This window comes from Candidatus Pelagibacter ubique HTCC8051 (assembly GCF_000472605.1).
GTDB classification, from domain to species: domain Bacteria; phylum Pseudomonadota; class Alphaproteobacteria; order Pelagibacterales; family Pelagibacteraceae; genus Pelagibacter; species Pelagibacter communis_B.
The window spans coordinates 460,633-518,303 of record NZ_KI421440.1 but is presented as its reverse complement, the minus strand read 5'-3'; the positions used below and the strand labels follow the sequence as shown (position 1 = coordinate 518,303).

Genomic DNA, 57,671 nt, shown 5'->3' with positions numbered 1-57,671 from the left:
ATTAATAATGTTTCTTTAATTAATTTTGGTAAATCTTTAAGATCTTTAATTTTTTTTTGATATTTTTTATTATCAATTTCTTTCCTTAATGAAGATAATTTTAATGATAAAATATACAAAACAAGTATTTGACCTAAAAAAGCTTTGGTTGAAGCAACTCCTATTTCAGGACCACAATGAATTGGCAATACAAAATTTGAATCTCTAGCAATTGAGCTTTCAATTACATTGACAACAGCACAAGTCTTCATATTATTTTTATTACATAAATCTAAAGCTGCATAGGTATCAGCAGTTTCACCTGATTGAGAAACAAAGACATATAAAGTGTCAATTTTAAATCTGTTTTTTCGGTATCTAAACTCTGAAGCAATATCAATATTAACATCTAGAGTTGTTAACTGTTCAAACCAATATTTGGCCATCAAACAAGAGTGATAAGCTGTTCCACATCCAATAAGCATAATTGATTTAATTTCATCTAATTTCCATGGAAAATTATAAATATTGATATCATTATTCATGCTATCTAAGTATTCTTTAATACCTGTTTTCAAAGTTTGTGGTTGTTCCTCAATTTCTTTAGCCATAAAATGTTTAAAATCACCTTTGTCATAATTTTGCTGGTCAGAGGAAAGTTCTAAAACTTTTTTATTAATTTTTATGCCTTGTTCATTAAAAAAATTAACTTCATCTTTTTTAACGAAACAAAATTCACCATCATCTAAATATGTTATTTTGTTTGTCATTGATTTTAGAGCATAAGAATCAGATCCTAAATAATTTTCATTTGGACCATATCCAACTGCTAATGGTGAGCCACGTCTTGCACCTATTATTAAATCAGGCATATCTTTGAAAATAATTCCTAAAGCAAAACTTCCATGAAGTTGTTTTAAAGTTTTTGTAATGGCCTTTTGTAATTCAGATGTTTTAAGATTTTCTGTAATAAGATGAACAATTACCTCTGTGTCAGTTTGAGATTTAAATTTATGTCCTTTATTTAATAAATATTTTTTTAATAATGTTGAATTTTCAATTATTCCATTGTGAACAACTGATACATTTTCTGACGAATGAGGATGAGCATTTACACTATTGGGTACACCGTGAGTTGCCCATCTAACATGACCGATGCCAATATTTCCTGAAAGATGTTTTAAATCAAAATTATTTTCTAAATTTTCTACTCTACCTTTGGATTTAACTTCATTAATTAAACCGTTAGACAAGGTTGCAATACCTGCGGAGTCGTAACCTCTATACTCTAATTTTTTGAGAGAATTAATAATGCTGTTTGATACAGATTTATTACTAGATATTCCAATTATTCCACACATAAATTATTTTCTTTTATAATTTTTTACTTCAGTTTGTTTTGATCTTGTCAGCGCTAAAGATTTCTTTTTTACATTTTTAGTTATAACTGAACCTGCACCAATAATACTCTCTTTTTCTATAGTGAGAGGAGCAACTAAAGATGAATTCGATCCTATAAAAACCTTGTCTTTAATTTTTGTTTTACTCTTTTTTAGACCGTCAAAATTACAAGTAATTGTTCCGGCACCTATATTGACAGATTTACCAAGGTCACTATCTCCAATATAAGATAGGTGGTTTACTTTTGATTTTTTTCCAACAGTACTTTTTTTAATTTCAACAAAGTTTCCAATTTTAGATCCTTCTTTCAAAATTGTGTCAGGTCTAATCCTAGCATAAGGACCAAGTTCAACTTTATTTTCAATTTTACAAGACTCTAGATGTGAAAATGATTTTATCACAACATTATTTCCTATTTTTACATTTTTTCCTATTACAACATAAGGATCAATAGTTACGTTTTTGCCAATTTTAGTATCGTTCGAAAAAAAGATTGTTTCGGGACCAGACATTTTTACACCACTATTAAAAAACTTACTTCGAAGTTTATTTTGAATTTTTTGTGAATTTAATTCTTTCATTTCAAAAAGCTTTATATTAAGTATATGATTTAATTAATTCACATAATATTTCTTTAAAAAACTTTTAATATGAAGCAAAAATTCACAATTTTATTTGATTTAGATGGTACCCTTGTAGATACAGCGCCAGATTTAATGTTAGCTCATAACCATGTTATGAAAAAATTCGGTTACCCCACTAAATCAACTGAAGATATCCGAAATCTAGTTGGTAAAGGTGCTGGTGCACTAATAGGAAGATCTATATGGGGACAAGCAAAAAAAGAATTTAGTAGAGTTTTAGACGAAAAGATTAAAGACGAAATGGTTAAAGAGTTTGTAAATTTTTATGGTAAAAATATTGTTAACGAAAGTACCTTGGTTACAGGAGTTAAAGATTTTTTAATTTGGTGTAAAGAACAAAATATATCAATGGCCGTATGCACAAATAAACAAGAATATTTGGCTAATGATCTTTTGAAAAAAATTGGAATTTATGATTTTTTTGAATATGTTGCAGGATCAAATACGTTTGATTATTGTAAGCCAGATCCAAGACATCTCACAAATGTAGTGGAAATATTAGATGGTGATATTAAAAAAACTATAATGATTGGTGATAGCGAAACTGACGCAAATGCAGCTAAGACAGCAGAGATACCAGTTATTTTATTAGAAAATGGGTATACAGAAAAAAATACAACCGAAATATATCATAATCACCTAATAAAAGACTTTATTGGTATTGAAAAAATAATAAGTGAATATCTTTAATATTGATTAATTTTTTTTAACTATTAAAACAAAATCACTATTAAGGAGTTATTTTGTTATTACACACAGTTAAAGTTTATCCGTCTAAAATCAATCTTACTAAAAAAAAACAACTAGCTTGGAAGATAGCAGAAATTGCAAGTGATAATGTAAGATTAAATAAAAAAGCAATTGAAATGGTAATCAATAGAATTATTGATAATGCCTCAGTTGCAATTGCATCATTGAACAGAAAACCTGTGATTTCTTCGAGAGAAATGGCATTAAAACATTCTAGAAAAAATGGAGCAACTTTATTTGGTATAAATTCAAAACTAAAATTTGATTGTGAATGGGCTGCTTGGTCAAATGGAACTGCTGTTAGGGAACTTGATTTCCATGATACTTTTTTAGCAGCTGACTACAGTCACCCTGGGGATAATATCCCACCACTTTTAGCAGTTGCTCAACAAAATAATCTTAGTGGGTTAGATTTGTTACGTGGAATTATTACAGCATACGAAGTTCAAGTAAACTTAGTAAAAGGGATTTGTTTGCATAAACATAAAGTAGATCACATAGCTCATTTAGGACCAAGTGTTGCTGCAGGTCTAGGTTCAATGCTAAAACTTAATACTGAAACAATCTATCAGGCAGTTCAACAAGCACTTCATACTACTGTTTCAACTAGACAATCGAGAAAAGGTGAAATTTCAAGCTGGAAAGCTTATGCACCAGCACATGCAGGTAAACTTGCAATTGAAGCTGTAGATAGAGTTATGCGAGGTGAAGGAGCACCTAGCCCAATATACGAAGGTGAAGATAGTGTTATTGCTAGAATATTAGATGGAAAAAAGGCTAATTATAAAGTGCCTCTTCCTAAAAAAGGAGAGATTAAAAAAGCAATTCTTGAGACTTACACGAAAGAATATTCTGCTGAGTATCAATCTCAAGCTTTAATTGATTTAGCTAAAAAACTTAAGGCTAAAATACCTAATCTAAACCAAATTAAAAAAATTGATATATTTACAAGTCACCACACTCATTATGTAATTGGAACAGGTGCAAACGATCCACAAAAGATGGACCCTAATGCAAGCAGGGAAACTCTTGATCATTCTATTATGTATATTTTTGCTGTTGCATTAGAAGATGGTGATTGGCACCATGTAAAATCTTACACAAAAAAAAGGGCAAATAGAAAAAGTACAATTAAAATTTGGAAGTCAATTACAACTTATGAAGATAAGAAATGGACTAAAAAATATCATGATCCAAACCCAATGAAAAAATCTTTTGGAGCTAAAGTAGTTGTTACATTAAATAATGGTAAAAAAATTAATGAACAACTTGATAGAGCAGATGCTCACCCTTATGGAGCAAGACCATTTAAAAGACAAAATTATATTAATAAGTTCTTAACCTTAACTGATGGTATTCTTAATAAAAAAGAAAGTGATCGATTTTTAAAAATAGTTCAAAATTTAAAAAAATTAAAATCAGGTCAATTAGATAAATTGAATCTAGAAATTCAAAAAAGTAACTTAAAAAGAAACTTAAAAAAAGGAATATTTTAGTGCATTTTGTTGACAAAGAACCAAGTCAAAAAAGAATAGATTTTGTTGAAAAATTAAAATCAAATAAAATATTAAGAGTACCAGGAGCCTACAATCCATTAACTGCAAAACTAATTGAAGAGATTGGTTATGATGCTGTTTATATTTCAGGTGGAGTGATGGCTAACGATCTTGGCTTCCCTGACATTGGTTTAACTACATTGCAAGATGTAAGCACTAGATCTTATTTGATTTCAAGGGTTACTAATTTACCAACAATTGTTGACATAGATACAGGTTTTAAATCTTGTAAAGAAACTATTGAAACTTTTGAAGAATTTGGAATTACTGCTGTTCATTTAGAAGATCAAATCGAAAGAAAGAGATGTGGCCATCTTGACAATAAAGAATTAATTTCAACAGAGGCAATGGTCAACAAAATCAAAGAATGTGTTGCTGCAAAAAAAGATAGTAATTTTAAAATAATTGCAAGATCAGATGCCAAAGGTGTTGAGGGTATTGATAAAATGATTGATAGATGTAAAGCATATGTTGATGCTGGTGCTGAAATTATTTTTCCTGAAGCACTTCAGGATGAAAAAGATTTTGAAAAAGTAAGAAAGGAACTTTCTTGTTATTTATTAGCCAATATGACTGAATTTGGTAAATCAAAACTTTTCAATTACAAAGAGTTAGAGAATTTTGGATATAATATAGTGATTTATCCAGTCACTACTCAAAGGTTAGCTATGAAAAATGTGGAAGATGGATTAAGAGACATTTATGCGAATGGACATCAGAATAATATTATTGATAAAATGCAAACAAGAAAAAGACTTTATGAGTTAGTTGAGTATGAAAAATACAACTCACTTGATGAAAAAATTTACAACTTTAGCACGGAAGGACATGAATAATGAGTGATGAAATTAAAAAAGGTTTACTGGGAATAGTGGTTGATGAAACAGAAGTTTCAAAAGTAATGCCTGAAATAAATTCTCTAACTTATAGAGGTTATGCCGCTCAAGATTTATGTGAATATTGTAGGTTTGAAGAAGTAGCTTATCTAATCTTAAACAAGGATCTTCCAAACTCAATTGAATTAAAAAAATTTGAAAAAGAAGAAAAGAATAACAGAGAATTATCAAAAAATTTATATGAGATAATTAAACATATGCCAAAAAAATCACATCCAATGGATGTTGCTCGTACAGCCGTTAGTGTGATGGGTCTAGAAGACAAAGAGACGTCTGACTCTTCACCTGAAGCAAACATGAGAAAAGCTCTAAGAATTTTTGCAAAAACTCCTACTGCTTTAGCTGCTTTTTATAGAATTAGAGGTGGTAAAAAAATTATCAAACCTAAAAAAGAATTAACTTTTGCTGAAAACTTTTTTTATATGTGTTTTGGTAAAGTTCCTCAAAAAGAAATTGTAAAAGCTTTTGATGTATCTTTAATTTTATATGCAGAACATAGTTTTAATGTTTCAACTTTTACTGCAAGAACAATCACTAGTAGCTTATCAGATATTCATGGAGCTATCACTGGAGCTATTGCAAGTTTAAAAGGTCCTTTACATGGTGGTGCAAATGAAGAAGTTATGCACATGATGAGAAAAATTAAAAAACCTGAAAATGCATTAAAATGGATTAATAATGCTCTTAAGAATAAAGATGTTGTGATGGGATTTGGCCACAGAGTTTATAAATCTGGAGATTCTAGGGTTCCTACTATGAGAGAATATTTTGGAAAAGTTGCTAAAATAAAAAAAGATAAAACTTTTGAAAAAATCTATGACATCGTTGAAAAAGTGATGATTAAAAAAAAGAATATTCATCCAAACGTAGATTATCCTACTGGTCCTACCTATCATTTAATGGGTTTTGATACAGACTTTTTTACACCTATATTTGTAATCTCAAGAATTACTGGTTGGTCAGCCCATATAATGGAACAACATGCTGCAAACAAACTTATTCGACCACTTGCTAAGTATAAAGGTAGTAAGCATCGTAAAGTAATGGAATTGAATTATAGATAATTATTATTTTCAATTTTTGCAAATCTACCATTACAAATAATCGAACATTTATATTTTTTCTTTAATGTAAATTCCTCTATCGCTTTTTTTACTCCAGGTGCATATGAGAGATCATAATCATCACAAAGAATAGTTCCATTATTCTTGATAACATCATTCGAGTGAATTAAATCATTCATTACAGTTGAATAATCATGGCCACCATCTAAAAATACATAATCAACTTTAGACATATCAATTTTTTTTAATAATAAGTTTGAGTTTCCTTTTATTAATGAAACGTTATTTTTAAACTTAGAAAGAAGTTCTTCAACGGCCTTTTTGCTATATGGATCTTGTCTTTTTATGTATTTAAAATAAATTGATTTAAATGGATTTGAAAATTTAGTTTGGGGAATAATTTCGTTAGCATTTACGGAGCTTTTTTCAAAAAGATCCAAACCAATGTATCTAAAATCATCTTTATGTATTTGATAAAGAAGCTCACAAATATTTCTTGCGGTTACACCGTGAAAAACACCAACCTCAAGAAATATTTTAGGTTTTTTTTTACTAATTTCATCTAAAAAAAAATTCCCGACATCTTTTTGTTTAAGACTCGTTTTTCTAAAATACTTCTTATATCTCAAGGGAATTAACTAAATGCTTCGACCCAAGTACCTTGTGTTGATGCTTTAGAGTATTCTGTTGCACGACCTTCAAAAAAGTTCATGTGCTCAACAGCATTCAACATTGTATCTAACCAAGTAAGCGGATTTTTTTGTACATCATAAATTGGTTCAAGACCTAGCTGCGAAAGTCTTCTATTAGCTATAAATCTAATATAATCTTTAACTTCTTGAGCTGTTAAACCTTCCATAGGACCCATTTCAAAAGCAAGATCTATAAAAGCATCCTCATGTTCAATGATAGTTCTGCAAGCTTCATAAAGTTCTTTTTTAAGTTTTGGAGTCCATATCTCAGGATTCTCATTAATGAACTCTTTAAAAACTCTAATCATAGAATTACAATGAAGAGTTTCATCCCTAACAGACCAAGTAACAATCTGCCCCATTCCCTTCATCTTATTATGTCTTGGGAAATTTAAAAGAATTGCAAAACTAGCAAACAATTGAAGTCCCTCTGTAAAAGCACTAAATACAGCAACTGTTTTTGCAATATCTTCTTTAGAATTTACATTGAAACCTTGCATGTAATCATATTTATCTTTCATCTCTTTGTATTTCATGAAAGCTGAATATTCAGACTCTGGCATTCCAATTGTATCTAACAAATGTGAGTAAGCTGCTACATGGACAGTTTCCATCGAAGCAAAAGCTGTCATCATCATCAATACTTCTGTTGGTTTAAATACAGTTGTATAATGTCTTAAATAACAATTGCTAACTTCAACATCGGCTTGGGTGAAAAACCTAAATATTTGAGTTAATAAGTTTTTTTCAGATTGAGTTAAATTTTTTTGCCAATCTCTAACATCATCACCTAGTGGCACCTCTTCTGGCAACCAATGAATTCTTTGTTGAGTTAACCAAGCATCATAACACCATGGATATCTAAATGGTTTGTAAACTGGATTTTCAACTAACAGACCCATTTTTTTTGGTTGGATTATTTCATTATTTGGTGTTTTAATTTTTTCTGCTACTGACATGATAGACACTCCTCGTATTCTGGTTCTTCAGATTTGGTTGGTTTGTTTTTATAAACGTTGGCTAAAACATCTGTTGATTTTGCATCATTGATATTTTCAGCTCTTTGAATTGATTTTGATCTACAGTAATAAAGGCTCTTTAAGCCTTTTTTCCAAGCATCAAAATGAATTTTGTGTAACTCTTTTTTATGAACATCAGCTGGTAAAAATAAATTTACTGACTGAGCTTGTGATATATATGGAGTTCTGTCTCCACTTAACTCAATGATCCATTTTTGATTTAACTCAAATGCTGTTTTAAAAACATCTTTTTCTAAATCAGTTAAAAAATTTAAATGAGATACTGAACCTTGATTTGTTGTAATTGTGGACCAAGTTTCATCGTCATTTTTACCATGACTTTCTAATATTTCTTCCAAATATCTGTTTCTTACATTAAATGAGCCAGATAAAGTTTTGTGCGTATAACTGTTAGCTGCAATCGGCTCTACTCCTGGTGAAGCACCACCACATATAATTGATATAGAAGCTGTTGGTGCAATTGCTGTTTTATTAGAAAATCTCTCTTGATAACCATATTCTGCAGCATCTGGACAAGCTCCTCTTTCTTCAGCTAAATCTTTTGAGGCTTTATTAACTTGTTCATCGATTTGTTTAAATATTTTTTTATTCCAAGATTTAGCCATTACTGACTCAAGTGGAATTCTATTTTTTTGTAAGAAAGAATGGAAACCCATCACACCCAATCCAACGCTTCTTTCTCTTTCTGCAGAATATTTTGCATCTTTGAATTGATCAGGAGCTTTTTTTATAAAATCAGTTAAAACATTATCTAAAAATCTCATTACATCACTGATCATGTCTGGATCATCTTTCCATTCTTCGTACTTTTCTAAGTTTAATGAAGACAAGCAACAAACAGCAGTTCTATCTCTTCCATCTTTATCAATGCCAGTAGGCAAAGTTATCTCGCTACATAGATTTGATGTCTTAACAGTTAAGTTGGCAAGTTTGTGATGTTGTGGGATCAATCTATTAACAGTATCGATATAAATAATATAAGGCTCACCCGTTTCAATTCTTGCAGTTAATAATCTTATCCATAGGTTTCTAGCAGACAATGTTTGTTGAACGGTACCATCTGCAGGACTTTTTAGTCCCCACTGCTCATCATTTTCTACAGCTCTCATAAATGCATCAGAAAGTAAAACACCATGGTGTAAATTTAAAGCTTTTCTGTTTGGGTCTCCACCTGTAGGTCTTCTCATTTCAATAAATTCTTCAATCTCAGGATGATCAACTGGTAAATAACAAGCAGCAGATCCTCTTCTTAATGAACCTTGGCTGATTGCCATGGTTAGTGAGTCCATAACTTTAATAAAAGGAATTATTCCAGATGTTTTTCCAACTTTACCAATTTTTTCACCGATAGATCTAAGGTTACCCCAGTAACTTCCAATACCTCCACCTTTTGCTGCTAACCAAACGTTTTCGCTCCAAAGATCAAGAATGCCTCCTAAACTATCCGAAGCTTCATTCAAAAAACAAGAAATAGGCAGCCCTCTTTTAGTTCCACCATTAGATAAAACAGGTGTCGCTGGCATAAACCAAAGGTTACTTATGTAATTATAAATTCTTTGTGCATGTAAATTATCATCAGCATACGAACTTGCTACACGTGCAAATAAATCTTGAAAAGACTCGTTGTGGCCAAGGTATCTATCTTTTAATGTTGCTTTACCAAAATCAGTTAAGTTTGCATCTTTGGATCTATCAATCTTAATTATAATTCCTTTATCATTTTGAAAAAGTTCAGTTTCTGTGCTTAAAGAAAATAGATCAGGTCTATTTCCTTTTGATACTTCTTTGACCTCAGGGCTATATTCAGAGACAGCTTTCTTTAAGGCCTGAGATAGAATTTTATTCATAATTAGTACTATATTTTGTTATTGTGGCGAAAACAACTAGATGTTGTATGCGCTTGTTGTTAATATACTATATAAACAACTTTTCAATAGAACATTTATAGAACGTGACAAAATATTTTTCAATAAAAAAATTTAAAAAAGAGTAAGTAATTAACAGATGAATCAAATTTTAAAAATAGACCCCTATGGTTTTAGGGAATATGACGCTCGATGGTTGTACGAAAAAGACATCAATAAAGAGGGAATCACGAATCTTGGGAAGGGTTTAGGCACACAAATAAAAAAACATACTCAAAAAGATAATCCAAGAGTAATCGTCGGGCACGATTACAGATCTTATAGTGAAGAAATTAAAAGTGCTCTTAAAAAAGGGTTAATCACAACTGGGTGTTATGTTGAGGATGTAGGTTTATCATTATCACCGATGGTTTATTTTGCACAATTTAACTTAGATGCAGATGCGGTTGCAATGGTTACGGCAAGTCATAACGAGAATGGTTGGACTGGTGTAAAAATGGGTATCAAAAAAGGATTAACTCATGCACCTGAAGAAATGAAAGAATTAAAAGAAATTACATTAAATAAAAACTTCTCAAATGGTGAAGGAACTGAAAAAAAAATTAAAAATTTTCAACAAGTTTACAAGGATGATTTAATAAATGGTAATAAGATTAATAAAAAATTAAAAGCAGTTGTTGCATGTGGAAATGGTACTGCTGGTGTATTTGCTCCCAATATTTTGAGAGGAATTGGTTGTGAGGTTATTGAGCTTGACTGTAATTTAGATTGGACTTTTCCAAAATACAATCCTAATCCAGAGGATTTAGAAATGCTTCATGCAATTGCAAAATCAGTTAAAGATAATAATGCAGATGTGGGTTTTGGATTCGATGGTGATGGAGATAGAGTTGGTGTAATAGACAATGAAGGAAATGAAATATTTTCTGATAAAATTGGTTTATTAATTGCAAGAAACCTATCAACAAAACATAAAAATTCTAAGTTTGTGGTAGATGTAAAATCAACTGGATTATATTCAAAAGATAAAGTTTTATTAGAAAATGGTTGTGAAACTATTTATTGGAAAACAGGACATTCTCATATTAAAAGAAAAGTAAATACTGAAAAAGCATTAGCTGGTTTTGAAAAAAGTGGTCATTTCTTCTTCAATCAACCATTAGGCTATGGTTATGATGATGGTATCAATTCAGCAATTCACATATGTCATTTATTAGATAATCAAAATAAAAATATGAGTGAAATAATTAATGAATTACCAAATACTTATCAAACACCCACTATGGCGCCTTTCTGTAAAGATGAAGAAAAATATCAAGTAGTTGAAGATTTAGTTAAACAAGTTGAAGAAATAAAAAAAAATCAAACTAAGATTGATGAACAAATAATCACAGAAGTACTTACTGTTAACGGAGTAAGATTTTCTTTTGAAGATGGATCTTGGGGATTAATTAGAGCCTCTTCAAATAAACCATCATTAGTAATTGTAACAGAAAGCCCGACATCAGATATCAGAAAGAAGAAAATTTTTAATTTTATTGATAATTTGCTTCAAAAAACTGGAAAAGTTGGCGAATATGATCAAAAAATTTAACCTAATTTTAATTCTATTCTTTTTAATACCCTTAAAAAGTCATGCATTTAGTGAGCAAAATGAGCAAAAAATGTACATTGGTTGCTACCAGAACTCAAAACAGTATTTAGGTGCAGATAAATCCAAAATCTATTGCAAATGCACAGTTAATAAATTAAGTAAAAAGTTTTCTGATGAAGAGTTGGATGCTGTTTTCAAGCAAAAGCCAGAGGATATTTATAAAGATACTGAGTTTGCGTCTAAATTCTGTGAAAAAAAGGTCCTTAATTAAAATTATACAATAAATCAAAGATTCAATCAAAACGTGCTTCGTTATTTTCTGAGAATCGGATAAATTTTTAAGTGAGGTGATGGAGGGAGACTGAAGTCACCTCTTTTTATTTAATAGCCTTACTAAACTTTCGGATCATGATAGTTAAGGCTTCTTTAGTATAATTTTTACCTTTAACAACCCAAACAGATAATGGCCATGAGCTATCTTTTTTATATCTTGCAATAATGTGAATATGTAATTGAGGAACAATATTACCAATTTTTTCAACATTAAGTTTTGGAGTTTTAAATATTTTTCTCATTATTTTACTTACATAAACAATTTCTTTAATAAGTAGAATTTGATCTTTAGAATTTAGATCACTCATATCAGTAATCTTATTTCTTTTAGGAATTAAAATAAGCCATGGAAATTTAGAATTATCATGAAGCCTAATACTACATAATTTAAGATCTATTATATGATATGACGACTCTAAAAATTTTTTATTGACCTTAAAATACATATTTATAATTTTATATATTCATAGAAAAACTTAATTGCTACAATTAGTAAAAAAATACCAAGAAGTTTACTAATTTTATTTTTATCTATTTTGTGAACTGTTCTTGCACCCAATCTTGCCATAAAAGTTGTAATAGGAATAAAGATTAAAAAAGCTGGCACATTTAAGAACCCAATACTAAAAGGTAAATTTGTTTTTAAATAACTTCCTGAAATAAAAAAACCTGTGGCACCAAACAATGCAATTAGAAAACCAATTGCTGCTGCACTACCAATTGCTTTATTAATTGAATAACCAAAGAACTTAAGAATTGGTACATTCATGACAGCACCGCCTATGCCCGTTATAGCTGAAATAAATCCAACAATTGAACCAAGTATGATTTTTAAATATAGTTTCATTTCAGATATTACATTTTGTTCTTTTTCTTTAATTAAAAAAGAATAAATTCCTAAAATGAATATTACGATTGAAAAAAAAAGTACTAGAGGTTTTGTTTTAACAGTTGCAGCAAATATTGTTCCCAAAATAACTCCTACAACCACAAAAATACCGTAACTTTTAACTACGTTAAAATCCACCGCATTAAATTTATGATGGGTTAAAACTGAAACTATTGACGTTGGAATTATTATTGAAAAAGAGGTTCCAACCGCTAAATGCATTATATATTGTTGATCAATTCCTAATGATCCAAAAATATAATAAAGAAATGGAACTGTAATTAAACCACCACCAATACCAAATAAACCAGCAACAAAACCAACAGGCACTGCAGTTAATGCCATTAACAAAATAAAATAACTATATTCGTTAGCTATAATTGAATTAAGCAGATTGCCCTACACTTGTATCAATATTATTATATTTTATTTTATCCATGATGTGATCAATTTTTTTCACATCTGCATCTCTTACGCACATGTTTTCACTTAAATATCTTTTCCAATAACTTGCACCAGTTTGACCATGAAATAAGCCTATGGTGTGTCTCATTATTTGATTTAATCTTGTCCCTTTCTTTGTTTCCTCTTTTACATAAGGAATTAATTGTTCAATAACATCTTGTCTGCTTAAAACTTCATTGGTGCCAAAAATTTCTTTTTCAATATCTGCCAACATATAAGGTGTATGGTATGCAGCTCTTCCAATCATCACTCCATCTGTTTTTTGTAGATGTGGTTTGATTTGATCAACAGATGTTATTCCACCATTTATAATTATCTCTTCATTGGGGAAATCTTCTTTTAATTTATAAACATACTCATATTTTAATGGAGGAATATTTAAATTTTGTTTAGGTGTAAATTTACCTAACATTGCTTTTCTCGCATGAATAATGAATGTTTTTACTCCTGTTGATTTTAAAGTTGAAATAAAATTATGAAGATTTTCATAATCTTCAACATTATCATATCCAATTCTAGTTTTGATAGTTACCGGTAAACTTGTTGAGGCTTGCATTTTACTTAAACAATCTGCAACTAAATTAGGCTCTTTCATTAAACAGGCTCCAAATTTACTTTTTTCAACTTTTCTACTTGGACAACCTAAATTCAAATTAATTTCATCATATCCAAAGTCTTCTCCTAACATTGAAGCTTCAGATAAAAGTTTTGGCGAAGATCCTCCTAGTTGAAGGGCTACTGGTTTTTCATTAATATTAAATTCAAGTAATCTTTTTTTATCTCCTCTATTGATTGCTTCATCAACAACCATCTCTGTATAAAGAAGTGTATTTTTTGAAATCAGTCTTAAAAAGTAACGCTCATGACGATCTGTACAATCCATCATAGGAGCAACTGATACTTTCCTATTCATGAATTAACTTTATATGATTTTACTATGAGTTTGAAGTGTCTGAATCTTCTGAATTTACTTCTGCTTCTAGGTTTTCTTGTTCCGAAACTTCATCTAATGAAACCTCACCTTGTTCATTCATTGTTTCTTCACCAGCTGACACATCAACATCTGGCTTAGCTGTTTCTGATAATTCAGCTAAATCTTCTTTTGAAACTTGAATTTTTTCTGGAGTTTTTCTTGCTCTTTTAGATGGAAGTATTGGTGTACCACTTTTTGAAATTTCACCTTTGTACATGTTTTCAAAATCATCACCCACTTCTTCATCGTCTTCAGCCCCATCATCAACTTGTTCAACGTGTTTTCTAAGTTTATAAACAGCACTTTCTGTTAAATCTGAAACTTTAATTTTTGCTTCTGCAATTTCTCTTAATGAAATAACTGTATTTTTATCGTTATCTCTATCTAAAGTTGGTTCAATACCTGAATTTAATTGAGTAGCTCTTTCTTTAGCAACAAGTACTAATTCGTATGGGCTATCTACTTTATCTATACAATCTTCTACTGTAACTCTTGCCATGCGCAGTATCTACACAGTGAACCTTAAAAAATCAAGGAGTATTTTACAAATAATGTGGATTTAATTTATTTCTTACTAAATAAAGAAGAATTATAGAACATAAAATATATACTCCAGAAACAATGGCTATTTGCTCAATAGATAAACCATTATCAATGAGAATACCAAATAAAGCAGTGCCAAATGCAGTTGAAAAAACCATCAATGCTGTCGTCAAAGCTTTAATAGATCCAATATATTTAACTCCATAAATTTCAGCCCAAGTCGAAGATCCTAAAACGTTAGCTAAACCATTAGATATCCCTATTAGACCTAAAAAAATAAACGACGAAAATGAAGAATCAAAATAAAACAGAACAAAAGTAGCAATAAGAAGAGGCATGTTCATATAAATTAATAATCTACGGCTGCTAAACTTATCAATTAAAAATCCAGAAACAAATAATGTAATTACAGAAAATATTGAATAAGCCATGAATGATTGTGCAATAACATATGGACCCCAACCTTTTGATGTTGAGATAAATGATTGATAAACAAAAGTGCCTGTAGCAATCCACGGCATTGCCAACATAGTCATACAAATAATATAAAATCTATAATCCTTTAGAACCTCAATTCGTTTCCATTGTTTTGTTTCTCTTCTAGTTTCATCTTTTTTAGAAGAGTCTTCTCTTGTATCTAGTCTAACATTTCTAACTAATGAATATGCAGTAACAGGTAATACGATGATAATCAAAATTGAAATTGATATCCAAATATCTCTCCATTCAATAAAAGTTAATAAAAAAACAATTAAAACTGGCATAGTGAACTCAGCTAACGACAATCCTAACCAACAAGTGCTTAATGCTCTTCCTCTATTTTTTTCAAAGTAACGAGAAATAGTTGTAGTTGCTGTATGCGTTGTTAAACCTTGACCAGCTAGTCTCATTAAAAATATTCCAATAAACAAAAAGATTACTGAGGAAATTTTAGAGAATATAAAACAAGATATAGATAAAAATATTATTACATATGATGCAAACTTTAAAATATTTACATCATCAATTTTTTTTCCAATCCAAACCAGAACTAAGCTACTTAATAATGTTGCGGAAGCAAAAATTGAGCCAAATTGTCCATGTGTAATTGATAAGGCATCTCTTATACTGGAATTGAACAATCCAAGAAAAAAACTCTGTCCAAAACTAGAAAAAAATGTAAATATAAAACCAAATATAATTACTTTTAAACTTAAACTTTTAAACATATAGAAAAATTATGACTTGTAATGTTGCTTTCATAGGTCTTGGTGTCATGGGTTATCCAATGGCAGGTTATATATCAAAAGCTGGTCACAATGTAACTGTTTATAACAGAACAGGTGCTAAAGCTGATAAATGGATTGCAGAATATAAGGGATCAAAAGCTGATACACCTGCAAAAGCTGCTGAGGGTGCTGACTTTATTTTTACCTGTGTTGGAAATGATAATGATTTAAGAGAAGTTTCTCTTGGAGAAAATGGGTTATTTAAAACTGCAAAAGAAGGTTGTGTTTACGTAGATAACTCTACTGTATCAGCAGAAATTTCTAGAGAACTATACGCTGCTGCTAAAGATAAAGGATTTAATTTTTTAGATGCGCCTATCTCTGGTGGTCAAGCAGGAGCTGAGGGTGGAATACTAACTGTGATGGTTGGTGGTGACGAAGAAGTTTTTAAAAAAGCTGAACCAGTAATTGATTGCTATAGCAGAAAAGTAAAATTAATTGGTAAATCTGGAAGTGGACAGTTGACTAAAATGATGAACCAAATGTGTATAGCAGGAGCTGTTCAAGGTTTATCTGAAGCTATTAACTTTGGAATTAATGCTGGATTAGATATGGATATAGTTATGGAAACAATATCAAAAGGTGCGGCCCAATCTTGGCAGATGGAAAATAGATACCGAACTATGACTGATGATGTGTTTGATTATGGTTTTGCAGTAGATTGGATGAGAAAAGATTTAGCAATAGTTATTGAAGAAGCAAAAAAAAATGGTTCACCAGTTCCAATTACAGAGCTTATTGATGGTTATTATGCAAAAGTTCAAGAGATGGGTGGAAACCGTTGGGATAGCTCAAGCTTAATTGCTCTTCTCAAAAAGAAAAAATAATCTGTGACTGATACTGTTCCTTATTACGAGGACTTTACTGAGATTAAAAAGAAAATTTGGTCCATGCTAACTAATGCAGTCAAAGATAGAAGTTCACCCTTTAGAATACCTGTATTTATTTGTGGAAACCAATCTGATTTTGATGGACGAATTGTGGTTCTAAGGAAATCGGATGAAGCTAATAATCTTGTTCAATACCATAGTGATATTAGATCAGATAAAATTGCTAAATTAAAAACAAATAAAAATGCTGCAATGTTATTCTACGATAAGGAAGAAAAGATCCAAGTTAGACTAAAAGTAGAATGTACTGTTAATCATGAAAATGAAATTACAAAAGAGTCTTGGTCAAAAACGCAACATATATCTAGGAAATGTTATTTAGTTAATAATGGACCAGGAACAGAAAGTGATATTCCAACATCAGGCTTAAAACCTGAGCTTGATAATTTTGATTATACCAAAGAACAAAGTGAAGAAGGTTATAAAAACTTCACTGTTATTCAGTGTAAAATTAAATCTATAGAATGGCTTTATTTAGCAGCTAAAGGTCACCGTAGAGCTAGATTTGATTTAGAAAATAACAAAGATCACTGGTTAGTTCCTTAATTAAAAGTAGCCGTTACATCTCCAAATGCTGAAGATGTCACTTCAACTAACTTTTTATCATTTATAGGCACCGGAAAACCATAAGCTCCAGTTAAAATTAAATCACCTTTTTTTAAATAATTATTTTTTTTAGCCTGTTCTTTAATTAACCACTGTATTTCTGAAAGCATATCATTTGGCCATATTTTATTAGTCCAAGTATCAATAACTTCTTTATCATAAATAAGTTTAAGATCTGTTTTAGTTTTATCTGAAGGTAATTTTGTTTCAGAGCCCAAAATAACACCAGCATGTATGGCATTATTAGTAAGAAGTTCTGCTCCATATGGTTCGTTTCCATAAAAAACTAAATTATGAATTTCTATAAGGGGATAAATTCCCTCGATAGATTGTAGTATGTAATCAAAAGATGCTAGATCAGGTTTAATATCACGATTTAATATAACTCCAAATTCTGCTTCCATAGCAGGATTAGTATAATCTTTTTTGTTTAGTTCTACGCCACTGGCATATAATTCACTTTTCCAAAGGTAGCCACAGGCAGGTTGAGTAAACCCCATTTTTTTTTGAGTATCTTTGGAAACGCATCCTATCTTATAACCAATAACCTTTTCACCTCTCTTCTCTCTTAATCTTGCTACATTTGATTGAATAAGAAGGGCATCCTCATTAGTTATAATTTTTTTTTCTTTAAAAATTACTCCAGGATTTTTAAAGTCATAATCTTCTAAGATTTTATTTGCAAATATATCTAATTCTTCAACAGATAATTTATTCACCTGTTACTTTTTCCAATTTTTAAACCACTCTACTTTCGCATTAGGATATACACCAAATGTACACCATTCATCTTTTCTTCCTTTAAGAAGTTTTTTGTTTGTGTATCTAGATGGAATTTCAAATTTTCCTGGTGGATAACCTCTTACTTTTTGAGCTAAAGCACATTGTATTGGTAAAGGATCGTATGGATCATCAGATGTCGGAGTTAAATAAACAGAGTCTTTTAGATCTGGACAAGTAGGATCACCATGTCCATAAATAGCTTTACCGAGACTTTTTTTAAGATCTGGCCCTAATATTCCTGTATCTAAATGTTTACCTCTAGTAACACCTTTTGTACATGCCATTGCAAACCCTAGTCCATGTAGTAATTCATGTACACCAACAGGAGAAACTTTTTTTCCAACACTTTGAATAAATACATATCCATGATGAGGTCCCATCATGCCACCATCTCGATGCTTGGCCTCTACAAAAGAAAAATATATTTTTTTTGGATTATTAAATCCATTTTTTTGTAAAAAATAATCTGGATAACTCATATTCCAACCTTTATTTTTTAATGCTTTTCTATCCATTCTTACAAATGAGATATCAAGTTTACCATCTTTTCTATAGTCAAATTTAAATCTTTGATTATTTTTTGTTATCTTAAAAAACAAATCATCTATTTTTTTTACTTCTTTTTCTATCCAACCATTAACATCTCTTTTTTTATCTTTTCCTTTTTTACCTAAGAGATAAATTATATGAATTTGGAAGTCATCTGTTACATCAGGTTGATCTTCAAAAAATCTTCCAGGTTTATCATCAGCTGCTAATAAAGATGAGTTAAAAAGAATAACTAATAACAATATTAATATTTTTCTCATATCTACATATTTAAATTTTTTCATGATTGAGCCTAATTCATCGGACCAAACCAGTCAAACTTATCAGTCCAGTTTCTCCAATTACATGTTGGTCCAATTCTATTCTTATACCATTTGTTTGATTTTTCGGCTTTAGCCAAAATTTTAACTAACTTTGGATGAGTATATTTTCCAAGATTTCTTTCACACATAATCTCATAAGGATTATAAGGATCTTCAGATGTTGGTATTAAATAAACGCTATCTTTAAATTGAGGACAGCCCTCTATATTGTGCGTGTATAAATTTCTATTTAGTTTAAATCCTGCACTAAGCATGTGATCAGTGCCACCGTTATAATGGTCTGAATAGTGTATCTTTTTCATACCTTTCATACATCTAATTCCCATTAATTGAGTGTGAAGAAGTTCATGAAGATTGGTTTGAATTAATTTTTCATCAATACTCATTCGATTACTTTTAGAAAATACTCCTCCTATACCAACTCCTGCATCACCACTTTGATCTCCTTTGCTTGCATCAGTCCATAAAAAATATGTTTTCTTTTTATTGGTGAAACCACCAAATTGGTGGAAGTAATGGCCCATTTGAGTATTAACACTTTTATCTTTCAATTCTTTCCAGTTCTTACTAGTTCTAATAAATGTGATGTCTAGTTTTCCATCTTTTCTGTAATCATATCTAAACTTTTTACCAATTCCTCCAGAACCTTTGTTTATTTTTGTGCTATTAAACAATTTATCATTTGCTTTTTCCAAAATATCCTGCATTTTGCCATTGATATCTAGCTCTCTATCTTTTCCATCAGATGGCAGTAAATAAATAAAATGAATTTGATGATCATCAGTTATATCAGGCTGGTCTTCAAAAAATCTGCCTGTCTTTTGATCTTTTGATAAATCAATTTTTTTAAAATTATCAATTTTACTCTTTGAAAAAGAGTAATTTGGTAAAATAAAAATAAAAAATAAAAATGTAATTAAGAATTTTTTCATAATTTTCAAAATATTGATTTTGAATATTTTTTCCAATTATCTTGATAATGTCTAGTATTTTCCAAAACTGCTTTTTTTTCTTCCTCTGTCACTTCTCTTATTACTTTACCTGGTGAGCCCACTACTAATGAATTGTCGGGAATAACTTTATTTTCAGTAATCAAGGCTTTAGCACCAATGATACAATTTTTTCCAATCTTGGCATTATTCAGAATTACAGCCCCAATACCAATCAGGCTGTTGTCTCCGATTGTACAGCCATGAAGCATAACTAGATGACCAACTGTTACATCTTTTCCAACATTCAATGGACAGCCTGGGTCAGTATGTAAAACGCTACTGTCTTGGATATTTGACCCCTCACCTATGTAAATATTTTCGATATCACCACGTAATACCGCATTAAACCAAATACTTGAGTTTTTTTCTAAAGTAACATCTCCTATAATGGTTGCATTAGGTGCTACCCAATTTTCGCCAGAGTTTTGAGGTTTTTTATCTTTTAAATCATAAAACATAATTTATATATTCTTATAATTTATATATTCTTATAGTATGCCAATTCAAACTCCAATATGTGATTTTGGTAAAAAAGCTTTACCTTTTGAATTAAAATCAACAGAAAATAAAGTAATTTCTTTAGATGATATTAAAGGTGAAAATGGAACTTTGATAATGTTTATCTGTAACCATTGTCCATATGTAAAAGCGGTTACAAAAGATATTGTTCAAGATTGTAATAAATTAAAAAAAATTGGAGTTAACACAGTTGCAATATGTTCAAATGATTTTGTAAATTATCCAGAAGACTCTTTTGAAAATATGATTAAGTTTTCAAATAATAATCAATTTAATTTCCCTTATTTACATGATGATACTCAAGAAGTTGCAAAATCTTATGAGGCTGTGTGTACACCAGATTTTTTTGGCTATAACAAAAATTTAGAACTTCAATACAGAGGAAGATTAAGAGAGCTTAAAAATTTTGTACCCGTAAATCATGGAGAAAGTGATTTATTCAAATCTATGAAACAAGTTGCTGAAACTGGTAATGGACCACAAGATCAAATTCCGAGCGCTGGATGTGGTATTAAATGGAAGTATAATTAATGTATTTAATCGTTACTAGATCTTTTCCACCAGAACTTGGTGGTATGCAAAATTTAATGTGGGGTCTTGCAAGAGAACTTTCAAAAAGTTTTATGATAAAAGTTTTTGCTGATTATATTGAAAACCACAAATCTTTTGATGAACAAGCTTCGTTTTCAATCGAAAGAGTTGGTGGACCTAAATTATTTAGAAAATATAGAAAAGCTTTTCTAATTGATGATTTTGTTAAAAAAAGTAAAGTTAAAGGAATTATTTCAGACCACTGGAAAAGCTTAGAGCATCTAAAAACTGATAAAAATAAATATTGTCTCATTCACGGTAAAGAAATTAATCATCCTAAAGGATCGGGTATTAATAAACGTATATTAAAAGTTTTAAATAATGTTGAAAAAGTAATTGCCAATTCTAAATACACTAAAAATTTAGCGATAGAACATGGTGTAGATCAAAACAAGATTATTGTTATTAATCCTGGAATTGATCCAATTAAAGATCTTGATAAAAAATCATTGGATAAAGTTGAAAGTTTACTCACTGTTAAAAAACCAAGATTAATTACTGTTTCAAGATTTGATAAGAGAAAAAATCATGAAAAGGTATTAATGGCATTAAGAAATCTAAAGCAGATATACCCAGATATTGTCTATATTTGCATTGGATATGGTGATGAAGAAAAAAATATTAAAAATTTAGTTAAAGAATTAGATTTAGAAGGTCAGCTAATGTTTTTTAAAGATGTAAGTGATGAGTTAAAAAATGCTTTGGTAGCTAAATCAAATATATTTGTAATGCCATCTGTTATTCATAAATCCTCAGTTGAAGGTTTTGGTATAGCTTACACGGAGGCTGCACAATATAGTGTTTCATCCATTGGAGGCAAAGATGGTGGTGCTTCTGATGCAATACAGCATGAAAAAACAGGTTTAATTTGTGATGGTAATAATTTAGATGAAATTTATTCATCAATAAATTCAATGCTAGAAAACAAAAAATATTTAGAATATGGAAAAAATGCTAAAGACTTCGTCGCTAAGTTCTATTGGCCTAATATTGTTGAAGAATATAAAAAAATTCTAAATTAATCTATGCATCTTTTTAAATCCAAAGAATCTATTGGTATCCTTTTTGGAGTCTTTGCTTATTTATCATTTTCTATTCTAGACGCTATTCAAAAGACTTTAGTTCTTCATCATTCTATTTTTCAGTTACTATTAATAAAATATTTTTTTGTTTTATGCTTGAGTTTGTTTGAGTCTAAAAGAAAAAATAATTATTTATTTTATAAATCAAAAAATATTAAATTACAGATTTTTAGAAGTTTATTATCAATGATTGAGTCTGGATGTTTCGTTTTATCTTTTAAATATTTATCATTAGCTAATGCTCATAGTGTTGGATCACTAGCACCAGTAATAGTAGTGGCGTTATCTGCAATAATTTTAAAAGAAAAAGTGTCTCCTAAAACATGGATAGCAATTTTTATTGGTTTTATTGGAGTTTTAATTATTCTTAGACCAACGTCATCAATCTTTGATCCAAAAGCGTTATTACCATTGATTGCTGCTTTTATATTGGGTCTTTATCAAATTGTTACTAAAAAAGTTTCTAAACATGACACAAATGAAACGTCTTTATTTTATACATCACTCATTGGTCTAATAATTATGTCATTATTATCTTCCAAGTTTTGGACTCCGGTAGATAAATCTTCATACACAATGTTTTTAGGTATAGGAGTATTTTTTTCACTAGGTCTTTATCTTCAAATAATTGCATTAAGCAAAGCAAGAGCAAGTATTATCCAACCATTTCATTATACATTGATATTTTGGGCAATAATTTTTGGATATATATTTTATAACGATATTCCAGATATGTTTACTTTATTTGGGGCAGTAATAATCACTTGTTCGGGTATTTTTGTTTTAAACCAATCATCAAAAAATTAATTAAAGGTGTACTAAACTAAGATTGTTTATATTTTAGTTATACTTATAGTAATTTATTAATGTCGAATAACAAATTAGCTATTTTTTTAATTATCACTTCTGTTTTTTTTGGAACTGTAATGCTTTCTTTTTTAAAGATAGCACAAGAAGATGTTAATGTTTATGTGGCAGGTTTTTTTAGATTTTTTTTAGGGTTAGTAATTATTTTGCCCTACATACTTAAAAAAAAAGATACAGTACTTAAAACAACTCATCTTAAACAGCATTTCTTAAGAGCAATTCTTGGGTTACCTGCAATGCTTTTATACTTTTCTGCTTTAGTATTGCTTCCTATTGAAAAACTTACAGCAATATCTTTTGTAGTTCCTTTAATAGTAACAATACTTGCAGTTTTTTTTCTAGGTGAGAAAATTTATATTTATAGAACTTTAGCTCTAATACTTGGTTTTAGTGGAATGCTAGTAATTATTAGACCTGGTTTTGTAGATATATCTATTGGAGTTTATATGGTTTTATTTTCGGCATTACTTTGGTCAGTTAATATAATTATAACTAAAAAAATCTCTAAAGATGATAGCGCGATTACAATTTTAGCCTATCAATCTATTTTTATGAGCCTACTAAGTTTTTTTATAGTTTTATTTTTTTGGGAAATGCCAAGTATAAAAACATTCATCTATCTAATCTTAGCAGCAATGTGTGGAACAGTTTTACATTTAACACTTAACCATGCATTTAAGCTAGTAGATGTTAGTATGACTCAACCCTATTCATTTTTAAATTTAGTTTTTGCATCTATTATTGGGTATTTTGTATTTGATGAAATGCCAGATCTTTATACTTGGATTGGTGCTATTATAATATTTACTGGTGTCCTAATAATTTCTTATAGAGAAATGAAGTTAGACAAAGAAATAATTAGAAAAAGAGTAGATATTAAGAATTAATTTTTTTTTTAAATGTTTTATAAATTTGCCATCCAACAATAAGAATAGTTGTAGCTAATATGCATGCTGTAAGAGTTCTATCCCATAAAAAAGTCCAAGAACCATCACTTAACAATAAAGATCTTCTTAAATTTTCTTCCATCAATCCTCCTAGAACAAAGGCAAGAATGAGAGGAGGCATTGGAAAATCATATAAGCGCATAAAGGTTGCAACCACAGCAATTCCGATCATTAAATAAATATCAAAATTATTAAATGACATTACATAAATTCCAGTAATTGAAAAAAATAATATAAGTGGAATTAAATAGTTTTTAGGTACAGCTAGGATTCTAGCAATGTAAGGAATTAAAGGTAAATTTAAGATAAGTAAAATTACCATTCCAATATACATAGACATAATAACTGACCAGAAAATTTCAGGGTTAGTCATATAAAGTCTAGGACCTGGCTGAATACCAAAACCTAAAAGAGCACCTAACATTACCGCCGTAGTTCCACTTCCTGGAATTCCTAAAGTTAATAGTGGAACAAACGCACCAGAACATGCTGCATTATTTGCAGTTTCAGGTGCGGCTAATCCATGAACACTTCCTTTACCAAATTTTTCTTTTTCTTTGTCACTTACTAAATTTCTCTCCATTCCATAAGCTAAGAATGATGCAATAGTTGCTCCTGCTCCAGGTAAAACTCCAATTATAAAACCAATAATTGAAGTACGAGGAATAGTTTTTAACATTTTTACTCTTTCTTCTTTGTTAATTTTTATTGAACCAAGCTCCGTTAAAGACACTTGTTTTGCAGCAGCTGTTGGATCATTTCGTTTTAAAATAATAGTTAAGGCCTCACTCATTGCAAATGTCGCCATCACTACAAGAACAAAGCTTATGCCGTCAGTTAAGTTCATATTGTTGAATGTAAATCTTGTAATATCAGATAAGCTATCTTGACCAACTGATGCTAACATCAAGCCAAGAACAACCATCATCATTGCTTTAATAAATTGACCTTTGGATGAAAAAGCAGCAATAGCTGTTAAACCTAAAATCATTAATGCAAAATAGTCTGGTGATCTAAAAGATAAACTAACTTTTGATAAACTTGGTGCCAAAAATAACAAATAAATTGCAGCAAGTGTTCCACCAGCAAATGAACTCCAAGCAGCAATAGCTAAAGCTTTACCTGCTTTACCTTGTTGTGCCATTGGATAACCATCAAATGATGTTGCAACAGTTCCTGGAACACCAGGTGCATTTAACAATATAGAAGAAGTTGAACCTCCAAATACAGCCCCATAATAAACACCTGCCATTAAGATTAATCCTGTTGCTGGATCGAAACCATAAGTAATTGGTATCATCAAAGCAATTGCTGTCATTGGTCCAAGACCTGGAAGCATTCCAATGATTGTTCCAAAGAAACAACCAATCATTACCATAAATATATTTTGGAAAGTTAAAGCTGTTGTTAAACCAATTAAAATTCCTTCAATCATCCCATCACTCCAATTAATTTTAAAAAAGGATCTCTAAGATAAATTTCAAGAACACCGTGTAATAAATACATAAATGCTGCAACAAAAGGAAAAGATAGCATAAACATTAATATCCATCTTCTCTCACCTAAAAAATAATATGACCCCATTAAAAAGAAAGAAGTCGTTAAAAAATAACCGACTTTTAAGATGGTTGCTCCATATATAATTGCAATTAAAACTAAAATTCCTGTTTTTTTATATTCTAAAGTTTTGTGCTCTACTTTAATTGTATTTGGATCTGGTAAAATTAATTTTAATCCTGAAAAAAATAAACCAGCATAACCTAAATAGATTGGAAATGTTCTGGCATTAAAAGGCGCATTTTCATCAAATGCAAAAACTTGAATTTGGTAAGCAATATATAAATAAAATGCTGAAAAAATAAAAAAGAGCAGTGATATAATTTTTGTAGTATTTATATTCACTGCTCTAATTTTAAATAATCCTAAGGATTATATAACTCCTAGTTTTTTCATAAGAGCTGTCATTTCTTCTGTTTGTTTTTCTAAGAAAGAAACAAACTTACCTTCTGGGTTATAAATATTAACCCAAGCATTTCTTGCTCTGACAGTTTCCCATTGAGGAGTTTTTTGTACATCGCCTAGCATTTTAGCAATAGCTGATTTGTCTGCATTGCTCATACCTGGAGGGCCAAAAAATCCTCTCCAGTTAACGAATTGCACATCATATCCTTGTTCTTTAAGAGTTGGTGCGTCTGGAGCATCAGAAACTCTTGAAGGAGCAGTAATACCAATAATTGTTACTTGGTCTCTTGCACCCATCAATTCACCTAAACCTGTAGAGATAATTTGAGTCTCTCCAGATAAAAGTCCAGCTAACGCTTTTCCACCAGCATCATAAGGAATATAAGCTACATCATTTGGATTAGCACCAGCAGCTTGGAAAGCTAACGCACCAATTAAATGGTCCATACTTCCTCTTACTGATCCACCTGCCATTTTAATAGAACCTGGATCCTTTTTGTATGCATCAACTACATCTTTAAAGTTTTTATAAGGTGAGTTTTTTGCAACAGCAATTGCACCATAGTCACCAATTACACCAGCGATCGGCACAACATCTTTATAAGATAAAGTACCACTTCCACTCACGTAACCTTTGTGTCTTGTGATTGATCTTAAAACTAATGGTGTTGATTGAACCAAAACCGTGTTTGCAGGTTTATTGTTAATCATGAAAGCTAATGCTTTACCACCACCACCACCTGACATATTTTCAAATGATGCACTTTTTAACATCCCAGCTTTTGTTAAAGCTTCTCCAGTACCTCTAGCAGTTCCATCCCAACCACCACCAGCACCACCACCAATTACAAAGTGCAATTTATCAATTGCTACTGAGCTAGTAGTTGTTGCTGAGAATAATAGGATTGCTGAAAATAATACTGAAACTATTTTTTTTAAGTTTTTCATTATTTTTCCCTCTATTAGTTTTTTTGTCACTTAATTAATATTTTATAGAAATGTCTAATAATAATAATGTTATTGTTCTGTTTAATAGAACATGTTATTCTATTTAATAGAATAATTATGAAATCTAATAAAAATGTTATTGGTGTTGATGCGGTAAACAAAGCTTTAGAAATTCTAAATTGCTTTACCGAAAAAAATGAGGCTTTAACTATAACTAAAATAGCTAATATTACTGGAGATCATAAAAGTAGAATTTCAAGAATATCTAAATCTCTTGAAAATTTTGGATACATTAGAAAAATAAAAAGTGGTGAATTTAAAATTGGTCATACAATCCCAAGATTATTTGAAATTTATGAGAGTAGTTTTAATTTAAAAAATTCTATTAAAGCTGAATTAGATTTCATATCATCCAAAACAAAAGAGACAGCCAGTTTTTTTGTTAGACAAAATGACGTAAGAGTATGTATCCAATCAAGTTCACCCAATAAATCAATAAGACACCAAGAGGTTATTGGAGGTAAAAAACCTATAAACAAAGGTTCAAGTGGTCATGTCTTGTCAGCTTATAATAATTTAGAAATCAAAGATAAGGATGATGTATTAAAAAATGGATATGCTATGACTTTTGGAGATAGAGATTCAGAAATGGCATCTATCTCGGTTCCAATATTTAGAAAAAAAAATCAAATTCTTGGTGCATTAACTATTGCAGGTCATATTTCTAATTTTAATAAAAAAAACTGTATTAGCTTTCTAAATGTTCTTAGATCCTCTAGAGTTAAAATTGAAAAGAATTTAATTAAAACTCAATAATGTTAAAAGAAATCAATCAAATTTTCACAATAAAATTTATTTCTGTTTTAATAATTTCTTTTCCTAGTGCAATTATTGCTGATTATTTTAATATTCCTCTAGCTTGGTTTTTGGGCCCAATGATAGTCACATCAATTGCTGCATTATCAGGTTTAAAAATAATCATGCCTAAAATTGTATTAAGCTTTATCTTGATAATCTTAGGTTTGCATATTGGAAATTACATAGATCAAAATTTATTTAATCAAATAAGTAATTGGATTTGGACTTCGTTAATTATGCTAATCTATATAATAATTTGTATTTTAATTGTTGCTAAATACTTACAAAAATTTGCAGGTTATGGTGAAAAAGCTTCAATATTTTCAGCAGCTCCTGGAGCGTTAGGTCCTTTAATGATTTTAGCTGAAAATGAAAAAACAGATTTATCTCAAGTTGCAACTTCACACTTAATAAGATTAATCATCATAATAACTGTCATTCCATTTATTATAGTAAATAACACTGGCAACGATGTTTTATTAAATGATGACTTCAATTATTTAGCTCAAAATCATTTAAATTTAATTTTACTTATTTTTGTATCGTTATTTTTTATTTTTGTTTTTGATAAAATTAGAGTTCCAGCAGCTTTGCTCTCTGGTACATTATTTGCCAGTGGTTTGTTGCAAATTACAGATATAGCATCATATAAATTACCAGATGAAACTGTAAATTTTTGTCTACTAATTCTTGGTTCTTCGGTTGGGTGTAGATTTGCAGAAAAAACTGTTAAAGAAATAGCTAATAATTCACTTCATAGTATTGTTGCAACAACTATATTAGTAGCTTTGGGATTATTTGCAGCTTATGTTGCAACTTTTTTTGTTGATACAAATATTTTAACTTTAATATTATCTTTTAGTCCTGGTGGAATTTATGAGGTAGCAGTAATAGCAATTGCTTTTGATCTAGATCCAGAATTTGTCGCTTTTCATCATATAATAAGATTGCTCTTTATACTTTTCACTGTTCCTATATTTTTAAGAGTAGTAGAAAAAATTAAGAAATAATTTCAGACAATCTTTCAAAAACTTTTTCTGGTGATAATTTTGATAACTCTGGAGCTTGTATTGCTTTAAAATTTTCTCTTTCAATACTTACTTTAAAAGGAGTTGTGTGAGATCCAAATAAAGCAATTCCTTTTGATCCTAGATGTGCTGTCATGTGAGCAGGACCTGTATCATTTGCAACAACAAATGAACTATCTTTAATTAACGCTGCTAACTGAGAAATGTCTAAAGCTTTTCCATTGTCTAAAACACAAAGGGCATTAATACTTGATGCATCTTTAATTTCTCCTGGTCCAGGTGCAGTAACTACTTTAAATTTATTTTCTAATCTTTCGTTAATCATAGAAATCAAATCATTATAATAAGGCCACTTCTTTGAAGTTAAATGAGGTGAACAAAAAGGAAAAAGAACAATATATTTTTCCAATTGATGATAATTTTTTATTTGAGATATATCTGATGGGCTCCATGAAAAATCAGGGCTTAGGGTTTGGATGGTATTAATTCCAGAGCTTTTTAACTGATGATTAAACCTAGATAAAACTGAGTCTTTATCAAAATCTTCTTTTGTAGATCCCACTGGCAATGTGGTTTCAGTAGACGACCATGTGTCTCTTGTAGCTTTAGGAAATAATATTCTTTTATAAAAAGCTGTTCTACTAGAGTTTTGTAGATCGTAAACTTTGGAAAATTTGTATTTCTTAATATTTCTCATCAATGAATATAAATAAATCAGATTAAATCTTGGTAATCTCTTATCCAAAATAACATTGGAAATATGTGGATTTTTTTTAAATAGATCAAAATATGGTTTGGTTGTTAACAAATGAACTTCATCATCTTTATGATTTTCAGAAATATCTTGAATTGCCCCACATGCTTGAGCTATATCACCCAAAGAACCGTGTTTAATAATTAAAATATTAGACATATTTATAACAACTTAACATAGTATATTTTTTAATGAATAAAATTCTAGTTGAAGTATCTGTAGGTGAATTATTAGACAAAATTTCTATTCTAGAAATTAAAAAAGAAAAAATTAAAGATCCTGAAAAACTTAAATTTATATCTAATGAACATTCGATTCTAAAAGAACAGTTAGAAAAAAATGTTAAAACAGATGAAAAAATAGAAAAATTATTCCAAGATTTAAAAGAAATAAATTCGAGATTATGGGTGATAGAAGACGATAAAAGAGATTGTGAAAAAAATAAGGATTTTGGTGAAAAATTTATAAGATTATCTAGAGATGTTCATTTTTTAAATGATGATCGAGCCAAAATTAAATTAGAGATTAACAATCATACTGGATCAGTTATTAAAGAGATTAAAGAATATACTAGTTACTAAAAATTTTAGGAAACCAATCTTCTCTCATTATATCTCCAGTTTTTAAATTAATTCCATCAAATGGTGGCGAAGTAGGCCCTCCTCTATCAATATACTTTATATCATCACCAATAAATCTCATTGAAAATGCTCTTCGAGATTTAGAAGTATTATTTCCTGTGGAGCCATGAACAGTTTTAAAATTAAACAACACTGCATCACCTAAATTAAGTTCTGGGATTAAAATATTTTTTTCAAATTCTTCTGATGAAGGTAAATCCATAAAAGAATTATCATTTTGATACCAAGATTGATTATTAGACCATTTGGTGGGTCTAATTAATTTTTGCCATTTGTGAGAACCTATAATTAATTTTAGATTATTTTTATTATCAACTTCATCTAATGGTATCCAAAAACTTCCTGAATTATTACCATCAACACAATAATAAGGCATATCTTGATGCCAAGGTGTTTCTTTAAAAGTGCCTGGTTCCTTTATGAATATATGTTCATGAAAAATTTGAGATGATTTAGAATTAGTTGCTTCTGCAACAATTTGAGCTCCAGGTGAATTAAAAATACAATCCTTAAACTCTTCTACTCTTTCCCAATTACAATAATCTTCAAAAAATCTACCATTACTATCATTTACATTCTCTCGTCCATGCTTACTGGGATTATCTAAAACCTTTTGGAAACCTTTTCTTAATGGCTCTATCCAATCTTTAAAAATATCTTTAATAATTATCACACCATCTATTTGATAATCTTTAATTTGTTTTTCAGATAAAAACATTTTTATTGTTGAAAACTATATTTTTTCTCTAAGTATTTAATGAGATTATGAATAATAAAAGTCATGAATAAATAAATTCCACCTGCAACAATAAAAACTTCTATTGGCTTAAAGGTTGTTGAAATAATATATTTAGCAACACCCGTTAAGTCCATTAATGTAACTGTGCTAGCTAAAGAAGTGCCCTTCATCATTAATATTATTTCATTTCCATAAGCAGGCAGTGATTGTCTAATCGCTATTGGAATTTGAATTTTATAGAATATTATTTTGTTTGATATTCCTAAGCTTTTACCCGCTTCAATAATACCAGGTTTTATTGTTTGAAATGCTGATCTTAATATCTCTGATGTATAAGCACCTGTATTTAAAGTGAAGGCTATAATTGCACACCAGTAAGGTTCTTTTAAAATAACCCACAGAAATGTTGATCTTAGATACTCTATTTGTCCTAAACCAAAATAAATAATAAAAATCTGAACTAATAAAGGTGTGCCTCTAAAGACATAAGAATATCCATAAGCAAATTTATTAATGAATATATTTTTGTTTAATCTTAAAATTGCAAACAACAATCCAATAAACAAACCAAAGAATAAAGAAACAGATAAAAGTTTCAGAGTAACAACCGTTGCACCTAGTAATTTTGGAAAGCTAGTGAACATTAATTCAAAATCCATTAATACCCCCTGCTATATCTAGCTTCTAATCTATTGATTAGTTTCATACTTAAATAAGTTAATAATAAATATAAAACTGCAGCAAATGAGTAGAAGAATAATGGATCTCTAGTAGATCCTGCTGCAATATAAGATTGTCTCATGATTTCAACCAACCCTGTAACTGAAATAAGAGAAGTATCCTTTAATGTAATTTGCCAAACATTACTCAAGTTTGGAATAGCTAGTCTTAACATTTGAGGTAATATTATTTTATAAAACTGCGCAAATTTACTTACTCCTAATACTTTAGCAGCCTCAAACTGACCTTTGTCTATTGATTGTATTGCTCCACGAAAAACTTCTGTTGAATAAGCACCTGAAATAATTCCAATTGCCATTGAGCCAGTTATAAAAGCATTAATCTCTATATATTCAAAATATCCAAAAATTGAAGCAACATACATAATCGCTCCACTTCCACCAAAAAAGAAAAGATAAATTACTAAAAGTTCAGGGACACCTCGAATAACTGTCGTGTAAAAATTTCCAATTAAATTTAGAGATTTATACTTAGATAATTTTAAGGGTGTAAATATTAGTGCGAAAAAAAATCCAATAAACATTGCTGTGATAGAGACAGCTATTGTCATCAGGGTTGCGTAAAATAATTCGTCACCCCAACCAGTTTTACCAAATGCTAGAAGTTCCATATAGATTGGCGACTATATATTATAGTCGCCAAATCTGAAATTAATTACATAGATGCATCAAAACCAAAGTGTTTAATGGCAAGTTTGCTAATAATACCTTTTTTTCTAGCAGTATTAATTGCTCTATTGAAGTCTTTTAGAAGTTTAGCGTCTCTTTTTCCGATCGCGTCATCTCCACCTTGTCTAATACCAACACCAACACCATTACCAAATGCACCACCTGAAAAAGTTGGTCCAACTAGTACTACTGGCTTACCTGATTTGTCAGCATAATCTGTAAATGCAACTGCTGCAGCTAAGGCAACATCACATCTTCCAGATGTAAGATCTAAGTTTACTTCGTCTTGAGTTTTATAAGTTCTAACATTCACACTTCCAACGTCACCCGATTCTAAAAAGTTTTGGTGAATTGTTCCTGTTTGTGTACAAACAGTTTTACCAGCAAGTGCACCTGTTAAAGTTTTAAGAGCTTTTTTAACATCAGATCCACCTAATGATAAATTAATACCTTCTGGGGTATCCATTCCCTCTAAACTTGAACCTTTCATTACTGCAAGTGATGCTACTTCATCAGCATAACCTTGAGAAAAAGTAATTGTTTTTTGTCTTTCAGCTGTAATTGACATTCCTGCCATAATCGCATCAAACTTTCTCATTAACAAAGCTGGAATCATTCCATCCCAATCTTGTTCAACAATAGTACATTCATGTTTCATGATTGCACAAAGTTCTTGTGCTAACTCAACCTCAAAACCTATAAGATTACCTGAAGCATCTTTAGAGTTCCATGGAGGATAAGCACCTTCAGTTCCAATTTTTACTTTGTCAGCGTAAACATTTCCGATAACTAACAAGGAAGCAAGAAGTGTTAAAATAGTTTTTTTAAATATATTCATTATTTTCTCCTTTAAATTGAAGTAATTATTTCACAGATTTAATAATTTAAAAAGAAAAATTAATGATTTATTGATGATGAAAAATTCCAAGAACAATCAAAACTTGGAACATAAACTCTAGATAATTTAGTATTTCCAAAATGATGGTTAAATACATTTAGCCAACTATCAACTTGTTTGGGCTTTTTGTCTTGACTTCCTACTTGAGCGGTAATTACGCCTTTTGGTTTCAAAATTCTAATCATCGAATCCATATTTTTAGCAGCAAGATCTATACAGAATTGATCGTCATTAAGATCTACAAAAATATGATCATAAGTATCATCCTCTACCAATTTAATACTTTCAAAAGCATCACCCCAAACACATTTTACAGAATTTTTTTCAGTTGCTTTTTTTCCAATATCACCAAGATGTTTATTGCATACATTTACAACTTCTGGATCTAGTTCAAACCAATCAATAAAATTAAAATTTTTAGATATACATTCTCTTGCTACTCCGCCATCACCACCACCAATAATAGCTGCTCTTTCATTGTTCTTATTTAAATTAAGACCAGCTCCAACAAATGTAGAGCTGTATAAATGCTCATCAGTTGCAGCAACTTGTATTTCACCGTCAATAAATAATGATTTACCAAATTGTTCTAATTCTAAAATTTCAATATGTTGACCAACTTTTGATTTAAAATCTTCAAGAACATCATTTACCACATATGATTTTTGTAATCCTGGTGAGCTATAAATGTCATGATAAAGAGATTTTGTATCTCTATTAAATTCTTTTTTAACAATTCTTTTATGAACAAATTCTTTTTTTATAATATCAATTGCAACAGATGGATTTACTTTTCCACATGTAAAAAAATCAAAACTAATTATTCCTTTTTCAGGAAATGTATGAAAACTGATATGACTTTCAGCTAATAAAGCTAAAATAGTAAAACCTTGTGGTTCAAACTTGTATTTTGAAATATTAAGAATTTCAACTTTTGCAGCTTTTGCAATGTCTTGAATTACTTTTTCATATAATGAAGGAACGTATTCTTTTGTGGTACCAATAATATCTAGAGTAATATGTTCACCAACTTTAGTCATATCTAAATTAATTTTAAAAAAGTCTTGATATAGATATTAGCACTATTTTCAATGAAAAAATATAATCGCTAAACTAGAAATTGTTAGTCTTAGTATGGAATAATTTAGCACCTTTCTTGCAATTTTCTATCCAATCAATTGAAGCACTATCATCTGCGTTATCTGAAATATATTTAAAACATCTAAACTTTATACCTTCAAGTTTACAAACTTTTGCAAGAGCGTAAGCCTCCATGTCAACTAAATCTACATCCATTTCAATTTGTTTATTAACAAAACTGTCTCCAGTTCCACAAGAATATCCTTCATTAGAATTAAGTATTTCATTAATATCATCAAATGGTGTTTCACCTAATTTAATATCTAATAAACCTCTAACGTCCATGTCTCTTTGATAAAATTTTGTTACCTCGACAAGACCTGACAAATTTTTTTTAATATTTCCTGCGGTACCATAATTAATTACTTCTGATGGATTATGTTCATGAATTAATTTAGTTAAATTATAAGTGGCGTTAACCTTTCCTACTCCAATATAATAAAAATAATTTAAACCAACAGTTTCTTCTTTCAAAGCTGCAACAAATAATTTATTCATAAAAAATGGATTTAAAAAAATATATTAGATCAATACCAGATTATCCTAAAAAAGGAATTCTTTTTAGGGATATTACTACTTTGATTAAAGATGAAAGTGCTTTTGCAGAAACTATTGATCAAATAGTTGAAAGATCAAAAAAATATGAATTTACCAAAATTGCAGCTATAGAATCTCGTGGTTTTGTATTTGCATCAGCAGTTTCATACATCTTAAAAAAACCATTTATAATGCTTAGAAAAAAAAATAAATTACCAGCTGACGTTCATTCGGTTGATTTTGAACTGGAATATGGAAAAGCAACAATAGAGGTTCACAAAGATTCTTTAGACGAAAATGATAGTGTATTAATTGTAGATGATTTAATAGCAACAGGTGGAACTGCTGAAGCAGCTGCCAAATTAGTAAAGATTTCTAAAAGTAAAGTTGCTGCATTTATATTTGTAATTAATCTATTTGATTTAGGTGGTTCAGATAATTTAGTTAAAAATAATTATAAAGTTGAAAACTTAATTAATTTTCCTGGCCACTAATTATCTATTTTAGGTCTATGATATGATTTTTTTCCAAGTAAAGCATTTAAAAATCCTAGAACCCTATGAAGATAAATTCCTTTTTTTTTACTATTAATTAAAAAGTAAAATAGTACTTTTAATATTGCAGATAAAAATGATGGAAAACACTCAAAAAATGCTTTTATAAAACCATAGTGTTTTTTATTGAAATAAAACTTTGACCAAATCCAATGCCAATTTCTTGAAAGTTCAATTTGTTCGCTATATTTTTTATTTACACCACTAGCTCCCAAATGATTAATTTTAGATTTTGGTACAATAAATATATTTTCATATTTCCTAATTCTTTTACAAAGATCATCATTTTCTAAATATAAAAAAATATTTTCATCAAAAAAATTATTATCTTTGAACTGATCTATTTTTTTTAATTTTTTAAGGTTCAATATCATTGCAAAACCATCTACAGTATCAACTTCAAATGGATCAAAATTGTTGGTTAATTTGTTTTTTTTATTAAATTTATAATTGGGAAATTTTAAATTATCAGAAATTGGAGCTATTAATCCAAAAGTATCTATTTCTTTTGAGGCAATTATTATCTCTTCAAGAGTATCATTTTTTAAAATTACGTCTGGATTTAAAATTAAAACATAGTCTGTCTTAATATATTTTAATCCTAAATTATTTCCAGCACCCATACCAAGATTTTTAGATGATAAAATACATTTTACATTTTTGTATTGATTTTCTATTTTACTGGCAAATTCTTTATTACCTGAATTTTCAACTACAATTATTTTTATTTTATCTATTATAGATTTAATGCAATCATGAATTACATCTTCACTATGAAAACTAACAATCACAACCGATAAATTTTGTAAAGATATTGTCATATCAAAGAGTTTATCCACTATACTAATAGTTTTTAGTAATGTAAAAATAATTAAATTTATGGAAAATATTATTGTCACTGGTGGCTTGGGTTTTATTGGTAGTAATTTGATAGATCTTTTGATTAAAAAAAAATACTTTATAATCAATATTGATAAAATTACCTACTCATCAAACTTTTATAATACGAATGAATTTAAAAGTTCAAAAAATTATAAATTTATTAAATGTGACATAAATAATAAAAAAATTTATAAGATTTTAACAACATATAAGCCTGTTTGTGTTTATAATTTAGCAGCTGAAACCCATGTTGATCGTTCTATAGATAATCCACAAAATTTTATTCAAAGTAATATAGTTGGCGTTTATAATTTATTAGAATGTTTTAAAAAATTTACAAAAAAATTTAAAAGTAAATTAATTCATATTTCTACTGACGAAGTATATGGTGATATTCTAAACGGAAGAAGTTCAGAAAATTATCCGTATCAACCAAGCTCCCCTTATGCAGCAAGTAAAGCTGCATCAGATCATCTGGTAAGTTCATATATTAGAACTTATAATCTGAGGGCAATAGTAACTAATTGCTCAAATAATTACGGCCCTAAACAACATCCAGAAAAATTAATTCCTAAACTTATATATAATATTCTAAATAATAAACCTTTACCTATATATGGCAAAGGCACAAACTCAAGAGAGTGGATTTATGTAAAGGATCACTGTGAAGCGCTTTTAAAAGTTTTTCAAAAAGGTAAAATTGGAGAATTTTATAATATAGGATCAAATAAAAATCTTAATAATTTACAAGTTTGTAATAAGCTAATTAAAGTATCAAAAAAAATATCTTCTATAGGTGATAAAGTTAAAATTAATTTTGTTAAAGATAGACCCGGTCATGATACCAGATATGCTTTAAACAGTAATAAAATAATAAAAAAATTAAAATGGAAACCTAAAATAGATTTCGAAAGAGGGATTAAATTAACTTTTAATTGGTATTATGACAATAAAAAATATTATTCTACTCTATCCAAAAAGGATATTTTAAAAAGACTTGGTAATAATGATTAAAAAAGGAATTATTTTAGCAGGAGGAATGGGTACAAGAATGAGTCCATTGACAAAAGCTGTAAATAAACAGTTACTCCCGATTTATGACAAACCATTAATTTTTTATCCACTTTCGATTTTGATGTTAGCACAAATAAAAGATGTCTTGATTATTGTTAATAAAGGTCAACTAGAACAATATAAAAAAATTATTCCTGATGGAAAAAGATTAGGCATAAACATTGAGTATAAAGAACAAGATGAGCCAAGAGGACTTCCAGATGCATTTATTTTAGGTGAAAAGTTTATAAATAACCAAGATGTAGCTATGATTTTAGGAGATAATTTTTTTTATGGCCAGTCTTTATCAGCAATGCTTCATAAATGTATTAAAATAAGCAAAGGAGCAAAAATTATTCTGCACAAAGTTTTGGAACCACAAAAATTTGGGGTGGCTAAAATTAAGAAAAGAAAAATAATATCTATTAAAGAAAAACCTAAAAATTTCTTTTCTGATTTAGCAATTACTGGTCTTTATTTTTTTGATAAAGATGTTGTTAAATATTCTAAAGAGCTAAAACCCTCAAAAAGGAATGAGTTGGAAATTATAGATTTATTAAATAAATATAAAAAAAATAATACGTTATCAGCTGAATTTATAGGTAGAGGTGGGGCATGGCTGGATACAGGCTCTATAGAAGATTTTTACAAAACTAGTAATTTTGTTTCTGCGATCGAAAACCAACAAGGTTTTAAAATTGCCTGTCTTGAGGAAATTTCACTTAATAACAAATGGATAACTAAAAAAGAAATTAAAAATTCAATTAAATTTTATGGAAATTGTCAGTACTCAAATTACTTAAAAAAAATAATTTCTTAAATAATGATTGAAACTAAATTTAAAGATTTATTTATTATTCGAAATGATCAATACAAGGATAAAAGAGGGTATTTCAAAGAATTGATAAGAGAAAACAAGATTAATAAAAAATTCCCTTTTTTAGTAATGTCATTTTCTAAAAAAAATGTAATTAGAGGGCTTCACTTACAGAGAAAAAATTCTCAAGGTAAATTTGTATCTGTATTGAAGGGTAAAATTTTTGACGTAGCTGTTGATATGAGAAAAAACTCAAAAACTTTTGGTAAGTATTATTCATGCACTCTAAGTGAAAAAAATTCAAAATCAATTTTTATACCACCAGGATTTGCTCATGGATTTCAAGCTTTAGATCATGAAAATTATATCATATATAGCTGCACTAAATACCGAAATTCCCAAAGTGAAATTGCAATAAAATTTGATGACAAGGATTTGAATATTAAATGGCCGTCAAATAAGATGGTGGTTTCAAAAAAAGATCAAAAAGGATTAGGTTTTAAAGATTTTAAAAAAATCATTTTAAAATGAAAAAATTAATCTTAGTCACAGGAGGTAATGGCAGATTTGCTAATGTTCTAAAAAAAAATAACAAATTTCTTAATTTTTATTTTGCCTCAAAAAAAGAATGTAATATTTTAGACATTAAATCTATAGATAAATTAATTAAAAAAATTAATCCAAAAATCATCATTCATTGTGCTGCCTTATCAAGACCAATGAATATTCATGAAAAAAATATTTCTAAAAGTATCGATCTGAATATAATTGGAACAGCAAATATAACCAAAGCTAGTGAAAAAAATAAGATAAAACTAATATATTTCTCAACTGGATATGTGTACGAAGGTAAAAAAGGAAATTATTCAGAAAAAGACCCTGTTAAACCATTTAACAATTATGGCTTATCAAAATTAGGAGGTGAATGTTCAGTTGCAATGTATAAAAATTCTCTAATATTAAGAATTACTATGACTGAAAAACCTTTTGCTCATAAAGAAGCTTTTTCTAATCTAAAAACAAATTTTATGTTTCATGAAGATTTAGTAAAAATTTTGCCCAAAGTATTAAATAAAAAAGGTGTTATAAATATTGGCGGCAAATCACAATCAGTTTACTCATTCGCAAAAAAGTACAATAAAAAAGTAAAAAAGATAAAAACTAATATCAATAATACGCTGCCTCTTAATCAAACAATGAATCTTAATAAACTTAAAAAAATTATGAAAAATTATAATTAATTTTTTAAATGGTAGCGGGAAGTGGGATCGAACCACTGACCTCAGGCTTATGAGTCCTGCGCTCTAACCAACTGAGCTACCCCGCCAAGTAATTATCGTTGATTTATAATAGTTTTATTTTTTTGTGCAATCAAGTATTTGCCTTGTTTTCCTTCTTACTGTGCCAGGAGTGTGTCAGGTATTTATGCATTTTTAGTGTGTCAGGATTTATGGTAACGTTTAGAGATTATAAAAAAACTTTTAGGGACCGTGGTTCTGGGTTTGTTGTTGAGTGGGAATGGTTATGTATAAATAATATATTGTTATGAAGCAAATCTTATAAATAAACTATCTATGCAAATACTAAGAGTTATAATACATCGTCTTAAACAGTTAATTAAAAGTCAATCAATATAAAAAAACCTTCTTATGATTAAAAAAATACCAAAAAATTGTTCTTTTTATACGGTACAAGAAATTCCAGGAATTATAAAACCCACAAAAGGTCCTTTCGATCTTAGAAAAAATATTAACAAATTACTTGGAAATTGTAATTTTAAAAACAAAAAAATTTTAGAACTTGGACCAGCAAGTGGCTACATTACATTTTATCTTGAATCTTTAGGTGCTAAAATGACATGCATAGACTTATCTATCAAAAAAGACAAATGGGACACAATACCCCACGCTAATAAAGACTGGAAAAAAAAACAAATTCAAGGAATGAAAGAATTATCTAAAGTTAGAAACGCATTTTGGTTTGCACATAAACAGCATAAATCTAAAGCAAAAATTATAGAAACTCATATAAAAAATTTACCTGAGTCAACCTCTATACATGACTATGGTCTTGTCGCTTCAGTACTTCTGCATATTCAAAATCCTTTTTTAGCACTTCAAATGATGAGTTCAAAAGTTAAGGAAAAGATGATTATTTCAGACCTTATAGATGATATGGGAACAGTTTCTAGTAAGAACAAAATTAAGATTAGCAATATTACTAAGTCTATATCGAGTAAATACTTTAAGAAAAATTCTTTAACAAAATTTTTACCAAGAAATAGTAATCCAAATTTAAATTATGATACGTGGTGGAAATTATCACCAACAACTATTGTTGAAATGATGAAGATTCTGGGTTTTAAAAAAGAAAAATATTTAGAACACATTCAATATTGTAATAAGAAACCAATTGATATGTATACAATTGTTTTTAGAAGAAAAATTAAATTAAAAAAATAGTTTAATTTCCCGCTGTCACTGTTTTAATATTCCTTGTTGTGCCTAGAGTGTGCCAAGATGAATGAAGATGTAAATTAACTTACACTGAACAAGGATAACGACCACTGACCTCAGGCTTATAAGTCCTGCGCTCTAACCAACTGAGCTACCCTGCCAAGTAATTATCGTTGATTTATAATAGATTTCTTTTATGTTTCAATAAACAAATTAAATAGATTTTAAGAACCAAGTTTTAATTATATCAAATAAATAACACCTACTATACTTACACTTAGTATTAAAAGAGATAAGAAAATTATTTTTTTTTTGAATTCTGTTTTTCTTGAAATAGTCACTCTATTTAACAATATATTTATATTTGTTGTTTTTATTTTATCAGATCTTTTGTTTCGATTTTTAATTTGAGATATATCAAATAAATTAATTTCTCTATTATTTTTTGTCATAGCTTTATTTAATCAACTATTTATGTAAATAACAAATTAATAATTTTCATTAAATAAATTTAAAATTTCGTTGTTTTAAAGGTTTTTGTAAATAATTAGCTGGATATTTTATTTTTTCAATTTCGATATAAAAATTTTTGTTTTTTAAATTTTCATTAGAAATATCACAACTTATATATCCAAATGATAAATTCTTACTATAATTAAATGAATAATTTCCAGATGTTGTTTTTCCAATAATTTTATCCTCTAAATATATTGGTTCTTCATGAAGTAGTAATGGAATACCTGGTTTGCTGTCTTTTAAAACAAACATTGCAAATTTTTTGTTAATGATTTTATCTTTGATACTTAACAATTTACTTTTTCCGATAAAATCAAATGGTTTTTTATAACTAATTGCAAAATTTAAACCTGCCTGATACTGATTTTCTTCAGGAGAAATATCATGTCCCCAATGTAAAAAACCACTTTCCATTCTCATTATATCCATTGCATGGGCACCACAATGACTAATACCAAAATCTTTTCCAGTATTAACGATTAATTCATATATTTCTTTTGCATTTTCTTTTTTTATATAAAGTTCATAACCTAATTCACCAACATAGGATAATCTTTGAACCCATACATTTTTTGATCCTAAATTAATATTTTTACTTGTCCCAAATTTAAAAATTTCATTAGAGAGATTTTCATTAGTAATTTTTGATAATAAGTTTCTACTCTTTGGTCCAAAAATTCCTAAACATATTAATTCATCTGTCACATCTTTAAACTCAACATCACCTGATAAGTGTTTTAGAATATGTGCTTTATCGTGAGTCCTTACTGCAGCTGAACTAATAATTCTGAAATGATTGCTATCAATACAAACTACAGTTAAGTCTGTTTCAATACCCGCACCTTCATTAAGCATATGTGTGTATGTACATTTTCCAATTTCATTTTTAATATTAGCTGTACATAACCTTTGTAATTCTTCGTAGGCTTTTTCTCCCTTAATTTCATATTTTGAAAAAGGAGAAAGTTCAAACAAACCAACGTTTTCTATTGTGTTTTTGCACTCAAATTCAACAGATGGATACCAATTTTGATAATTAAAACTATAATCATATTCTGATTCAGAGCCATCTAAAGCAAACCACATTGGTCTTTCATATTCTCCTGATTGACCAAAACAAGCACCAGCTTTTTTTAACTCATCGTGATATGGAAGTAACCTTTGATTTCGTGAAGTCTTGTGTTGCTTATAAGGCCAGTGCATACCATAAAGATCACCTAAAGTTTCTGTTACCCTATTCATTATAAATTTTTTTGAAGAATGAAATTTTTGAAATCTTTTAATATCTAATGAATATAAATCTTCATTCATGTAACCATTAATCATCCATTCAGCTGTAACTCTACCTGCGCCACCTGAGCTTGCAATTCCAATACTATTAAATCCGCAGCACGTGTATAAATTACTAACCTCAGGAGTTTCTCCTAACAAATATTGAGTATCAGGTGTAAAAGATTCTGGTCCTGAAAAAAATTTTCTTATTCCTGCATTTTCTAATATTGGAAGTCTTTTAAAAGACTTTTTTAAGTATGGCTCAAAATGATCAAAATCATCTGGAAATTCTCCAAAAGAAAAATCATTTGGGACAATACCTTTGTCTTTAAATGCATTTTTGGCACCTGGTTCAAAAATACCAACAAGCATTTTTCCAGCATCTTCTTTTAGATATAAACAATCATTATAATCTCTAAGAACAGGAAGATTTTTAGGAAGATCTTTCATAGGTTCAGTTATGATATAGAAATGTTCATTAGGGTATAATGGTACGCTTACTCCAATATCTTCACCAATTTGTCTGGACCACATTCCTGTAGCAAGCACAACGTATTCACAATCTATTTTTCCATTTACAGTATCAACCCCTGTAATTCTTTTATTTTTAACTAATATTTTATTAACTGGTGTTTTTTCGAAAATTTTTACTCCTTCCATTTTTGCAGCTTTTGCCAAAACATTAGTAACTCCGACAGGATCTGCCTGACCATCTTCAGGCATATAAACACCACCTAAAATATCCTGGTCATTAATTACTGGATATAAATCTTTGACTTTTTTTTTATCCAAAACTTCAACATTCACATCAAAAAGTTGTGCAGATGTTGCTTGTCTTAATAACTCTTGAAGTCGCTCTTTTGAACTGGCAACTGTAATTGCACCATTTTGTTTAAGTCCTGTCGACAGTTCAGTTTTTTTTTCAAGTTCTTTATAGAGATTTAGTGAGTATTTTCTAAGCTTTGTAATTGTTGCAGTTGCACCTAATTGGCCTACTAATCCTGCAGCATGCCAAGTAGTTCCTGAAGTCAATTGATCTCTTTCAAGAAGAACTGTGTCTTTCCACCCAAATTTTGCTAAATGATAAGCAACTGAACAACCGGCAACACCACCACCAATTACAACAACCTTTGTGCTGCTTGGTAAAGTTTTTTCCATTTAATTAGATTTTTATTGCCTCTTCTGGTGCAACATAATCATGTCCAAATACATCTGCAACTGCTTTATAAGTTACATGACCTTTATGAACATTTAATCCAGCTAAAAAATTTTTATCTTCTCCTAATGCTTTTGAATAACCTTTGTTTGCAAGTTTAACTAAAAAAGGTAAAGTTGCATTGTTTAGTGCTATTGTGGAAGTTCTCGGAACTCCACCAGGCATATTTGCTACACAATAGTGAACTACATCGTCAACAATATAAGTTGGTTCACCATGCGTTGTGGGTTTACTGGTTTCTACACAGCCACCCTGATCAATTGCAACATCAACAATAACAGAACCACGTTTCATTAACTTGATCATTTCTTTAGTAACAAGTTTTGGAGCTTCTGCTCCTGGAATTAAAACTCCTCCAACTAAAAGATCTGCTTCTGAAACTAATTTATTTAAATCTATTTTGTCACTTTGTTCTGGAATTATCTTATCTCCAAACATTTCAACAAGTTGTTTTAATCTTGCTTCAGACTTATCAACAATATGAACTTTAGCTTGCATGCCAGTTGCAATTACTGCAGCATTTTCACCTACAACTCCCCCACCTAAAATAACAACTGTTCCACCAGGAACTCCTGGGGCTCCACCTAACAAAAGCCCTCTTCCTTTTTGATTTTTCTCTAGACAGTGTGCTCCAGCTTGAACAGACATTCTGCCAGCAACGGCACTCATTGGTGCAAGTAATGGCAGTCTACCATTATCATCAGTTACTGTTTCATATGCGATATTAATACTTTTAGATTTAATAAGTCCTTCGGTTAACTCTTTTGCAGCAGCAAGGTGAAGATAAGTGTATACAATTTGATTTTCTCTAATCATATCTACCTCAACTTTTTGAGGCTCCTTAACTTTAACTATAATTTCTGCATCATTAAAAATATCAGCAGCACTATTAGCAATTTTTGCACCAACATTAGTGTATTGCTCATTATCAAAGCCTGCTTCAAATCCACCATTGTTTTCAACAATTACCTCATGTCCCTCTGAAGTAAGAGTTTTCACGCTTTCAGGGGTAAGTCCTATTCTGTTTTCTTGAGGTTTAATTTCTTTAGGTACGCCTATCTTCATAACGCTTCTCTCTATATTAATTTTTTTAAAACTAATTAGTTTTTTTGGTTTTTTTGATAGTTAGTGATACCTGTTCTAAGTTTATCAATAATTTCATCAATATGTTTTTCTTCACAGATAAATTGTGGAGCGATAATCAAGCAATCACCTGTTGCCTTAAAGTTTACTCCTGCTTCATAACAAGATTTGAAACATTCATAACCTGCTTTACCTGGCTTAGTATTTAATTTCATATCAATACCACCCATCATTCCGTATCCTCTAATATTATCAACTGACTCTAAGTCTTGAAGAGAAAATAATCCTTTTTGGAAATAAGGTGCTAAATTTTTTGCTCTATTAAAAATATCATCTTTTTCAAAAATATCTTGAACAGCTAAAGCTGCTGCTACAGCAACTGGAATTCCTGAGTAAGTATATCCATGAAAAAGTTCGACAGCACCTGTTGGTGAAGCATCCATTACAGCATCATAAATATCATCGTGGCAAGCGACAACACCCATTGGAACAACTCCATTCGTTGTAGCCTTTGCCATTGTCATAATATCAGGTGTTACTCCAAATTCATGTGCACCAAACTTAGAGCCTGTTCTACCCCAACCAGTTATTACTTCATCAAAAATTAAAAGAATTCCATGTTTGTCGCAAATTTCTCTAAGCTTTTGTAAATATCCTTTTGGTGGAACTAAAGTTCCTGTTGATCCAGCAATTGGTTCAACAATACAAGCAGCAATATTTTCACCACCAAAGTTTTGACAAATAGTTTCTAAATCATTTGCCAAATAATCTCCAGTCTCTGGCTGTCCACTAACAAACTTATGTTCTGGCAAATGCGTATGTCTAATGTGTTGAACACCTGGCATTAAAATACTTGCAAATGTTTTTACATTATTAACCATTCCACCTACTGAAACACATCCAATATTCATTCCGTGATACCCTCTTTCACGTCCTACAAATCTAAATCTTTGAGCGTCTCCTTTAGCTCTATGATATGCAACTGCAATCTTAATAGCAGTTTCAACTGCTGTAGATCCACAAATTGTAAAAAACATTTTATTAAGATCACCAGGTGTATGTTTTGAAATTCTTGTAGCTAATTCAAATGATCCACCAAAACCTTGTTGAAATGGTTGAGCGTAATCTAAAGTCTCCAACTGTTTTGTTACAGCTTCTGTAATTTCTTTTCTACCGTGGCCTAAAGGATTACAAAATAATCCTGAGCTTGCATCAATTTGAGTTTTTCCATGGTGAGTTTTTAAATAAACTCCTTTAGCTTCAGTTATTAATCTTGGGTTTGCTTTAAAATCTTTATTTGATGTAAAAGGCATCCAATGTTCATTTAATGAATTTGGTACTGAAGTTCTATTTTCTGAGCTCATAAAAAATTTCTCTCTTTGTAATTAATTTTGTATTTTTAAATCTACGTCCTCTCTAGACTAAAATAAATACTTTAAAAGAATATTATTGACACAACTACAGATTGTATAAATTGTTTTTTTTGTTTTACATCAAGCCTAAATTGAATTTTAATAAGGTTAATTTAATTAAATTAACAAGAGGATAATAATGAAAAAAATATTAAGTTTTATTCTTGGGTCTATCGTTGCTCTTAACCTTTCTATGTCAGTTGCAAATTCAGCTGCTAAAGAAGTTAGAGTTGCATTCTTTCTAGAATGGCCAACGCCAAACCAAGAAGATAAAGTTAAAGGTATTTACGAAAAAGCTCTAGGTGTTCCGGTTAAATGGACTAACTTTTCAAATGGTGGTGCAATGACTGATGCTATGTTAGCAGGAGATATTGATATTTCTTACTCACAAGGTTTAGTGCCATTCATTAACGCTGTTAAATCAAAAGCTCCTTTAAAACTTGTAGACATTGCTATGGAATATGGAATGGGTGGAACAACTTGTGTTACATCTAATGCTTCTGGAATTACAAAAGCAAATGGCTCTGAGTTAGAAGGTAAAAAAGTTGCTGTTCCGCTAGGAACAATGGCTGAATATGTTTTTGACGAAAGTATGAAGGTTATTGGAGCTGACAGAGCTAAAATGGATGTTATTCAAATGGATCCAGAAGAAGGTGCTGCTGCATTAGTTAGTGGTGACGTTGTTATGGCTTGTCTATTTGGTGGTAACTCTATCAAAGCTGCAACTGCAGTTGGATCAAGACTTTTAACTGTTCAAGAAGCTAGAGATGCTGGTATTTTAGGTATAGATATTACATCTGTAACTGACAAATTCATGAAAGAAAATCCAGGTATGTTAAGAACTTTCATCGAAGTAACTCACGAAGCAAATGCTAGATATGCATCTGGTAAATCAGATATGGGTGTTATAGCTAAAGATGCTGAAATGAAACTTGGTGATATGAAAGAAACAATCGGTGGATTTAAATTTCTTTCACCTGCTGAGACTGAAAAGTCTATGACTTCTGGAAACCTTGCTGGTTTCTTAAAAGGAATGGATACTCCTAACGGAGCAGTTGACACAAGCTTTTTACCTCTTTAATTTTAGAGCGTAAAATAAATTTTAATAGGCGCCAATTAGAAATAGTTGGTGCCTATTTTTTTAAAACAATCTAATATAAAGTTTGCTTATGAGTGATCTTATTTCACAAAATCTAAACATGATTTTTAAAACTCCTAAAGGAGAAACAGTTCACGCATTAAAAGATGTTAACTTTACTTTAAAAAAAGGAGAGCTTTTAACAGTTCTTGGGCCTTCTGGATGTGGGAAAACAACTTTACTTAATATTACAGCAGGATTTTTAAGACCAACCTCAGGTCAAATCATTTTAGGTGGAAATGAAATTAATGGACCTGGTGTTGAAAGAGGAATGGTATTTCAACAAGGAGCTCTATTTGAGTGGCTAACTGTTGCTGAAAATGTAAATTTTGGATTAAGAATGAAAAAAGAGGATCCAATTCAAACTGCAAAAAAAGTTGAGGAGTGGTTAGAAATTGTTGGTCTTCAAGGATTTGGTAACACCCCTACTTATCAATTGTCAGGTGGTATGCAGCAAAGAGTTGCTCTTGCAAGATGTTTGATTAATGATCCAGATTTGATTTTAATGGATGAGCCTTTAGGAGCGCTTGATGCACTTACTAGAGAAAAAATGCAGTCTTTAGTTTTAAAGATTTGGAAAGAAACTGGAAAAACAATTATTTTAATTACTCACTCAGTTGAAGAAGCGCTATTACTCGGTGAAAGACTTTATGTAATGGCGCCAAGACCTGGAAGAATTCACAAAGAATATAATCTTCCTTTTGCATCAATGGGATTAAAAGAAGATTTAAGAGACATTAAAAACTTAAAAGATTTTACAAGTAAAAGAGAAGAGATTTTAACCATGATTTGGAACATGGAGGAAGAAATAATGGGTAAAGAGATATAAAATGTTTACTCAATTTATCACCTTTGCAATTATTGTGGCCATCATTGGCTGCATTATGTATGGCAGAAAACTTATTAGAACTGAAAAAGTTGATGCAGTTTTTGGAAATCCTGAAAGAGCAAAAGGAGGTACCCACTGGATTATTGTTGGAAGTAGTGTCATTTTACTTACATGGCTTTATTATTCATGGGATATAGCTAAATCGTTTTATCCTCAATCAGCTAACGAATTATGTCAAGTTGGAAAAGTAAATGACTCTTTATTATCTTTAAAATATTTATTTCCAATTGAAGAAAGAGAATTTAAAAGTACATCAATTATTAAAGCTGAAAATAAAAATATAGCTAAACTTAAAAATGAAATTCAAAATTCAAAAGATATAAATGAACAACACAGATCTTTTTTAATAGGATTAATTGATAAAACTAAATCAACTATTCCATTATTAACAAATGAAAGTTTACTTGAAAATCAAACAAAAATTAAAATTTCAGAACTTGCTGGTAAAATTGATCAATTATCAAATGAATTTAAAAAAGAAGATTATCCTTATGAAAGTTTAGAACAAAGGAATAAAAGATTAATCGATGCTCAAGCTGAAGGTGGTTGGGGTGCATCTGGAACTGCTGTAGAAAATACAGTTGAAGTTCCAACAATTCCTAAGACTAATAAGGGTTTAAAATTTGATGCTGCTGCTCAAGAATTAAAAGTAATTAGTGATGAGTTCTTTAAGCTAAGAAATCATAACTTTCAGTACAAATCAGTAATGAAAGAAATCAAAGATGATGTTAAAGCATTTAGAAAAGCAGCAGATGATAGTGAAGAAGTAGCCTCAACATTAGCTAAAGATGTTCTTAAAATTGCAAGACGAATTGAATATGCAAGTATTTTTCCACCAAACACATTGGATAGTATGCAAAATTCTATACTTACATTTGATGAGGTGCAAAAAAATGAACAAGGATCTTTAAGATTAGTTGATATTCTTTTATTTCCAGCAGGAACCATTGTATCAAGTGGCCCAAATTGCTCTGAACAAGGTTCTGGTAGATGGTTACCAAAACCATCAGATACATTAAGCAAATTTATTCTTCTATCAAAACCAAGTATTGGATTTAAAAATATTCCCCTGCTTTGGTTTGAAATGATGGATGTAAGCAAAATTGTTGGTTTTGTTTTACCTGACTGGATTGCAGATATTATTCCAGGTAAATACCCTGTTCATAATGAATTTGGTGTAGTTGAGCCTAACTTTAAAAGTAAAGTTTTAAGCGTAGTATCTGGAGAGTTTAGTCTATTTAAAATTCCAATTCCAATGGGTCACATATGGGATTCTTTTTTAAGAGTATTGTTAGGTTTAGTGATTGGAATTATTTTAGGAGTTCCTCTTGGATTATTTATGGGCTTAAATAGATTTGCTAAAGGCTTTTTTGATCCATTAATTGAATTATATAGACCTGTGCCACCACTTGCTTGGGCTCCACTTATTATATCAGTACTTGGAATTGATAATGTTGGAAAAGTGTTTTTACTATTTATGGTATCATTTTCTATCATGATTATTTCTGCTAGAGCTGGAGCATCTGGAACTCAATTATCAAAAATTCACGCATCACACTCATTGGGTGCTTCTAGATGGCAAATACTTAGATACGTGATATTTCCTAACTCATTACCAGAAATTTTGACAGGTGTTAGAGTTGCAATTGGTATGTGTTGGGGAACATTGGTTGCTGCCGAGTTTTTAGCAGGAACAACTGGTATAGGTTTTGTTGAAAATGTTGCTAAAAAATACTTCCAATATGAAGTTATCTGGATCACTATTTTTGTTATGGGAATGTTAGGTTTATTGTTTGATGTAACTTTAAGAAAACTTATAGACAAATATATTCCATGGCGTGGTAAAGGGTAATAGTGAAAACCCCAATTCTTAAAAAAGAAATTATAAAAATCTTTCAAAAATATGGTCTCAGTAAAGATCATGCTTTAATTTCTGCTAATGCATTAATTAATGCAGAATTAGTTGGTGCTTATGGTCATGGTTTATCAAGACTTAAAATGTACTGTGATCGTATTTCAAAAAAAGTAATTAATCCTAAACCTAAAATTAAAATAAAGAAAATTTCTCAGTCTGTTTCACATATAGATGCAAACAATAGTATTGGTTTTGTAGCAGCAGATCTTGGAATTAAAACTGCAATTAAACATGCACAAAAAAACGGTATTGGGATGGTAGCTGTAAAGAATAGTGGTCACTATGGATTATCAGGTTATTACGCAGAACAAGCAGTTAAGAAAAATTTAATAGCAATGATTTATACAAATGCTCCACCAGCTGTTGCACCTCATGGTGCTTTAAAATCTTTGTTTGGAACAAATCCTGTTTGTTTTGGAACCCCTACTGGTTCTAAAATTCCTTTTATATTAGACACATCAATCTCAGTCATAAATAGAGGCAAAATAAGAGTGGCTGCAAGAAATAATCAAAAAATTCCAGAGGGTGTTGCTCTAGATAAATCAGGTAACCCAACAACTGATGCAAAAAAAGCTTTAGCTGGAGTTCAATTACCAATAGCGGGTTTTAGAGGATCAGGTCTTGCTTGGATGGTGGATATTTTAAGTGGTGTTTTAACTGGTGGTAATCATGCAGGAAGAGTTAAAGATCCTTTTGATGATTTTAGTGGTCCACAAAATATAGGACATCTATTTATAACTTTTAAAGCAAATTTATTTCAAAAAAATTATAATCAAAGAATTAAAGATAATATTAAAACAATTAAAAAACTTCCTAAGATTAAAGGAATTAAAGAGATAATGTATCCAGGGCAAAATAAATTTAATCGATACAAACAGAATTTGAAAAAAGAAATATCTATTCCTGATATTATAAAGAAAGATTTAGAAGCTTTAAAAAATTTTTAGCCTACAATAAAGCTTAAAGCTCCAACCGATAATAAGACTGAAGAAACTATAACCATATTTTTTAGCTTATCTTTTTTTTTTGAGTCATGAAGTCTTTTATTTAGAGTATTAATACATGTTCTTTTTAATCTAATATCTGGAGATGTATTTTGCTTTAGAACATCAACATTTATACTTGAGGTCTTAATAATATTAGATGTTCTATTTAAGCTTTTTGTATGCATTGACGACAATAAATCATGCTTCAATATATTTGGATATAATGACGTTGTCCAAAATGGGTTGACTCCTTTATTTGTATCGTTCAAATTGGGTTTTTTAAAATATATGAAGCAATTACCCAGTATATCCAATCAAATTGACGAAGATAAAATCTTTAAAATTATAGATAAAAATTTTAGTAAATTAGCACCTCGTTTTTACCCTTTTATAACTAACTGGCTAACAAGAGCTTATGGTGTATATGGCGATATTGATAAATATTTAATAGCAATCTATTTAGTAAACAGGCAATTCATTTTCTATCGGAAAAATGGTTTAATAGTAAATTTTGAGACTTTTTTTGAAAATAATCCTCTAGAAATCGACAAGATAAATATTAGTGATATTTCAAAAGATCTCAAAATACCTAAAGAAAGTGTGAGAAGAAAAGTTAAAGAATTAGAAGATAAAGCGATCATCAAAAGAGTAAAAAAAAGGATTTTAATTTATAGATCAGGTTTATCAACAGATCGTGTAAATATTGCAATTAAAGAATTGAGTTTATTGCTCTATGAATTCAATAAAATATTAAAAGATGAAAGAGAAGTTGATAATGTTTTTGAAATTGAAGAAATAATAAGTTCAATCAAACAAAATTATTCTTTTTGTTGGTATCAGTTCTACAAATTTTTATTTGATTATACCACTAGGTGGAAAGCTCAAATTAATGATTTAGAAACTTTATGTATTGGTATGACTGTAGTGATAAATGCAACACAAAGTAAACAATTTAATCCTTCAAAAAAAAACAGATCTTCATACTTTAAAGAAATTATGGGATCTGATCTAAGGGGTGTTAATGCAATGTCATTATCTGATATAACAGGTATTCCAAGACCTACTGTTGTGAGAAAACTAAAATGGTTAATTAATAAAAAATTTTTAACTATAAATGATAAAAAGTTAATTTCTTTAGATGCTAAAGACAGTGCTTTTAAAGACAGTAAAGAAATGCAAAAACAAGTTTTTTTAAGTTGGAGTAACTTTGTCTATAGAGTATTTAATCAAATTAACATTATTAATTCTTAATTTGTTTTTCTTAAGATATATATAAATATAAAACCAGTTATATACATGATTAGTGCATAAGCTGCGGTTGGTATCACATAAGTAATATCATCAAACATTAATGTTGCAACAAACACTGCTAGAGTTCCATTTTGTAAACCACACTCTAATGCGATACATTTTTGTTGAGCTATTCCTGACACAAATTTTTTAGCTATAAAATATGCTATCAACATCATTACTACGTTTAAAATTAAAACAGCTAAACCTGCTTGAGCAAGATAATTTAAAACATTATCTTTTTCTTCAATCCAAATTGCAGCAAAGACAATTATAAATAACCAGCCAGTTAATTTATTAATAATATTAATTTTAGATGAAATAAAGTTTTCAGCAAAACCTCTAACAATCATTCCAATAATAACCGGTACTGTTACAACTAGTGCCATCTTTAATGCAATGCCTGCCATTGAAATATTTTTTGAAACAACTACTCCTAAAAATTCGGCTGAGTTAATGACAACAAATGGGACTGATATGATGCTGATTAGGCTTATAATCGCGGTTAACGAGATTGATAAAGCAACATCTCCATCTGCAAATTTAGTTAATACATTTGAAGTAACTCCACCTGGTGCTGCTGCAATTATCATTAAACCAACTGCTATTGGAGCTGAAAGATCTAATATTAAAGCGATACCTAAAGCTATAATTGGCAAAATTAGTAATTGAGAAAAAAAACCAATAAAAAAATCTTTTGGAGTTCTTAGTACTCTAGTAAAATCTTTTAGTGAAAGGCCAAGACCTAGTCCAAGCATAATTAACACCAAACAAATTGGTGCTATTTTAGTTACTATTTCCATAAATTATCCTTCCAATAGATTAACTATATTATTTCAATTATAAATATCAATTCTATTAAACCTGTAATTGTAAATTGTTGTAACTACGAGAAAAATAGTGACAAACCTCATTAATTAATACTAAGTTTCAAAAATATTAACTAGAGAGAGAGGACATAATGAAAAATATAATGAAACTAGCTTCGATTGCTTTGGTTCTTTTATTTACATTGTTCGGTCTAACAAACAAAGCTTCTGCTGCAAAACTTACTTTATATTGCAGTGTTGAAATAGATGTTTGTGAAATGCTGGAACAGGCTTATGAAAAAGAAACAGGCACTAAAGTTGCAATGACAAGAGCAAGTAGTGGTGAAACATTTGCTAAAATAAAAGCAGAATCTTCAAATCCTAAAGGAGATGTTTGGTTTGGTGGAACAGGTGATCCACACCTTACAGCTGCTCAAGAAAATCTAACTGCAGAATATAAATCAAAACATTTTAATGATTTATTACCAGCAGCTCAAAACCAAGCTGTAAATGCAAACTATAAATCTGTTGGTATTTATGTTGGTGCATTAGGTTTTGGATACAATAAAGAACTTTTAGCAAAAAAAGGTTTGCCAGCTCCAAAATCTTGGATGGATTTAACTAAACCTATCTATAAAGGTGAAATCCAAATAGCTAATCCAAATTCATCTGGAACTGCTTATACAACTTTAGCAACTATTATTCAGATTTTTGGTGAAGACAAAGGTTGGGATTATATGAAAGCGCTTCATTTGAATGTGAATACATATACTAAATCTGGTTCTGCTCCAATTAAAGCAACTGGTAGAGGTGAAAACTTAATAGGTATATGTTTCCAACACGATGGTGTGAAACAAACTAAAAAAGGTTTGCCTGTTGTAACTGTTTCTCCTGCTGAAGGAACTGGTTACGAAGTTGGATCTATGAGTATTATTGCAGGTGCAAGAAATATGAAGGAAGCTAAAAAGTTTTATGACTGGGCTTTAAGTCCCCCGATTCAAACTATGGTTTTCACTTCAGGAAAATCTTTGCAAGTGCCCTCTAATACTAAAGCACAAGCTGATCCTGATGCTCCAGATTTATCAACTATAAATTTAATTGATTATAACTTTAAAGTTTATGGAGATAAAAGTACTAGAGCGGGCCTGTTATCTAAATGGGACAACGACGTATCTGTAATTCCTAGATAATATTAGGAATTAATGAGAGGACTCGTTATCTGTTGGATGCTCATAGGAGGATTGGGTTTCCTAATCTTTCCATGGTATGTAACGGGTGACGGGTTTTTCTCAATTAACTGGATTAAAGAATACTCTTTAGAAGATTACGGTTCAGTACTACCGCAAGTATTTATCAATAATAAATATTGGCTTTTGCCTTTAACCGCTCCCCTATTCTTTCCTTTAGCAACACTTAAATTAAGTCAAAATAATCCTCTTTATTCAAAGATTTTTTTATATTCAGGATTAATTGGTTTTTTTTATTTTTTTCTTCAAGGATTTTCAATTGGTATTAGAGGATGGAATTTTGAAATTTTTCAATCAATATTTGGTGATGTAGAAAATCAGTTTGGCGTAGGATCTGGTGCGGTTTTAACCTGTTGTACATTTATCTTTTATATAACACATGGTTTATCTTCAAGGGGATGGCTAAATGGTGATAATTTTATTGTTGGTAGTATTGGAAGCATCATCATCTTAGTTTCAACTTTTGTATTCTTCCCAATTTTTAGAATGTTTACAGTTGCTTTTAAAGGGACTGAAGGTGGCTATGAAATAAGTAATTTTTCAGACAAAATATTAAATAAAGGAATTTGGGGACTGGATTGTCTTTATAGCGATTATGCTTGTGGTGTTTTTTGGAATACAATTACAATGGGAACTCTTACAGCATTTTCATCAACAATTTTAGGATTAGCTTTTGCACTTTTAATCGCAAGAACTAGTTTTAAGTTTAAAAAAACAATAAGAATACTATCTGTATTACCAATAATCACTCCCCCTTTTGTAATTGGTTTGGCAATAATAATTTTATTTGGAAGATCAGGTGCAGTAAGTACTTTTTTAGAATGGGGTTTTGATATTGAACCTTCCAGATGGATTTATGGTTTACCAGGAATATGGTTTGCCCAAACACTAGCCTTTACCCCTATTGCATTTCTAATTTTAATCGGAGTTGTTGAAAGTGTTAGCCCATCAATGGAAGAAGCATCACAAACATTGAGAGCTTCTAAGTGGCAAGTTTTTAAAACTGTTACTTTGCCATTAATGAGACCAGGTATAGCAAATGCATTTTTAATTGGCTTTATTGAAAGCTTGGCAGACTTTGGTAATCCATTAGTGTTAGGGGCAGAATATGATGTCTTATCTACAGAAATATTTTTTGCAATTGTTGGTGCACAATATGATGAAACAAAAGCAGCGATACTTGCAATGATTTTGTTATCAGTTGTACTCGTAGTGTTTTATTTACAAAACCAGTGGTTGGGTAAAAAATCCTATATTTCAATTTCTGGTAAAGGCGATAGTGGTATGCATCCTGAGCTTCCAAAGAAAACTAAATGGATAATTTATTCAACTGTACTTCCATGGGCATTACTGACATTTATTATTTATTTGATGATTATGTTTGGAGGTTTTGTTGAAATGTGGGGTGTAGATCATAGTTTCACCTTTAAACATTATATTGAAGCGTTTAGCATTGATTGGGTTAAAGAAAGAGGATTACTGTGGACTGGTACAGCTTGGAATTCATTTAATACAACATTTGCGATAGCAATAATTTCCGCATTACCAACAGCTGCAATCGGTATTTTAACAGCCTATCTTCTTACAAGGCACAAATTTAAGGGTAAAAACGCTTTTGAATTTGGTACCATGTTAAGCTTTGCAATCCCCGGAAGTGTTATTGGGGTAAGTTATGTTTTTGCTTTTAATGTTCCTCCTCTTGAGCTGACAGGAACAGGAATAATTTTAGTAATTGCTTTTGTTTTTAGGAATATGCCTGTTGGGGTAAGGGCAGGAATGGCAGCAATGAACCAGCTTGACCCTCATTTAGACGAAGCATCATCAACTTTAAATGCATCTAGCTCTCAAACATTTAGAAATATAATTCTTCCACTGCTTAAACCTGCAATCACTGCATCTCTAGTATTTAGTTTTGTAAGAGCAATGACGGCAATTAGTGCTGTTATCTTCCTTGTAAGTGCAAATTATGACTTAGCTGTTTCATACATTTTAGGAAGATTAGAAAATAACGACTTTGGTCTAGCGATAGTATATTCGTCCGCACTAATAGTTGTTATGTTGTTTACAATACTGCTTATGCAATTAATAATAGGCAAACGTAAATTAGGAAGAAGAGATCAATCTGCAGGTATATTACAAGGAAACTTAGGGTAATGAAAAAAGCTGAAGTAAAATTTGAAAATATAACAAAAAAATTCAATGAAACTGTGGCTGTTGATAATGTCAGTTGTATTTTTGAAGCTGGAACTTTAACTACTTTACTTGGTCCATCTGGGTGTGGAAAAACTACATCATTAAGAATAATTGCAGGACTTGAGAGAGCCACAAGTGGAAAAATTTTAGTTGATAATGAAGACGTGACTATATTGCCAGCAACTGACAGAGATGTCTCGATGGTATTCCAGTCTTACGCTTTATTTCCGCATATGAGTGTTATTGAAAATGTTTCTTATGGATTAAAAATGATCAACGTTAATAAAGAAGAATATACAGAAAAAGCATTAGAAACTTTAAAATTAGTAAACTTAGATGGATATGAAAACCGAATGCCCTCAGAATTATCTGGAGGTCAACAACAAAGAGTAGCTGTTGCTAGAGCAATTGTACTAAAACCTAAAGTATTATTATTTGATGAACCTCTTTCAAATTTGGATGCAAAACTTAGAAGACAAGTTCGTGAAGATATTAGAGAAATTCAACAAAAACTTGGGGTAACAACAATTTATGTAACACATGATCAGGAAGAAGCTTTAGCAATATCAGATAAAGTTATCGTTATGAATAAAGCAGTGATTGCTCAACAAGGGAGTCCTAAAGATCTTTATAATTTTCCAAAAAATAAATTTGTTGCTAATTTTATTGGTGATGCAAATGATGTCTCTGCTGAAATAATTAATAAACAATCAAATACCTACGAACTTAAATTAGCTGAAATGAGTGTTAAGATTGAAAATAATCAAGATTTTAAAGATAAAGTTACTTTAGCTTTAAGGCCAGAAAAAATAAAAATCGAAAGAAACAATAACAATAATTGTATTCATGCAACAATTAAAAACGCTTCTTTTGTTGGTAGTAGCTATCAATATATTTTAAACTCTAAAATAGGGAAGTTATATGTTGT

At 29.9% G+C, this 57,671-nt stretch carries 60 protein-coding genes and 1 tRNA gene (2 of these 61 only partly in view); 29 read left to right on the top strand and 32 right to left on the bottom strand.

Features of this window, described 5'->3' with window-relative positions; genetic code table 11:
• Both glmS and F754_RS0102745 read right to left on the bottom strand, forming a co-directional pair.
• On the bottom strand, positions 1 to 1,340 hold the 5' portion of the coding sequence (gene glmS / locus F754_RS0102750; RefSeq protein WP_023648391.1) for a glutamine--fructose-6-phosphate transaminase (isomerizing). 481 nt of this gene lie to the left of the window's left edge; only the first 1,340 of its 1,821 coding nucleotides appear in the window; the start codon lies at positions 1,338 to 1,340; its stop codon lies beyond the left edge, outside the window.
• A 3-nt stretch (positions 1,341 to 1,343) separates the two neighbouring features.
• Positions 1,344 to 1,961 carry a UDP-N-acetylglucosamine pyrophosphorylase gene (locus F754_RS0102745; protein WP_023648390.1) on the bottom strand — a complete coding sequence of 206 codons (618 nt, stop codon included), beginning with the start codon at positions 1,959 to 1,961 and terminating at the stop codon, positions 1,344 to 1,346.
• A gap of 69 nt (positions 1,962 to 2,030) precedes the next feature.
• On the opposite strand from F754_RS0102745, the gene F754_RS0102740 reads away from it, so the two are divergent.
• From F754_RS0102740 to F754_RS0102725, 4 genes are read left to right on the top strand one after another with little or no spacing between them, the layout of a single operon-like run.
• A complete protein-coding gene (locus tag F754_RS0102740) occupies positions 2,031 to 2,714 on the top strand; it encodes an HAD-IA family hydrolase (RefSeq protein WP_023648389.1) in 684 nt (227 codons plus the stop codon).
• Between the two features lie 53 nt (positions 2,715 to 2,767).
• Entirely contained in the window at positions 2,768 to 4,270 is a 1,503-nt protein-coding gene (locus tag F754_RS0102735; protein WP_023648388.1) for an MmgE/PrpD family protein, read from the top strand.
• Positions 4,270 to 5,166, top strand: a complete 897-nt coding sequence (gene prpB, locus F754_RS0102730) for a methylisocitrate lyase (protein WP_023648387.1) — start codon at positions 4,270 to 4,272, stop codon at positions 5,164 to 5,166. The genes F754_RS0102735 and prpB overlap by 1 nt, the downstream gene beginning before the upstream one ends.
• Complete coding sequence (locus F754_RS0102725) at positions 5,166 to 6,290, top strand: bifunctional 2-methylcitrate synthase/citrate synthase (protein ID WP_023648386.1); 1,125 nt, start codon at positions 5,166 to 5,168, stop codon at positions 6,288 to 6,290. The genes prpB and F754_RS0102725 overlap by 1 nt, the downstream gene beginning before the upstream one ends.
• Here the strand turns inward: F754_RS0102725 and F754_RS0102720 are convergent.
• From F754_RS0102720 to F754_RS0102710, 3 genes are read right to left on the bottom strand one after another with little or no spacing between them, the layout of a single operon-like run.
• Entirely contained in the window at positions 6,281 to 6,919 is a 639-nt protein-coding gene (locus F754_RS0102720) for a class I SAM-dependent methyltransferase (RefSeq protein WP_023648385.1), read from the bottom strand. The two genes, F754_RS0102725 and F754_RS0102720, sit on opposite strands and share 10 nt — an antisense overlap.
• Positions 6,920 to 6,924: 5 nt before the next feature.
• The gene (locus tag F754_RS0102715; protein ID WP_023648384.1) at positions 6,925 to 7,941 is read right to left on the bottom strand and encodes a ribonucleotide-diphosphate reductase subunit beta; all 1,017 of its coding nucleotides are present in this window, start codon (positions 7,939 to 7,941) and stop codon (positions 6,925 to 6,927) included.
• Positions 7,932 to 9,869: a ribonucleoside-diphosphate reductase subunit alpha gene (locus F754_RS0102710; protein ID WP_023648383.1), complete on the bottom strand. Its 1,938-nt coding sequence runs from the start codon at positions 9,867 to 9,869 to the stop codon at positions 7,932 to 7,934. The genes F754_RS0102715 and F754_RS0102710 overlap by 10 nt, the downstream gene beginning before the upstream one ends.
• Positions 9,870 to 10,026: 157 nt before the next feature.
• On the opposite strand from F754_RS0102710, the gene F754_RS0102705 reads away from it, so the two are divergent.
• Positions 10,027 to 11,481 carry a phosphomannomutase/phosphoglucomutase gene (locus tag F754_RS0102705; RefSeq protein WP_023648382.1) on the top strand — a complete coding sequence of 485 codons (1,455 nt, stop codon included), beginning with the start codon at positions 10,027 to 10,029 and terminating at the stop codon, positions 11,479 to 11,481.
• A complete protein-coding gene (locus tag F754_RS0102700) occupies positions 11,465 to 11,752 on the top strand; it encodes a hypothetical protein (RefSeq protein ID WP_023648381.1) in 288 nt (95 codons plus the stop codon). Before F754_RS0102705 ends, F754_RS0102700 begins: the two co-directional genes overlap by 17 nt.
• A gap of 106 nt (positions 11,753 to 11,858) precedes the next feature.
• On the opposite strand, the gene F754_RS0102695 is transcribed toward F754_RS0102700, so the two are convergent.
• The 5 genes from F754_RS0102695 to F754_RS0102675 are packed head-to-tail and all read right to left on the bottom strand — an operon-like array spanning position 11,859 to position 15,892.
• The gene (locus tag F754_RS0102695) at positions 11,859 to 12,260 is read right to left on the bottom strand and encodes an HIT domain-containing protein (RefSeq protein ID WP_023648380.1); all 402 of its coding nucleotides are present in this window, start codon (positions 12,258 to 12,260) and stop codon (positions 11,859 to 11,861) included.
• 2 nt (positions 12,261 to 12,262) lie between these two features.
• Positions 12,263 to 13,048, bottom strand: a complete 786-nt coding sequence (locus F754_RS0102690; RefSeq protein ID WP_023648379.1) for a sulfite exporter TauE/SafE family protein — start codon at positions 13,046 to 13,048, stop codon at positions 12,263 to 12,265.
• Between the two features lie 40 nt (positions 13,049 to 13,088).
• Positions 13,089 to 14,081: a tRNA dihydrouridine(20/20a) synthase DusA gene (dusA, locus tag F754_RS0102685; protein ID WP_023648378.1), complete on the bottom strand. Its 993-nt coding sequence runs from the start codon at positions 14,079 to 14,081 to the stop codon at positions 13,089 to 13,091.
• A 22-nt stretch (positions 14,082 to 14,103) separates the two neighbouring features.
• On the bottom strand, positions 14,104 to 14,640 hold the full coding sequence (locus F754_RS0102680) for a DNA-directed RNA polymerase subunit omega (protein ID WP_023648377.1): 537 nt from the start codon (positions 14,638 to 14,640) through the stop codon (positions 14,104 to 14,106).
• Between the two features lie 43 nt (positions 14,641 to 14,683).
• Positions 14,684 to 15,892 carry an MFS transporter gene (locus F754_RS0102675; RefSeq protein ID WP_023648376.1) on the bottom strand — a complete coding sequence of 403 codons (1,209 nt, stop codon included), beginning with the start codon at positions 15,890 to 15,892 and terminating at the stop codon, positions 14,684 to 14,686.
• An 11-nt stretch (positions 15,893 to 15,903) separates the two neighbouring features.
• On the opposite strand from F754_RS0102675, the gene F754_RS0102670 reads away from it, so the two are divergent.
• Positions 15,904 to 16,779 (top strand): NAD(P)-dependent oxidoreductase, encoded by an 876-nt coding sequence (locus F754_RS0102670; protein ID WP_023648375.1) that lies wholly within the window; start codon positions 15,904 to 15,906, stop codon positions 16,777 to 16,779.
• A gap of 63 nt (positions 16,780 to 16,842) precedes the next feature.
• Positions 16,843 to 17,388, top strand: a complete 546-nt coding sequence (locus F754_RS0102665) for a pyridoxamine 5'-phosphate oxidase family protein (protein ID WP_051332837.1) — start codon at positions 16,843 to 16,845, stop codon at positions 17,386 to 17,388.
• On the opposite strand, the gene F754_RS0102660 is transcribed toward F754_RS0102665, so the two are convergent.
• The 4 genes from F754_RS0102660 to F754_RS0102645 are packed head-to-tail and all read right to left on the bottom strand — an operon-like array spanning position 17,385 to position 20,553.
• A complete protein-coding gene (locus tag F754_RS0102660; protein WP_023648373.1) occupies positions 17,385 to 18,167 on the bottom strand; it encodes a hypothetical protein in 783 nt (260 codons plus the stop codon). The two genes, F754_RS0102665 and F754_RS0102660, sit on opposite strands and share 4 nt — an antisense overlap.
• A gap of 3 nt (positions 18,168 to 18,170) precedes the next feature.
• Positions 18,171 to 19,064, bottom strand: coding sequence for a hypothetical protein (locus tag F754_RS07575; RefSeq protein ID WP_023648372.1), 894 nt, complete (start codon positions 19,062 to 19,064; stop codon positions 18,171 to 18,173).
• A gap of 8 nt (positions 19,065 to 19,072) precedes the next feature.
• A complete protein-coding gene (locus F754_RS0102650; RefSeq protein WP_027303443.1) occupies positions 19,073 to 20,035 on the bottom strand; it encodes a hypothetical protein in 963 nt (320 codons plus the stop codon).
• A gap of 5 nt (positions 20,036 to 20,040) precedes the next feature.
• A complete protein-coding gene (locus tag F754_RS0102645; protein WP_023648370.1) occupies positions 20,041 to 20,553 on the bottom strand; it encodes a gamma carbonic anhydrase family protein in 513 nt (170 codons plus the stop codon).
• A gap of 37 nt (positions 20,554 to 20,590) precedes the next feature.
• Between F754_RS0102645 and F754_RS0102640 the strand changes: the two genes are divergently transcribed.
• From F754_RS0102640 to F754_RS0102625, 4 genes are read left to right on the top strand one after another with little or no spacing between them, the layout of a single operon-like run.
• Positions 20,591 to 21,145 (top strand): thioredoxin family protein, encoded by a 555-nt coding sequence (locus F754_RS0102640; protein ID WP_023648369.1) that lies wholly within the window; start codon positions 20,591 to 20,593, stop codon positions 21,143 to 21,145.
• The gene (locus tag F754_RS0102635; RefSeq protein WP_023648368.1) at positions 21,145 to 22,227 is read left to right on the top strand and encodes a glycosyltransferase family 4 protein; all 1,083 of its coding nucleotides are present in this window, start codon (positions 21,145 to 21,147) and stop codon (positions 22,225 to 22,227) included. Before F754_RS0102640 ends, F754_RS0102635 begins: the two co-directional genes overlap by 1 nt.
• Before the next feature lie 3 nt (positions 22,228 to 22,230).
• The gene (locus F754_RS0102630) at positions 22,231 to 23,094 is read left to right on the top strand and encodes a DMT family transporter (protein ID WP_023648367.1); all 864 of its coding nucleotides are present in this window, start codon (positions 22,231 to 22,233) and stop codon (positions 23,092 to 23,094) included.
• Positions 23,095 to 23,153: 59 nt separating this feature from the next.
• The gene (locus F754_RS0102625) at positions 23,154 to 24,041 is read left to right on the top strand and encodes a DMT family transporter (RefSeq protein ID WP_023648366.1); all 888 of its coding nucleotides are present in this window, start codon (positions 23,154 to 23,156) and stop codon (positions 24,039 to 24,041) included.
• Here F754_RS0102625 and F754_RS0102620 read toward each other — a convergent pair.
• The 3 genes from F754_RS0102620 to F754_RS0102610 are packed head-to-tail and all read right to left on the bottom strand — an operon-like array spanning position 24,031 to position 27,011.
• Positions 24,031 to 25,536: a tripartite tricarboxylate transporter permease gene (locus F754_RS0102620; RefSeq protein ID WP_023648365.1), complete on the bottom strand. Its 1,506-nt coding sequence runs from the start codon at positions 25,534 to 25,536 to the stop codon at positions 24,031 to 24,033. The two genes, F754_RS0102625 and F754_RS0102620, sit on opposite strands and share 11 nt — an antisense overlap.
• Positions 25,533 to 26,003 (bottom strand): tripartite tricarboxylate transporter TctB family protein, encoded by a 471-nt coding sequence (locus F754_RS0102615; protein ID WP_023648364.1) that lies wholly within the window; start codon positions 26,001 to 26,003, stop codon positions 25,533 to 25,535. The genes F754_RS0102620 and F754_RS0102615 overlap by 4 nt, the downstream gene beginning before the upstream one ends.
• A 27-nt stretch (positions 26,004 to 26,030) precedes the next feature.
• Positions 26,031 to 27,011: a tripartite tricarboxylate transporter substrate binding protein gene (locus tag F754_RS0102610; protein WP_023648363.1), complete on the bottom strand. Its 981-nt coding sequence runs from the start codon at positions 27,009 to 27,011 to the stop codon at positions 26,031 to 26,033.
• A gap of 114 nt (positions 27,012 to 27,125) precedes the next feature.
• Between F754_RS0102610 and F754_RS0102605 the strand changes: the two genes are divergently transcribed.
• Positions 27,126 to 27,827 carry a helix-turn-helix domain-containing protein gene (locus F754_RS0102605; RefSeq protein WP_027303442.1) on the top strand — a complete coding sequence of 234 codons (702 nt, stop codon included), beginning with the start codon at positions 27,126 to 27,128 and terminating at the stop codon, positions 27,825 to 27,827.
• Positions 27,827 to 28,879, top strand: a complete 1,053-nt coding sequence (locus F754_RS07570) for an AbrB family transcriptional regulator (RefSeq protein WP_023648361.1) — start codon at positions 27,827 to 27,829, stop codon at positions 28,877 to 28,879. Before F754_RS0102605 ends, F754_RS07570 begins: the two co-directional genes overlap by 1 nt.
• Here the strand turns inward: F754_RS07570 and F754_RS0102595 are convergent.
• Positions 28,869 to 29,810, bottom strand: coding sequence for a glycosyltransferase family 9 protein (locus tag F754_RS0102595; RefSeq protein ID WP_023648360.1), 942 nt, complete (start codon positions 29,808 to 29,810; stop codon positions 28,869 to 28,871). The genes F754_RS07570 and F754_RS0102595 overlap by 11 nt on opposite strands.
• Positions 29,811 to 29,842: 32 nt before the next feature.
• On the opposite strand from F754_RS0102595, the gene F754_RS0102590 reads away from it, so the two are divergent.
• Positions 29,843 to 30,232: a DUF6165 family protein gene (locus F754_RS0102590; protein WP_023648359.1), complete on the top strand. Its 390-nt coding sequence runs from the start codon at positions 29,843 to 29,845 to the stop codon at positions 30,230 to 30,232.
• Here F754_RS0102590 and F754_RS0102585 read toward each other — a convergent pair.
• The 6 genes from F754_RS0102585 to F754_RS0102560 form a co-directional block, all read right to left on the bottom strand.
• Complete coding sequence (locus F754_RS0102585) at positions 30,222 to 31,010, bottom strand: phytanoyl-CoA dioxygenase family protein (protein WP_023648358.1); 789 nt, start codon at positions 31,008 to 31,010, stop codon at positions 30,222 to 30,224. The genes F754_RS0102590 and F754_RS0102585 overlap by 11 nt on opposite strands.
• A gap of 2 nt (positions 31,011 to 31,012) precedes the next feature.
• Positions 31,013 to 31,690: an ABC transporter permease gene (locus F754_RS0102580; RefSeq protein ID WP_023648357.1), complete on the bottom strand. Its 678-nt coding sequence runs from the start codon at positions 31,688 to 31,690 to the stop codon at positions 31,013 to 31,015.
• Positions 31,690 to 32,382, bottom strand: coding sequence for an ABC transporter permease subunit (locus F754_RS0102575; protein ID WP_023648356.1), 693 nt, complete (start codon positions 32,380 to 32,382; stop codon positions 31,690 to 31,692). Before F754_RS0102575 ends, F754_RS0102580 begins: the two co-directional genes overlap by 1 nt.
• 44 nt (positions 32,383 to 32,426) lie before the next feature.
• Complete coding sequence (locus F754_RS0102570; protein WP_023648355.1) at positions 32,427 to 33,278, bottom strand: transporter substrate-binding domain-containing protein; 852 nt, start codon at positions 33,276 to 33,278, stop codon at positions 32,427 to 32,429.
• 59 nt (positions 33,279 to 33,337) lie between these two features.
• Positions 33,338 to 34,378, bottom strand: a complete 1,041-nt coding sequence (gene speD, locus F754_RS0102565; RefSeq protein WP_023648354.1) for an adenosylmethionine decarboxylase — start codon at positions 34,376 to 34,378, stop codon at positions 33,338 to 33,340.
• A 73-nt stretch (positions 34,379 to 34,451) separates the two neighbouring features.
• Complete coding sequence (locus F754_RS0102560) at positions 34,452 to 34,976, bottom strand: 5'-methylthioadenosine nucleosidase (protein ID WP_023648353.1); 525 nt, start codon at positions 34,974 to 34,976, stop codon at positions 34,452 to 34,454.
• A 5-nt stretch (positions 34,977 to 34,981) separates the two neighbouring features.
• Between F754_RS0102560 and F754_RS0102555 the strand changes: the two genes are divergently transcribed.
• Positions 34,982 to 35,509 carry an adenine phosphoribosyltransferase gene (locus F754_RS0102555; RefSeq protein WP_023648352.1) on the top strand — a complete coding sequence of 176 codons (528 nt, stop codon included), beginning with the start codon at positions 34,982 to 34,984 and terminating at the stop codon, positions 35,507 to 35,509.
• Here the strand turns inward: F754_RS0102555 and F754_RS0102550 are convergent.
• Positions 35,506 to 36,390 (bottom strand): glycosyltransferase, encoded by an 885-nt coding sequence (locus F754_RS0102550; RefSeq protein WP_023648351.1) that lies wholly within the window; start codon positions 36,388 to 36,390, stop codon positions 35,506 to 35,508. The genes F754_RS0102555 and F754_RS0102550 overlap by 4 nt on opposite strands.
• Positions 36,391 to 36,448: 58 nt before the next feature.
• On the opposite strand from F754_RS0102550, the gene rfbB reads away from it, so the two are divergent.
• The 4 genes from rfbB to F754_RS0102530 are packed head-to-tail and all read left to right on the top strand — an operon-like array spanning position 36,449 to position 39,562.
• Entirely contained in the window at positions 36,449 to 37,465 is a 1,017-nt protein-coding gene (gene rfbB / locus F754_RS0102545) for a dTDP-glucose 4,6-dehydratase (RefSeq protein WP_023648350.1), read from the top strand.
• A complete protein-coding gene (locus F754_RS0102540; protein ID WP_023648349.1) occupies positions 37,458 to 38,324 on the top strand; it encodes an NTP transferase domain-containing protein in 867 nt (288 codons plus the stop codon). Before rfbB ends, F754_RS0102540 begins: the two co-directional genes overlap by 8 nt.
• A 3-nt stretch (positions 38,325 to 38,327) precedes the next feature.
• The gene (gene rfbC / locus F754_RS0102535) at positions 38,328 to 38,852 is read left to right on the top strand and encodes a dTDP-4-dehydrorhamnose 3,5-epimerase (RefSeq protein ID WP_034390982.1); all 525 of its coding nucleotides are present in this window, start codon (positions 38,328 to 38,330) and stop codon (positions 38,850 to 38,852) included.
• Positions 38,849 to 39,562 carry a sugar nucleotide-binding protein gene (locus tag F754_RS0102530; protein WP_023648347.1) on the top strand — a complete coding sequence of 238 codons (714 nt, stop codon included), beginning with the start codon at positions 38,849 to 38,851 and terminating at the stop codon, positions 39,560 to 39,562. Before rfbC ends, F754_RS0102530 begins: the two co-directional genes overlap by 4 nt.
• Positions 39,563 to 39,571: 9 nt before the next feature.
• Here F754_RS0102530 and F754_RS0102525 read toward each other — a convergent pair.
• A tRNA-Met gene (locus F754_RS0102525) sits at positions 39,572 to 39,648 on the bottom strand.
• 322 nt (positions 39,649 to 39,970) lie between these two features.
• On the opposite strand from F754_RS0102525, the gene F754_RS0102520 reads away from it, so the two are divergent.
• Complete coding sequence (locus F754_RS0102520) at positions 39,971 to 40,783, top strand: hypothetical protein (RefSeq protein ID WP_023648346.1); 813 nt, start codon at positions 39,971 to 39,973, stop codon at positions 40,781 to 40,783.
• 236 nt (positions 40,784 to 41,019) lie between these two features.
• Here the strand turns inward: F754_RS0102520 and F754_RS0102510 are convergent, their stop codons facing one another.
• From F754_RS0102510 to F754_RS0102495, 4 genes are read right to left on the bottom strand one after another with little or no spacing between them, the layout of a single operon-like run.
• Positions 41,020 to 41,229, bottom strand: coding sequence for a hypothetical protein (locus tag F754_RS0102510; RefSeq protein ID WP_023648345.1), 210 nt, complete (start codon positions 41,227 to 41,229; stop codon positions 41,020 to 41,022).
• Between the two features lie 49 nt (positions 41,230 to 41,278).
• A complete protein-coding gene (locus F754_RS0102505) occupies positions 41,279 to 43,723 on the bottom strand; it encodes an FAD-dependent oxidoreductase (RefSeq protein ID WP_023648344.1) in 2,445 nt (814 codons plus the stop codon).
• Between the two features lie 4 nt (positions 43,724 to 43,727).
• The gene (gene ald, locus F754_RS0102500) at positions 43,728 to 44,846 is read right to left on the bottom strand and encodes an alanine dehydrogenase (protein WP_023648343.1); all 1,119 of its coding nucleotides are present in this window, start codon (positions 44,844 to 44,846) and stop codon (positions 43,728 to 43,730) included.
• Between the two features lie 35 nt (positions 44,847 to 44,881).
• Entirely contained in the window at positions 44,882 to 46,228 is a 1,347-nt protein-coding gene (locus tag F754_RS0102495) for an aspartate aminotransferase family protein (RefSeq protein WP_023648342.1), read from the bottom strand.
• 187 nt (positions 46,229 to 46,415) lie between these two features.
• Here F754_RS0102495 and F754_RS0102490 point away from each other — a divergent pair, with 187 nt between their 5' ends.
• The 4 genes from F754_RS0102490 (at position 46,416) to F754_RS0102475 (ending at position 51,165) form a co-directional block, all read left to right on the top strand.
• The gene (locus F754_RS0102490) at positions 46,416 to 47,357 is read left to right on the top strand and encodes an ABC transporter substrate-binding protein (protein WP_023648341.1); all 942 of its coding nucleotides are present in this window, start codon (positions 46,416 to 46,418) and stop codon (positions 47,355 to 47,357) included.
• Between the two features lie 88 nt (positions 47,358 to 47,445).
• Positions 47,446 to 48,243, top strand: coding sequence for an ABC transporter ATP-binding protein (locus F754_RS0102485; protein ID WP_023648340.1), 798 nt, complete (start codon positions 47,446 to 47,448; stop codon positions 48,241 to 48,243).
• A 1-nt stretch (position 48,244) separates the two neighbouring features.
• Positions 48,245 to 50,155: an ABC transporter permease subunit gene (locus tag F754_RS0102480; protein WP_023648339.1), complete on the top strand. Its 1,911-nt coding sequence runs from the start codon at positions 48,245 to 48,247 to the stop codon at positions 50,153 to 50,155.
• A gap of 2 nt (positions 50,156 to 50,157) precedes the next feature.
• Positions 50,158 to 51,165, top strand: coding sequence for an Ldh family oxidoreductase (locus F754_RS0102475; RefSeq protein WP_023648338.1), 1,008 nt, complete (start codon positions 50,158 to 50,160; stop codon positions 51,163 to 51,165).
• Here the strand turns inward: F754_RS0102475 and F754_RS0102470 are convergent.
• A complete protein-coding gene (locus F754_RS0102470; RefSeq protein WP_023648337.1) occupies positions 51,162 to 51,389 on the bottom strand; it encodes a hypothetical protein in 228 nt (75 codons plus the stop codon). The two genes, F754_RS0102475 and F754_RS0102470, sit on opposite strands and share 4 nt — an antisense overlap.
• Positions 51,390 to 51,492: 103 nt before the next feature.
• On the opposite strand from F754_RS0102470, the gene F754_RS0102465 reads away from it, so the two are divergent.
• Positions 51,493 to 52,455, top strand: a complete 963-nt coding sequence (locus F754_RS0102465) for an Lrp/AsnC family transcriptional regulator (RefSeq protein ID WP_027303441.1) — start codon at positions 51,493 to 51,495, stop codon at positions 52,453 to 52,455.
• On the opposite strand, the gene F754_RS0102460 is transcribed toward F754_RS0102465, so the two are convergent.
• Positions 52,452 to 53,297: a bile acid:sodium symporter gene (locus F754_RS0102460; RefSeq protein ID WP_023648335.1), complete on the bottom strand. Its 846-nt coding sequence runs from the start codon at positions 53,295 to 53,297 to the stop codon at positions 52,452 to 52,454. The genes F754_RS0102465 and F754_RS0102460 overlap by 4 nt on opposite strands.
• 158 nt (positions 53,298 to 53,455) lie before the next feature.
• On the opposite strand from F754_RS0102460, the gene F754_RS0102455 reads away from it, so the two are divergent.
• The 3 genes in view from F754_RS0102455 to F754_RS0102445 are tightly spaced (at most 12 nt apart) and all read left to right on the top strand, a layout consistent with a single transcriptional unit that may run on beyond the window.
• Positions 53,456 to 54,493 (top strand): ABC transporter substrate-binding protein, encoded by a 1,038-nt coding sequence (locus tag F754_RS0102455; RefSeq protein ID WP_023648334.1) that lies wholly within the window; start codon positions 53,456 to 53,458, stop codon positions 54,491 to 54,493.
• 12 nt (positions 54,494 to 54,505) lie between these two features.
• Positions 54,506 to 56,704, top strand: coding sequence for an iron ABC transporter permease (locus F754_RS0102450; protein WP_027303439.1), 2,199 nt, complete (start codon positions 54,506 to 54,508; stop codon positions 56,702 to 56,704).
• On the top strand, positions 56,704 to 57,671 hold the 5' portion of the coding sequence (locus F754_RS0102445; RefSeq protein WP_023648332.1) for an ABC transporter ATP-binding protein. It continues 85 nt past the right edge of the window; only the first 968 of its 1,053 coding nucleotides appear in the window; the start codon lies at positions 56,704 to 56,706; the stop codon falls past the right edge of the window. The genes F754_RS0102450 and F754_RS0102445 overlap by 1 nt, the downstream gene beginning before the upstream one ends.

Bases quoted from the DNA above. Each gene is read 5' to 3' on its own strand.
- rfbB (WP_023648350.1), top strand. From the start codon at position 36,449: ATGGAAAATATTATTGTCACTGGTGGCTTGGGTTTTATTGGTAGTAAT.
- F754_RS0102705 (WP_023648382.1), top strand. From the start codon at position 10,027: ATGAATCAAATTTTAAAAATAGACCCCTATGGTTTTAGGGAATATGAC.
- F754_RS0102490 (WP_023648341.1), top strand. From the start codon at position 46,416: ATGAAAAAAATATTAAGTTTTATTCTTGGGTCTATCGTTGCTCTTAAC.
- F754_RS0102460 (WP_023648335.1), bottom strand. From the start codon at position 53,297: ATGGAAATAGTAACTAAAATAGCACCAATTTGTTTGGTGTTAATTATG.
- F754_RS0102485 (WP_023648340.1), top strand. From the start codon at position 47,446: ATGAGTGATCTTATTTCACAAAATCTAAACATGATTTTTAAAACTCCT.
- F754_RS0102635 (WP_023648368.1), top strand. From the start codon at position 21,145: ATGTATTTAATCGTTACTAGATCTTTTCCACCAGAACTTGGTGGTATG.
- F754_RS0102585 (WP_023648358.1), bottom strand. From the start codon at position 31,010: ATGTTTTTATCTGAAAAACAAATTAAAGATTATCAAATAGATGGTGTG.
- F754_RS0102530 (WP_023648347.1), top strand. From the start codon at position 38,849: ATGAAAAAATTAATCTTAGTCACAGGAGGTAATGGCAGATTTGCTAAT.
- F754_RS0102540 (WP_023648349.1), top strand. From the start codon at position 37,458: ATGATTAAAAAAGGAATTATTTTAGCAGGAGGAATGGGTACAAGAATG.
- F754_RS0102640 (WP_023648369.1), top strand. From the start codon at position 20,591: ATGCCAATTCAAACTCCAATATGTGATTTTGGTAAAAAAGCTTTACCT.
- F754_RS0102740 (WP_023648389.1), top strand. From the start codon at position 2,031: ATGAAGCAAAAATTCACAATTTTATTTGATTTAGATGGTACCCTTGTA.
- F754_RS0102630 (WP_023648367.1), top strand. From the start codon at position 22,231: ATGCATCTTTTTAAATCCAAAGAATCTATTGGTATCCTTTTTGGAGTC.
- F754_RS0102495 (WP_023648342.1), bottom strand. From the start codon at position 46,228: ATGAGCTCAGAAAATAGAACTTCAGTACCAAATTCATTAAATGAACAT.
- F754_RS0102695 (WP_023648380.1), bottom strand. From the start codon at position 12,260: ATGTATTTTAAGGTCAATAAAAAATTTTTAGAGTCGTCATATCATATA.
- speD (WP_023648354.1), bottom strand. From the start codon at position 34,378: ATGACTAAAGTTGGTGAACATATTACTCTAGATATTATTGGTACCACA.
- dusA (WP_023648378.1), bottom strand. From the start codon at position 14,081: ATGAATAGGAAAGTATCAGTTGCTCCTATGATGGATTGTACAGATCGT.
- F754_RS0102625 (WP_023648366.1), top strand. From the start codon at position 23,154: ATGTCGAATAACAAATTAGCTATTTTTTTAATTATCACTTCTGTTTTT.
- F754_RS0102620 (WP_023648365.1), bottom strand. From the start codon at position 25,536: ATGATTGAAGGAATTTTAATTGGTTTAACAACAGCTTTAACTTTCCAA.
- F754_RS0102670 (WP_023648375.1), top strand. From the start codon at position 15,904: ATGACTTGTAATGTTGCTTTCATAGGTCTTGGTGTCATGGGTTATCCA.
- F754_RS0102610 (WP_023648363.1), bottom strand. From the start codon at position 27,011: ATGAAAAACTTAAAAAAAATAGTTTCAGTATTATTTTCAGCAATCCTA.
- F754_RS0102645 (WP_023648370.1), bottom strand. From the start codon at position 20,553: ATGTTTTATGATTTAAAAGATAAAAAACCTCAAAACTCTGGCGAAAAT.
- F754_RS0102465 (WP_027303441.1), top strand. From the start codon at position 51,493: ATGAAGCAATTACCCAGTATATCCAATCAAATTGACGAAGATAAAATC.
- F754_RS0102590 (WP_023648359.1), top strand. From the start codon at position 29,843: ATGAATAAAATTCTAGTTGAAGTATCTGTAGGTGAATTATTAGACAAA.
- F754_RS0102480 (WP_023648339.1), top strand. From the start codon at position 48,245: ATGTTTACTCAATTTATCACCTTTGCAATTATTGTGGCCATCATTGGC.
- F754_RS0102665 (WP_051332837.1), top strand. From the start codon at position 16,843: ATGCTAACTAATGCAGTCAAAGATAGAAGTTCACCCTTTAGAATACCT.
- F754_RS0102575 (WP_023648356.1), bottom strand. From the start codon at position 32,382: ATGGAACTTCTAGCATTTGGTAAAACTGGTTGGGGTGACGAATTATTT.
- F754_RS0102690 (WP_023648379.1), bottom strand. From the start codon at position 13,048: ATGGCATTAACTGCAGTGCCTGTTGGTTTTGTTGCTGGTTTATTTGGT.
- F754_RS0102450 (WP_027303439.1), top strand. From the start codon at position 54,506: ATGAGAGGACTCGTTATCTGTTGGATGCTCATAGGAGGATTGGGTTTC.
- F754_RS0102455 (WP_023648334.1), top strand. From the start codon at position 53,456: ATGAAAAATATAATGAAACTAGCTTCGATTGCTTTGGTTCTTTTATTT.
- F754_RS0102550 (WP_023648351.1), bottom strand. From the start codon at position 36,390: ATGACAATATCTTTACAAAATTTATCGGTTGTGATTGTTAGTTTTCAT.
- F754_RS07570 (WP_023648361.1), top strand. From the start codon at position 27,827: ATGTTAAAAGAAATCAATCAAATTTTCACAATAAAATTTATTTCTGTT.
- F754_RS0102680 (WP_023648377.1), bottom strand. From the start codon at position 14,640: ATGGCAAGAGTTACAGTAGAAGATTGTATAGATAAAGTAGATAGCCCA.
- F754_RS0102650 (WP_027303443.1), bottom strand. From the start codon at position 20,035: ATGAAAAAATTCTTAATTACATTTTTATTTTTTATTTTTATTTTACCA.
- ald (WP_023648343.1), bottom strand. From the start codon at position 44,846: ATGAAGATAGGCGTACCTAAAGAAATTAAACCTCAAGAAAACAGAATA.
- F754_RS0102555 (WP_023648352.1), top strand. From the start codon at position 34,982: ATGGATTTAAAAAAATATATTAGATCAATACCAGATTATCCTAAAAAA.
- F754_RS0102520 (WP_023648346.1), top strand. From the start codon at position 39,971: ATGATTAAAAAAATACCAAAAAATTGTTCTTTTTATACGGTACAAGAA.
- F754_RS0102745 (WP_023648390.1), bottom strand. From the start codon at position 1,961: ATGAAAGAATTAAATTCACAAAAAATTCAAAATAAACTTCGAAGTAAG.
- F754_RS0102560 (WP_023648353.1), bottom strand. From the start codon at position 34,976: ATGAATAAATTATTTGTTGCAGCTTTGAAAGAAGAAACTGTTGGTTTA.
- F754_RS0102510 (WP_023648345.1), bottom strand. From the start codon at position 41,229: ATGACAAAAAATAATAGAGAAATTAATTTATTTGATATATCTCAAATT.
- F754_RS07575 (WP_023648372.1), bottom strand. From the start codon at position 19,064: ATGAAAAAATTTAAATATGTAGATATGAGAAAAATATTAATATTGTTA.
- F754_RS0102580 (WP_023648357.1), bottom strand. From the start codon at position 31,690: ATGGATTTTGAATTAATGTTCACTAGCTTTCCAAAATTACTAGGTGCA.
- F754_RS0102675 (WP_023648376.1), bottom strand. From the start codon at position 15,892: ATGTTTAAAAGTTTAAGTTTAAAAGTAATTATATTTGGTTTTATATTT.
- F754_RS0102715 (WP_023648384.1), bottom strand. From the start codon at position 7,941: ATGTCAGTAGCAGAAAAAATTAAAACACCAAATAATGAAATAATCCAA.
- F754_RS0102700 (WP_023648381.1), top strand. From the start codon at position 11,465: ATGATCAAAAAATTTAACCTAATTTTAATTCTATTCTTTTTAATACCC.
- F754_RS0102570 (WP_023648355.1), bottom strand. From the start codon at position 33,278: ATGAATATATTTAAAAAAACTATTTTAACACTTCTTGCTTCCTTGTTA.
- F754_RS0102470 (WP_023648337.1), bottom strand. From the start codon at position 51,389: ATGCATACAAAAAGCTTAAATAGAACATCTAATATTATTAAGACCTCA.
- rfbC (WP_034390982.1), top strand. From the start codon at position 38,328: ATGATTGAAACTAAATTTAAAGATTTATTTATTATTCGAAATGATCAA.
- F754_RS0102595 (WP_023648360.1), bottom strand. From the start codon at position 29,810: ATGTCTAATATTTTAATTATTAAACACGGTTCTTTGGGTGATATAGCT.
- F754_RS0102725 (WP_023648386.1), top strand. From the start codon at position 5,166: ATGAGTGATGAAATTAAAAAAGGTTTACTGGGAATAGTGGTTGATGAA.
- F754_RS0102710 (WP_023648383.1), bottom strand. From the start codon at position 9,869: ATGAATAAAATTCTATCTCAGGCCTTAAAGAAAGCTGTCTCTGAATAT.
- F754_RS0102505 (WP_023648344.1), bottom strand. From the start codon at position 43,723: ATGGAAAAAACTTTACCAAGCAGCACAAAGGTTGTTGTAATTGGTGGT.